This window comes from Pseudomonas putida (assembly GCF_009883635.2).
GTDB lineage: Bacteria > Pseudomonadota > Gammaproteobacteria > Pseudomonadales > Pseudomonadaceae > Aquipseudomonas > Aquipseudomonas putida_W.
In genome coordinates this window covers 3,228,700-3,284,489 of sequence record NZ_CP026115.2, presented here as the reverse complement: position 1 = coordinate 3,284,489, position 55,790 = coordinate 3,228,700, and the positions used below count along the sequence as shown (strand labels likewise).

Sequence of the window (55,790 nt, the reverse complement as noted above, 5' to 3'; positions counted from 1 at the left end):
ACCCCGGCGCGTATCGCCCTGGGCCGCTGCGGCACCAGCCTGCCCACCGGCGCGCAACTGGACTTCCAGTTCGCCCACGCCCAGGCCCGCGACGCCGTGCACCTGGCGTTCGACCACGCCGCCCTCAGCGAACAGCTCAAGGACCGAGGCCGCGACAGCCTGGTGCTGCACAGTGCCGCCAGCGACCGCCACCAGTACCTGCAACGCCCCGACCTGGGCCGGCGGCTGAACGAAGACTCGGCCGAACGCTTGCGCCAGCATGCCCAAGCCAACCCCGATGGCGTCGACCTGGCCATCGTGGTCGCTGACGGCCTCTCGGCCCTGGCCGTGCACCGCCATACCTTGCCGTTTCTGGCCCGCTTCGAGGAGCAGGCCGCAACCGATGGCTGGACCAGCGCCCCGGTGGTGCTGGTGGAGCAAGGCCGAGTGGCGGTGGCGGATGAGGTCGGCCAACTGCTCGGTGCGCGCATGACCGTGATGCTGATCGGCGAACGCCCGGGGCTAAGCTCGCCAGACAGCCTGGGCCTGTATTTCACCTACGCGCCCAAGGTCGGCCTGACCGATGCCTACCGCAACTGCATCTCAAACATCCGCCTGGAAGGCCTGAGTTACGGCATGGCGGCCCATCGCCTGCTATACCTGATGCGCGAAGCCTGCAGGCGACAGCTTTCCGGTGTGAATCTGAAGGACGAAGCCGAGGTCCATAGCATCGACAGTGAAAATGCCCCCGCCCAGCGAGGCAATTTCCTGCTCGGTGAACGTTAAAGAACATGTCACGGAAGGCGGATTGCGCTGATGGCCAGCATTGGGGCAGCATGCCCATGAAAGCTGCAGGCATTCCGCTGTTTCCCCAAATGGACTCTGAGGGCCGCACATGCGCATCATCAAGGCAACCCTGGAACACCTCGACCTGCTCACCCCGCTGTTTGTCAGATACCGCGAGTTCTATGGGCAGCTCCCTTATCCGGACAGTTCGCGCAAGTTTCTGCAAAAGCGCCTTATGCGCGGTGAATCGATCATCTACCTGGCTTTACCGGTTGACGATGACAGCAAATTGCTTGGTTTCTGTCAGCTTTATCCGAGCTATTCGTCGCTGTCGCTGAAGCGGGTGTGGATTCTCAATGACATCTTCGTGGCCGAAGACTCACGGCGCATGCTGGTAGCTGACCACCTGATGCGCGAGGCCAAGAAGATGGCCAAGGAAACCAATGCGGTGCGCATGCGGGTATCGACCAGCGCCAACAACGAGGTGGCGCGCAAGACCTATGAGTCGATGGGCTTTCGCAAGGACACCGAGTTCGAGAACTACATTCTGCCGATCAGCCAGGATTGACCTGTACCGGCCCTTTCGCGGGGCAAGTCCGCTCCTACCGGCTGAGGTGGTCTTGTAGGATCGGGCTTGCCCCGCGAAAGGGCCGGAACAGCTTGACGCAGTAACCCCTCGCTACAAACTCCCCGGGCAGGTTTCTGACTTCGCCGTATAATGCTTCCTCCTGTCATGTGTGAAAATTTACCCACCCACAGGTAGTCATGCCGACGCCCAGGGCATTGCCCGTCATCGCGTGCCCGTAGTAGCGGGTCAAGAACACAGGTGCTGTACATGGAATTCAACCCGCTGGACTTAATCCTGCATCTCGATGCTTACCTCGATCTGCTGGTCACCAACTACGGTCCGTGGATCTACGCGATCCTGTTTGCAGTCATCTTCTGCGAAACCGGCTTGGTGGTGATGCCATTCCTGCCGGGCGACTCACTGCTGTTCATCGCCGGCGCAGTGGCCGCCGGTGGCGGCATGGACCCGGTCCTGTTGGCAGGCCTGCTGATGGCCGCCGCCATCCTCGGCGACAGCACCAACTACATCATCGGCCGCACCACGGGCGAAAAACTGTTCAGCAATCCCAACTCGAAGATCTTCCGCCGCGACTACCTGCAGCGCACCCACGAGTTCTATGAACGCCATGGCGGCAAGACCGTGACCATGGCGCGCTTCCTGCCGATCCTGCGCACCTTCGCCCCCTTCGTGGCCGGTATTGCCCACATGCACTACCCGCGCTTCCTCGGTTTCAGCGTGGCAGGTTCGCTGCTTTGGGTCGGCGGCCTGGTGACCCTGGGCTACTTCTTCGGCAACGTGCCGTTCATCAAGCAGCACCTGTCGCTGATGGTGGTCGGCATCATCGTGCTGTCGCTGGTACCGATGATCCTCGGCCTGCTGCGCAGCCGCCTGGGCCGCACCGCCAAGGCCCACTGACAACCGACATGTGGTCCTTCAGCGCCTGGCGGCGCAAGCGCACCCTTGCGCGCTACCCCATCGACGCACGGCAATGGCAGGTGATCCGTGATCGCCTGCCGATGCTCGATGGCATCAGCGATGCGGAAGACCAATGGCTGCGCGAAGCCTGCATCCTGTTCCTGCTCGACAAGCACCTGACCACCCTCCCCGGGGTCGAACTGGACGACGAGCAGCGCCTGTTTCTTGCCGCCCAGGCGCAGCTGCCACTGCTGCACCTGGGCGAATTGAACTGGTACCAGGGCTTCCACGAAATCATCCTCTACCCCGACGACTTCAAGAGCCCGCAGCGCCACCGCGATGCCAGCGGCGTGGAGCACGTTTGGGATGCCGAGCACAGCGGCGAAGCCTGGCAACAGGGGCCGATCATCCTGGCCTGGGCCGGGGTGCTGGCCAGTGGTGGCTGGGAGGCCTACAACCTGGTGATCCACGAACTGGCGCACAAGCTCGACATGCTCAATGGCGATGCCAACGGCCTGCCGCCACTGCACCCGGGCATGCGCGTGGAAGACTGGGCCGCAGCCATGCAGCAAGCCTATGACGACCTCAATCGCCAGCTCGACGCCAACCCCGACGCCGAAACCTCCATCGACCCTTACGCCGCGGAAAACCCAGCGGAATTCTTCGCCGTCACCAGTGAGTACTTCTTCAGCGCTCCCGACTTGCTGCAGCAGGCTTATCCACAGGTGTACCAGCAGCTGTCGCTGTTCTACCGGCAGAACCCTCTCGAACGCCTGCTCAAGCTGCAGGCCGGGCACCCGGATTACCGCGAAAGCCACGCCTGATGCGGCCGCACATCCGTCCACACGTGGCATGGCCTGGCGGAATATGCCTATAATCGCCGCCACTTTTTTGATCAAACACGGGGGCACTGCCCAATGAGCTACAGCAAGATTCCGGCTGGCAAAGACCTGCCGAACGACATCTACGTCGCCATCGAGATCCCGGCCAACCACGCGCCGATCAAGTACGAAATCGACAAGGACAGCGACACCCTGTTCGTTGACCGCTTCATGGCCACCCCGATGTTCTACCCGGCCAACTACGGCTTCATCCCGAACACCCTGGCAGACGACGGTGATCCGCTGGACGTGCTGGTCGTGACCCCATACCCAGTTGCTCCAGGCTCGGTCATCCGTGCCCGTCCGGTCGGCGTGCTGAACATGACCGACGACGGCGGCGGCGACGCCAAGGTCATCGCCGTTCCTCACGACAAGCTGAGCCAGCTGTACGTCGACGTGAAGGAATACACCGACCTGCCAGCCCTGCTGATCCAGCAGATCGAGCACTTCTTCGCGAACTACAAGGATCTCGAGAAGGGCAAGTGGGTCAAGATCGAAGGCTGGGAAGGCGCCGACGCCGCCCGTGCCGCGATCACCAAATCGGTCGCTGCCTACAAGGGCTGATACCGCTTTGCATGAAAAAAACCCGCCTCGGCGGGTTTTTTTATGGGTGACGCCAAAGGTAAGTAAAAAATCCTACGCAGTCCTACACATTGGCCCTACATCCGGGGCTTTTTCGCACCGTTCACATCAACATCACGTTCATTTCGCTACTGGCAACCGGCCGCTACACTCGGCGTCATGAACAGATCCGGTGACCGACTCAAGGCACTCCTCCGGGAATGTGGCCTGACCCCCGCAGACTTCGCTGCCCAGCGCCGCGTCACGTCGCAGCACATCAACAACTGGTTCACCCGCGGCATCCCGATTGCCCGCCTCGATGAAATGGCCGAGTTGTTCTGTGTGCAACGTCGCTGGTTGCAAACGGGCGAAGGCCCCAAGCACCCGCATTCGCTTCTGCGCATGTACGCGCCACAGGCAATGCCGATAGACGCATTCGGTGCGTCATCGGACCAGCCTGTCCCGCTGGTTCAAGTGCCCTTCCACGAGCTGCGCAATGGCCAGCTCATCGCGCTCGACGGTCATCACCTGGCAATGCCGGCACCTGCGCTGGAGGCTTTGGCCGTGCCCGTGGAGCAAGCCATCTGCATGACCATGCCGGCCGCCAACATGGCGCCGTGGATTCCACGCGATGCCATTCTGGCGATCGACCTCAGCTACACCCGGGTAGTTGATGGCGAGATCTATGCCCTGCTGCACAACGGCAGGCTCAGGGTGAACAGCCTGAGCCTCGGCCACCAAGGCACCCTGTGCCTGCACAGCCACAACCGGCGTGAGGTGGTGGAGCGCTACACACCGTTACAGCGCAAGGCGCAGAAGCTGGAGGTACTGGGCTGGGTGTTCCATTGGTCGCATTACCGCCAGCGACGCCCCGGCTGACACACGCTGTGCCATTTTTTGCTGGGCATACCGCGCCAGCCCTTGTATGCTACGCGGCACATTCAGCCCCGGCCGGTGCAAGCCGCGTTCCAGAGGGCTCGGCGACGCTCCACACGACCGTTTGCCATCTCTTTCAGGCCCTTGCTGGCCATACAGTTAAGGCGGTTGCGACTTACCATAAATTAGTCGGAACCGTCCCCGAGAAGCCGGCCACAAGCCGGCTTTTTAATGCCTCAAGATAATCCTGCCTCATTCAGGTAGCTTGCCGGAGATCTCATCTCGTCAGAGGTTCTCAAGTGTGCGGATTTAGTATCCGGGTCAAATATCTTTTTGTACCTTCTTGCGTAAGAGCCAGCCGAAAGGCGCCCCTGCCTTTCTGCCCTCCAAACCCGGCAAGGTCTACCACGTACTCATTGGTTCCACTCAACTTATAACCGATCTTCCGATTTCGCAGACTTGCTATGGTTCGATCCAGTATTTTCGAATCCCGGCTCGACATGCTTTGCCTGGCAAAGTGCTGAGGATTTTCCACGGTAAATATCAATTCCGCTTCAGCGCTACCCGCTTTATCAAGAACTTGATTACCAGGCAATGCAGCAGCCATCTTTCCTGCTTTTTTTCTCTGAGTGGTCACGTTTGACCCTTGCTCAAAAATAGTCTCCGACACCTGTGGCCTCTCAACCTGTTCAGTGTGCGAACCCAACCTCATGAGCACCTTATGACCGGCACCCATAGCCCGCAAACGTCGACTCACCTCGAGGCCTTCTCCAATGACCGTTTTAACTTTTTCAACTTCACTGGGGATATAAGAATAAGCATGCAGCGTTCCATCAATATTAGCAACACCAAAAGCAATCCTTCTACCCCTCACCCTCCCTAAATACTCGGCCCTCATAAAGGCAAAATACTTTTCAGCCACTTCTTGCGGGAGCCTTTCTTCACGAGCGAAGGTATTAGCTGTTTCTTCCAATTTCTGAAGAGTTGCGCGTTCATCCGCTTCGAGAGCTGCTCTTCCCTCACTCGCCATTATAGCCAAAATACGTCGATGAAGCAGGGGAACAAGCGCAATTGCACTGATCACCAATACGGCTGCACCAATATATAAACCAAGTTCTTCTTCGATCGACATCCTACCATCCGGGTCGCGAAACACGATTGGATTGTTCCGCGTCATCCGATACAAATTCAATCCATCCACGTCCCCCGCCGGGTCCGGATTGATCCAGCGCTGCAACCACGGTGCGTAATATCTAAAACCGTAGTAATACAATCCTGTTGCATCGCGCTCCTTACCTGAATACCGCACAGTCTTGTACTTCGCTTCGACAGCACTGCGCGCTGCCCACCAGGCTGTACCTCCGTAGGCGTAGAAACTCTCCTGGCTGATCAGCTCGGCGTTTTGGGCCAGTTCCAGCATGCTGCTGCCCAAATGATCGCTTACGCTGTAACGCAGTTGGTCGTTGTCGACCCCACCTGGCTTGCCGGCCTCCCAATGCAGTAGCCGCACACCACTGCGCCCGGCTTGAGTGGTGACTACCTGCAACTGCTCACCTGACGCCAGCGTGCGGATCTCCAGTCCCGGCAAATAGCGTACTTCACTTACTTGCGCTCCCCTCATGGTCTTCGTTCGACGGACCTTGCGCACACGCTGGCCACCGCCGTCGTACACATAGGCTTCCACATCGTCGTCCCGACCATCAGGCGCTTCACGAACGACTTGGGTCACCAGGCTCAGTTGATTTCGCGCATCCCATTGCATGGCCTGCCCAGGCGCCAGGGTCTGCTGGTTGCCATTGGCATCAAAACCTTTGCCAAAATCGATCGGTGAACCCTCGCTCTCCTTGAATAAACTGCGGTTGCTCCTGGGGTCTACAGCCATGACGCGGTGGCTCACCACAGCGCCATTCACCTTATGCATCAGATCGGTCAGATTGCCGCCTCGGTCATAGCTGAAGTCCTGGGTGTAGTTGCGCCAACGGCTGTCATCCAGCTTGCCGAAAATCTCGACCCCAGGCAGTGCAGGGCCGATGGTCTGGCTTGCGTTTTCGCGCCCGCTGGCACTGGTCAGTTGATAAAGAGTGTCGTAGGTATAGCTGCTGACAGCCGCCACCCGTCCCGCCCCCCACTTTATTGGCTGAGCCAAGTCTTCGACGCAATCGATATTGCCCACGGGGTCGTACGTGTACTGCAAGTGCAACAACCGCTTGCCATCGGCGTTGCTGGCCTGGAAGCTGACAAGCCGGCCATTCACTGCTGAAAAGCGGGTCGTGGTGGTGACCTTGTTGCCCGCCAACTCCATCGTCACCTGCCCCAAAGCGTTGTACTCGACTGCTTCGAGTAGCCCCTGATCATTCAGGAGCGATTTACTGGAGCGACCTGCAATGTCCATCTCGAAACGCTGCACGTTACCCATAGCATCCAGGGTTTCGATCATTGCGCCCAAGGCATCGTGCTTCCAACCGCTGTTGTAAAGCACATCAATATTCTGGGTATTCTGATCTTTCTTTTTTTCCAGTAGTTCATCGCGAGCATCCACCGACTCAGGCCAGTCGGGTGGCACCAGTGCCTGCAGAAACTGACGTGTCTCTTGACTTGGCTGACCCTGCAGGTTGAACCGCTCATGCCACTGACTCCCGGCGGGGTCATCATGGCGAATCATCTGACCACAACGGTTACGCTTGGCCTCCTCGGCATCGCCGCCTGCATAAGTGAAGCGATCAGTGCAGCGCCGATCCATCTCGCCAGCCACTTGCTCAAACTGCGCCAGCAGACGCTTAGACTGGTCGTACTCAATCTGTTGATGAGTACCGCGACCATCCCAGTGATCAAGTACTTGACCGCCCATGTTACTGAAAACAATACGAACGCCAGCGTCGATACTTTCGCTCTTCAGCACCCGCCCCGACAGCCCGTGATGTATGACTTGATTCGGTGCCTGTTGTGGATCGTTCTTTCGACCCTCGAAAAAACGAGGATCGCACTGCTGACTCAGATGCCCACGGGCGTCGAATAGTTGCTGGTTAATGCGTATGTCGAGATCGGCGCTGTTTCCAGAGCCGCCACGATGACAGGCAATGTTGCGAACAACTAAGCCACGAGAATCAGTCACGTTCAGCACAGGGGTATGCCGATGCAGAGAGGCTGGCATAAGGCTATTAACCAAATAGGATGAGAGTGACTGGTAAGTTTAGACCAATTAATCAAACCCTCATTTCAACCTACAGCGCAGCCTCAATGTGTCGTGCCCAGTTCGGCATCATCCAGGAGCGCCTTGGCCATCGCGTTGAGGTAATGAGAAGCCCAGATCATCATCGGTTTCTCTTCCATCAGGCCGAGGATGGTCAACTCGCGCACATAGCCCACGAGTTCCGAGGCTTGTTCGCGGGCATCCTGGCAAGGAATGCCGGGTTCGATGCGGAAAAATGGGTGGGTCTGGTTTTCACCTTGGAAGAAGGTGGTCTTGCCGACGGTGCATTGAGTGTCGTCTGTCGTCATTGGTCAATCTCCCTGAAAACTTGCTTTGCCTGGCTGGCCTCTTCGCGGGACAAGCCCGCTGCTACAAGGGTTCGCGATTACCTGTAGGAGCGGGCTTGTTCCGCGAAAGGGCCAGACCAGCCATCACATCACCTGAGCCTTAGTGCAAGGTCCGAGGCCCAGAGGGATCTGCACCTGGATCAACGCCGATTCGAGCAAAGCCCGCAGCGCCTCCAGCTCGTGCATCGAGGCCATCATCAAGATCGACGCCGGTGACTTGGGTTGCAGCAGCAACGCCTGATGCACCACCGTCGTCGCGCAGAGCGCGTAGTCAGTGGCCTGGATCAGGGTGTCTTCGAGGGAATGAATATCGTGGGGTGGATCGGGGACTATTTTAAGCATGGTGTAACCTCGTCTGTATCCGAAGAGACCACCACGTCATCACTTGCATTTGATGGGTGGCGGCTACGTGCAGGTCTGTAAGATCCGCGCGGGCCAGTAAAGGTGACGTGGAGCGGCCGGCGCGGGAACTGACGGCGGATCTAGCCAGAGTGCAGGGGCTGCAGGTACGCTTCGAACGCTTTGAGGGATTGGGCCATGGACCTATGCTGCCCGCTTCGCTGGGTAAGGTGATTGGGGATATGTCACAGTAACCCTGTTCCTACCCCTTCGCGGCGGTTCGGCGCTCCGATAACTGTACATAAGAGAGTGGCAGTGTGATCAGGATGATTATGGGTTTGATACTTTGGGCCGCCACGATAGCCATGGTACTGACTGTAACGTTTACTCCGTTGGTGTTAGTCAGCCTGTTCATCCTGACGATGCTTGGAGGAGACGATAGCCTGGTAAATCCACTGGTTGGTTATGGAGTCTTACCTGCATCGATCATCATCACCCTGTACCTGATGTACCGCTATGGCCGGCGGATTGCCGATTTCCTGCAGTCCATCTCGTCGCCGTGACGCATAGTCCTGAAGCCCACAACGCATAAAACTGCCTAGGCCAGTAAAGGTCAACCTTTCACGCAGACCACTTGCCGCAGCGTGTGCACCACCTCCACCAGCTCGCTCTGCGCCCGCATCACCGCATCGATATCCTTGTACGCCATCGGAATCTCGTCGATCACGTCCTTGTCCTTGCGGCACTCCACATGCGCCGTCGCCCGCCGCTGGTCCTCCACGGTGAATCGGCTCTTGGCCTTGGTCCGGCTCATCACCCTGCCCGCCCCATGGCTGCAGGAGCAGAACGACTCCTCGTTGCCCAACCCCCGCACGATGAAGCTCCTGGCGCCCATGGAGCCAGGGATGATGCCCAGCTGCCCCTTCTGCGCCGACACCGCGCCCTTGCGCGTCACCAGCACCTCGCGGCCGAAATGCTGCTCACGCTGCACGTAGTTGTGGTGGCAGTTGACCGCCTCCAGGCTTGCCTCGAAAGGTTTGCCCAGGGCCTTGCGGGTGGCCGCGACCACCGCCTGCATCATCAATTCACGGTTGCGCCGGGCAAAATCCTGCGCCCACTCCACCGCCTCGACATAGTCGGCAAAATGACGGCTGCCCTCCTCGAAGTAGGCCAGGTCCTTGTCCGGCAGGTTGGCCAGGTGCTGGCGCATATCGGCCTGGGCCAGTTCGATGAACAGGTTGCCGATGGCATTGCCGACACCGCGCGAGCCGCTGTGCAGCATGAACCAGACCCGGTCGGCCTCGTCCAGGCACACCTCGATGAAGTGGTTGCCGCCGCCCAGGGTGCCCAGGTGGTGGCGGTTGTTGGTCTTTTCCAGGCGCGGGTACTTGTCGGTGATGGCCTTGAAACGCCCGGCGAGCTGGCCCCAGGCTTTGTCTGCGGTGCCCGGCACCTTGTCCCAGGCACCCTGGTCGCGTTTGCCGAAGGTCTTGCCGTGGGGCACCGCCTGCTCGATGGCGCTGCGCAGGCCGTGCAGGTTGTCCGGCAGGTCCCGCGCCCGCAGCGAAGTACGCGCGGCGATCATGCCGCAGCCGATGTCGACGCCCACTGCGGCGGGGATGATCGCGCCGACCGTGGGGATCACGCTGCCAATGGTCGAACCCTTGCCCAGGTGCACATCCGGCATCACCGCCAGGTGCTTGAAGATGAACGGCATCTTCGCCGTGTTGAGCAGTTGCCGGCGGGCGTCGTCTTCGACCGGCACGCCGTCGGTCCACAGTTTGACCGGCTTGCCGCCGGCGACCTGGAGAATGTCCATGGGGCTGTTCCTGTTGAGCCATGCCTGCATGATACCGCCGAAGGTCGTAGAACAGCGGCTTGCCAGCAAGGTGGCACAGTGCTGTATGCTTGGCCGGTCTTCAGGGCGGGGTGAAAGTCCCCACCGGCGGTAAATCGAAAGATGAGCCCGCGAGCGCCCCGGCCATGCCGGGGGTCAGCAGATCTGGTGCGACTCCAGAGCCGACGGTCATAGTCCGGATGAAAGAAGGCGTCAGGCAGGGGCCATTCGGGCGCCCCTGCGCGCGCATTTTGTTCGCCCCGAGACGTTCATCGATCAATCACGAGGAGCGTTTCATGTCCCCTTTGCTGCAAAAACAATTTCCCAATGTGTCCGCCGCCATCGCCGCCTTCCAGGCCGGGCGCCCCGTGCTGCTGCTCGACGATGACGACCGCGAGGACGAAGCCGACATCGTCGCCGCCGCCGAGAACCTGTCGCTGCAGACCATGGCCATGATGATCCGCGACTGCAGCGGTATCGTCTGCCTGTGCCTGGACGAAGCCACGGTCGATGCCCTGCAACTGGCGCCGATGGTGCCGAACAACCAGGCCCGCCACGGCACCGGCTTCACCGTCACCATCGAAGCGGCTGAGGGCGTGAGCACTGGCGTTTCCGCACAGGACCGCATCACCACCATCGAAGCGGCGCTGCGTTCGACCGCCGAGCAACGTCATATCGTCAGCCCGGGCCATGTATTCCCGCTGCGTGCACGTGATGGGGGTGTGCTGACCCGTCGCGGTCACACCGAAGGCTCGGTGGACCTGGCACGCCTGGCCGGTCTGCGCCCGGCGGCGGTGCTGTGCGAGCTGATGAACCCCGATGGCAGCATGGCACGGGGCGAACAGGTGGCGGTGTATGCACGGCAGTACAACCTGCCGGTGCTGACCATCGAAGAGCTGGCGCGGTGCCGTGAGGCCATGGTGGAACTGGAAGCCGAGCCTGCCTGATAGACCGTACGGGGCCGCTTCGCGGCCCATTCGCGGGGCAAGCCCGCTCCTACACCATACCTGTAGGAGCGGGCTTGTCCCGCGAAGAGGCCGGTAAAGCCAGCGGAAGTTTGCTCCCCTAGCCCCGCTCTGCTAACGTCGCGCGGTTCTGACCCGCCAACGAGACTGTCGCCATGGCCCGCAAAAAAGCCTCCATCGATTTCGAACAATCCCTCGCCGACCTGCAAGCCCTGGTCGAGCGCCTGGAGAACGGCGAACTGTCGCTGGAAGACTCGCTGGCCGCCTTCGAGCAAGGCATCGCCCTGACCCGTGATTGCCAAGGTGCCCTGGCCCAGGCCGAACAGAAAGTACAGATCCTGCTGGAACGTGACGGCGAACTCGCCGCACAGCCGTTCGATGCGGAGCCAGAAGCATGATCACCGCTTACCAGGCCAGCTGCCAGGCCCGTGTCGACGCTGCCCTCGAGCCCCTGTTCATCGCCCCGACCAAAGAGCTGGAACGCCTGTATGCCGCCATGCGCTACAGCGTGATGAACGGCGGCAAGCGCGTGCGCCCGCTACTCGCCTACGCTGCCTGCGAAGCCCTTGGCGCGCCGGCCGAGCAAGCCAACGGTGCCGCCTGTGCAGTGGAGCTCATCCACGCATATTCGCTGGTCCATGACGACCTGCCGGCCATGGACGACGACGATCTGCGCCGTGGCCAGCCAACTACCCACAAGGCCTTCGACGAAGCCTGCGCGATTCTCGCCGGTGACGGCTTGCAGAGCCTGGCGTTCAGCGCCCTGCTCGACCCACGCCTGAGCCCGCAGGCCGACAGCATCCGCTTGGCCATGGTCCAGGCCCTGGCCAAGGCGGCAGGCCCTGCAGGCATGGTCGGTGGCCAGGCCATCGACCTCGGCTCGGTCGGCCTGAAGCTGGACCAGCAGGCCCTGGAATTCATGCACCGGCACAAGACCGGCGCCCTGATCGAAGCCAGTGTGCGCCTGGGCGCCTTGGCCAGCGCCCGCGCCGAGCAGGCGCAGCTGGACGCCTTGCAGACTTATGCACAAGCCATCGGCCTGGCCTTCCAGGTGCAGGACGATATCCTCGACGTGGAAAGCGACACTGCCACCCTGGGCAAGCGCCAGGGTGCCGACATCGCCCGTGACAAACCGACCTACCCGGCCTTGCTGGGGCTGGAAGCCGCCAAGGCCTATGCCATCGAACTGCGCGACCAGGCGCTGTTCGCCCTGCAAGGCTTTGGTGAGAACGCCGAGCCGCTGCGGGCGTTGGCGCGCTATATCGTCGAACGCCGCCATTGATGAATGGGGGCCGTTTTGCGGCCCTTTGCGATACCCGTCTGAATGGGCAGTATTTCCCACAATGGGGTAAACTGCCGCGTCTTCACACACCTATAACGACTCGCCTGATGCCCACGACGTTTCAAGAGATCCCCCGCGAACGCCCGGTCACGCCGTTGCTCGACCGCGCTGACACGCCTGCCGGCCTGCGCCGGCTGGCCGAAGCCGACCTGGAGACCCTGGCCGACGAATTGCGCCAGGAGTTGCTCTACACCGTTGGTCAGACCGGTGGGCATTTCGGCGCCGGCCTGGGCGTCATCGAGCTGACGATCGCCCTGCACTACGTCTTCGACACCCCGGATGACCGGCTGGTGTGGGACGTCGGCCACCAGGCCTACCCGCACAAGATCCTCACCGGGCGCCGCAAGCGCATGCTCAGCCTGCGCCAGAAGGACGGCATCGCCGCCTTCCCGCGCCGCAGCGAGAGCGAGTACGACACCTTCGGCGTCGGCCACTCCAGCACCTCGATCAGCGCCGCGCTGGGCATGGCCATCGCCGCCCGCCTGCAGAACAGCGCACGCAAGTCGATCGCCGTGATCGGCGACGGCGCCCTCACTGCCGGCATGGCCTTCGAAGCGTTGAACCACGCCCAGGAAGTCAACGCCGACATGCTGGTGATCCTCAACGACAACGACATGTCGATTTCGCGCAATGTCGGCGGTTTGTCCAACTACCTGGCCAAGATCCTCTCCAGCCGCACCTACGCGAGCATGCGCGAGGGCAGCAAGAAGGTGCTGTCGCGACTGCCCGGTGCCTGGGAAATCGCCCGTCGCACCGAGGAATACGCCAAGGGCATGCTGGTGCCGGGCACGTTGTTCGAAGAGCTGGGCTGGAACTACATCGGCCCCATCGACGGCCACGACCTGCCGACCATGATCGCCACCCTGCGCAACATGCGTGATCTGAAGGGCCCGCAGTTCCTGCACGTGGTGACCAAGAAGGGCAAGGGCTTCGCCCCGGCCGAGGTCGATCCGATCGGCTACCACGCCATCACCAAGCTCGAACCCGCCGACAAGCCAGCTGCGCCGAAGAAGGTCAGCGGGCCGAAGTACTCTGCGGTGTTCGGCCAGTGGCTGTGCGACATGGCCGCCGCCGACAACCGCCTGGTGGGCATCACCCCGGCGATGAAGGAAGGCTCCGACCTGGTCGATTTCAGCGAGCGCTACCCCGAGCGCTACTTCGACGTCGCAATCGCCGAGCAGCACGCGGTGACCCTGGCCGCAGGCATGGCCTGCGAAGGCAGCAAGCCGGTGGTGGCGATCTACTCCACCTTCCTGCAGCGCGGCTACGACCAGCTGATCCACGACGTGGCGGTACAGAACCTCGATGTGCTGTTCGCCATCGACCGCGCCGGCCTGGTCGGTGAAGACGGCCCGACCCACGCCGGCGCCTATGACCTGTCGTACCTGCGCTGCATCCCCGGCATGCTGGTGATGACCCCGAGCGACGAGAACGAACTGCGCAAGATGCTCAGCACCGGCCACCTGTACAACGGCCCGGCAGCTGTGCGCTACCCGCGTGGTACCGGCCCGAACGCACCGATCAGTGGCGACCTCGAGCCGCTGGAGATCGGCAAGGGCGTGGTGCGCCGCCAGGGTGAGAACGTTGCCCTGCTGGTGTTCGGTGTGCAGTTGGCCGAGGCCCTGCAGGTTGCCGAACAGATCAACGCCACCGTGGTCGACATGCGGTTCGTCAAACCGCTGGACGGGGCCCTGGTACTGGAACTGGCTGCCAGTCACAAGCTGCTGGTGACCATCGAAGAGAACAGCATCATGGGTGGCGCCGGCGCGGCCGTGGGCGAGTTCCTGGCCCATGAGGGCGTGGTCAAGCCGCTGCTGCACCTGGGGCTGCCGGACATCTATGTCGAGCATGCCAAGCCTGCGCAGATGCTGGCCGAGTGCGGGCTGGATGCCGCTGGCATCGAGGCTTCCGTCAAAGCTCGTATGGCCAAGCTCGGCCTGTAAGACCCTTTCGCGGGACAAGCCCGCTCCCACAAGGATCTCCACAGTTATTGAACACTGTGCAATCGCTGTGGGAGCGGGCTTGCCCCGCGAATGCTATGGAACTGCCCATGAAAAAGTCTGCCTGTGCCGCGCTACTCTGCGCCCCCACCTTCCTGCTGGCCGCCGAGCGCGACGACGCCCTCAAGCTCCCCGACATGCTTATCAGCGCCAACCGCCAGGTCGAATCGCGTACCGCCACCAGCGCCGCCAACACCGTCTTCACCCGCGCCGACATCGACCGCCTGCAACCCAGCAGCGTCACCGACCTGCTCACCCGCGTGCCCGGCGTGCAGGTCGCGCCTACCGGAGGCCGTGGCAGCCTGCCGGGCATCTTCATCCGTGGCACCAAGGCCGCCCAGAGCCTGGTGCTGGTCGATGGCGTGCGCATCGCCAATGCCACCTCCGGCGACAGTGGCTTGCAGTTTCTCGATGTCGACCAGATCGAACGCGTCGAAGTGCTGCGCGGCTCGCGCTCGGCGGTGTATGGCAGCGATGCCATTGGCGGGGTAATCCAGATCTTCACCCGCCGCAGCAGCGGCCCCGGCCTGCAACCACGCCTGCGCCTGGCAGCGGGCAGCAACCAGACGTTCCAGCGCAGCCTGGGGCTGGCCGGCGGTGACGATGCCACCCGTTTCAACCTTGGCGCCAGCCTCGATGAAACCGCTGGCATCGACTCGACCGGCCCATCATTTGCCAGCGACGGCGACCACGACGCCTACCGCAACCAGTCGCTCAACCTGAGCCTGAGCCATACCTTCGACGAGCGCTTCGAAGCTGGCCTGAACCTGCTCGACAGCCGTGGCCGCAGCGAATACGACAACCCGTTCGGCCGCTTCGACCCGGTCACCTTCCAGAGTTTCGGGCAAAAGCCCTACACCGATTTCAGCGTCAGCAGCCTGGGCAGCTATCTTGACGCTCAGCTCAACGATGTCTGGCATTCGCGCCTGGAGCTTGCCCACAGCGAAAACCGTGACGACAAGCGTGACAAGCTCAGCGACGAGCGTTTCGTGTTCAACACCTACCGCGACCAGGTCACCTGGCAGAACGACCTGAAGCTGGCCGAGCGGCACAATCTGCTGCTGGGCGGTGACTGGTACGAAGACCGCGTGCACGGCAGCACCGACTTTACCGAAGACAGCCGCTGGAACCGTGCGGCCTTCATCCAGCACCGCTACAGCGGTGAAAACTTCTCCACCGAGCTGGGTGTACGGCACGACGAGAACCAGCAGTTCGGCGGCCAGACCACCTGGAGCGGCAGCCTCACCGTGCCGCTGAATGCCCGCAATGACCTGCTGCTGTCCTACAGCGAAGGCTTCCGCGCCCCAACGTTCAACGACCTGTACTACCCGCAGTTCAGCAACCCGGACCTCAAGCCCGAGCGTTCGAAGAGCTATGAAGTGCAGTGGCGCAGCCAGCTGACCCACGACAGCCGCCTGGAGACCTCGCTGTACCGCACCGACCTGCGCGATGCGATCATCTTCGGCCAGGACTCGATTCCGCAAAACGTCGCTTCGGCGCGTATCAACGGCCTGGAAATGGCACTGGTCCAGCAATGGGGCGAATGGCGCAGCCAGCTTGGCCTGGCGCTGATCGACCCACGCGACCGCGACAGTGGCCATACCCTCGCCCGCCGTGCCCGCCGCACCCTGAGCCTGGACTTGGATCGCCAATTCGAACGTTTCAATGTGGGCGCCAGCTGGCAGGCCGTGAGCGCCAGCTACGATGACGAAGCCAACCGCAATCGACTCGGCGGCTATGGCTTGCTGGGCCTGCGCGCAGGCTGGCTGGCAACCGAGGAACTGAAACTGGAAGTGAAGCTGGATAACCTGCTGGACAAGGACTACAGCCGGGCGCTGTACAGCTTTGACGGGGCCAGCTACGGCTACCGCGAAGAAGGCCGCACTGCGCTGTTCAGCGTCACCTGGACGCCGGCACTCTAGCCGCCAGCAGCGCGCACAAGCGGGCGGTGGCTTCGATCATCTGCCCGCTGGGCCGCTCCAGGCCCTTGTCCGGCACTACCAGCAAGCCCTCGCCGGCCACCGCGCTCAACCGTGGCCAAGCCTTCCAGCTCGCCAGCTGCGCCTCATCACCCGCCAGGATCACCTGTGGGTCACGCATCAGCACCGACTCGACATTTACCTGCGGTGCCGGCTGACTCAACTCGGCAAAGACATTACGCGCCCCGCACACCGCCAGGGCATCGCTGACCACCTGCCGCCCGCCCAGGGTGTACAGCGGCCGGTCCCACACCTGGTAGAACACCCGCAGCGGCTGCTCGCGCCGGTACTGCTGGCGCAGCTGCTGCAGGCGCTCGCGCAACGCCTGCACGTAGGGCCTGCCTTGTTCGCCCCGCCCGACGCGCACGGCAATGGCCTCGATCTGCTCGAGCAGCTGATTCAGGTCGTGGGGTTCGGCGCTGTAGGTGGCAATGCCCAGGCGCTTGAGCTGGTCGCGCTGGGCCGGCGCCACGCTGCCGGGCCAGAGCAGCAGCAGGTCGGGCTTTAGGCTGAGCAGGGTTTCCATGTCCAGCTGGCCCTGGCGCCCCACCGAAGGCAGCCGTTGCAGCGCCCGCGGTCGCTCGCCGCCGTCGAGCACGCCCACCAGCAGGTCATCGGCGTGCAGTTCGAGCATGATTTCGCTCATCGACGGCGCGAGGCTGACCACGCGCAGAGGCTCGCCGGCCCTTGCGCCAAGGGCCAGCAATGCCAGCAGGCAAAGCAGGACGCGCATCAGCCCAGCTGACGCGGAATGTGGTAGAGGTAAAGCAGCACCACGGTGGACAGTGCGAGGAGGAACTGCGGCACCGCCTCCAGCCCGAGCAGCACCGACAGCGCGGCGACCCAGGCCGGGAAGCAGGCGAACAGCATGGCCATGCGCCGCACCCGCGCCAAGGTGATCCAGGCGGCGGGCTCTTCAGCCGTGCCCAGCACCTTAGAGGTGGCGATCAGTGCCCGCTTGTAGGCGCCGAAGCGCGGCAGGCTGAGGAACATGGTCGCGGCACCGGCGATGAACAGTGGCATCGCCAGCACCGGGATCAGCGCATCGCCACCGCCAAAGGCCCAGGCCATGACCGGCAGCGGCACCAGGCCGACCGCCAGGTACTGCCACCAGGCCAGCGCCAGGCGCCGCTTGACCTCACCGCGGGTCACGCCTGGGGCACCTCGCCCTGGTGTTCGTTACCCAGCATGTGACCGAGCTTGCCGGCCTTGGTCGCCAAGTAGTAACGGTTGTGCGGGTTGTGCCCGGTGTGCAGCGGCACGCGCTCGGCGACCTTGATGTTCATGTCGGTCAGCGCCTTGACCTTGCGCGGGTTGTTGGTCATCAGGCGCAGCGCTTTCACACCCAGGTGCTCAAGCATCGGCAGGCACATGGCGTAGTCGCGCTGGTCGGCGGCAAAGCCCAGGCGCTCGTTGGCCTCGACAGTGTCGGCACCACCATCCTGCAGCTCATAGGCGCGGATCTTGTTCAAAAGGCCGATGCCGCGGCCTTCCTGACGCAGGTACAGCAACACGCCACGGCCTTCGCGAGCGATGGCCTGGAGCGCGGCTTCCAGCTGCGAACCACAGTCGCAGCGCTGGCTGAACAGGGCATCGCCGGTCAGGCACTCGGAGTGCAGACGCCCCAGCACCGGCTCGCCGTCGGCGATATCACCCAGGCTGAGCACCACGTGCTCACGGCCAGTGGCTTCGTCGAGGAAGCCATGCATGGTGAAGATCGCAAAGGGAGTCGGGAGTTTCGAGGCGGCAACAAAGACGACGGGCACGTTGTGCTCCTGGATAAAGTAGGAAATTTCTCGTGAGCCGATTGTATCAGCAGGTCGCCGCGTGTGCGCTCGTTGAATACCGTGGCTTAAGATCGAAAAGTTCGATGCTTAGTCATACGGCCCTACTGCGGTTTGCTGTCCGGGGTGAAGGGATAGGGCTGCTTCCAGTGCTCGAAGATCGGCTTCAGCTCGCCGTTGTGCACCAGCTCGGCCATGCGTTTGTCGAACAGGTCGCACAGGGCTTTGGCGTGCTCGTTCCTGGAGAACGCCAGGTACAGCGGCAGCTCGGCCACATGGCTACTGCGAAAACGCTCCGGCTGCGAAGCCTGCCCGAGCACATAGTCGACTTCGGTCTGCGCATCGATGTAGAAATCCACCCGCTCATGCTCGAGCATCGGCAGGATGCCTTCACGACGCTGGATTTCCCGGAAGTTGTGCACGTTGGGCAGGTAACTGCCGTAGTCATAGCCGCGCACCCAGGCCAGGCGGTACTGGCCGACGGTGGCCAAGGTCGGCACCGGCTTGCTGGCCAGGCCCAGGGCATAGATGTGGTCCATGTCGAAATGCCAGCGCGGATACAGGTTGTCGTCGTTTTCTTCCTTGTACGACCCGACCCAGGCATCGGCCTCGCCACGCTTGACCAGGCCAACCGCGCGGCTGTAAGGCGCACTCTGGGTCACAACCTTGACACCGGCAGGCTCGAACACTTTGCGCAGTACATCCCAGGCCACGCCGCTGCCATCGGCATTGGTGTAGTCGATCCACTCTTCGCTGACCAAGTGAATCTGCTTTGGTAGCGCATCGGCCGCCATCGCCCAAGGGGCAAGGCTCAGCATCATTGCCAGCAGCACAGTCCTTATGGCCATCGAAACGCTCCCCGCTCTTCAGCCTACCGCCCACACCAGTATCTGCATGCCCAGCCAGGCGAAAACACCGGCCAGGATATCGTCGAGCATGATGCCGACACCCCCGTGCACATGGCGGTCGATCCAGCGGATCGGCCATGGCTTGAGAATGTCGAAGAAGCGGAACATCAGGAACCCGGCGAGGATCCACTGCCACCCTTCCGGCACCAGCCAGAGGGTGATCCACATGCCGACCATCTCGTCCCAGACAATGCCTTCATGGTCGTGCACACGCAAGTCATTCGCAACTTTGCCGCACAGCCAGAAGCCGAACAGCATCATCACGCCCAGCAGCAGCCAGTAGCCCCAGTCGGGCAGCATCTGCCACAGCGGGATGAACGGGATCGCTACCATCGACCCCCAGGTGCCAGGGGCCTTGGGCAGGGTGCCGGAGCCGAAGCCAAAGGCGATGAAGTGCCACGGGTTGCGCCAGACCGATGGCGGAACGAACTCCGCAGGCACCTGGTTGGGGTGGTCGGTCACGGTGTCTCCCTAAAGTGTTGATAGCCCCGTTGAACCGGGGTGATGTCCTGGCCCTGCGAATCGCGAAGGGTCACGCCCTGGCCTTCGAGCACCCGGCCGATAACGTGCACCTCGGCAAAACCGAGGTCGGTCAGCGCGGCGAGCGCTGCAGGCGGCAGGGTGAAGGCCAGTACGTAGTCGTCGCCACCGGTCAGCGCTGCCAGCCGTGCCTCATCATGGCCAAGGAAGGCTTCCAATGCAGGAGACACTGGCACCTGCGCCAGGTTCACCTCGAGTGCAACCCCGGACGCCTTGGCAATATGCCCACAGTCGGCGAGCAGGCCATCGGAAATGTCCAACGCCGCCGTGGCCCGGCCGCGCAGCAGCTGGCCCAGGTTGAGCTGAGGCATCGGCGACCAGTAGTGGTTGAGCAGCGGTTCGGCGAGTTCCGCCGGCGCCTCGCGCTCCCCCAGCACCAGTGGCAACGCCCCTGCCGCCTTGCCCAGCGAACCGCCAACGCACAGCAGGTCGCCCGGCCGTGCACCGCTGCGGCGCAACGCCTGGCCGGCCGGCACACGGCCGAACACGGTAACGGTGATGCTCAGCGGGCCACGGGTGGTATCCCCACCGATCAGGCTCATGCGGCAGCGGTGGGCCATTCGGCTGAGGCCGTCGGCATAGGCCGCCAGCCAGTCGGGGCCGACATCAGGCAGGGTCAGGGCAAGGGTGAAGCCGATCGCCGTTGCGCCCATGGCCGCCAGGTCACTGGCCGCCACGGCCAACGAGCGCTGGCCAAGCAGCAGCGGATCGCAGACAGCGGGGAAATGCACCCCGGCGACCAGGGTGTCGGTCGACACCGCCAGTTGTTCACCGGGTGGAAGGTCCAGCAGGGCACAGTCGTCGCCGATACCCAGGGCCACGCCCTCGCCACCCTGCGCACAAGGCGCGGCGGCGAAGTAATGGTTGATCAGCTCGAACTCACCCATGGGCAGGCAGCGCCAGGATCAGCGCTTGTTCGCCTTGACTTCTGCTTCACGCAGGGCCGGGGCAAGCTTGTCCAGCACACCGTTGACGAACTTGTGGCCGTCGGTGGCACCGAAGACCTTGGCCAGTTCCACGCCTTCGTTGATCACCACGCGGTACGGTACGTCGACGCGTTTGATCAGTTCCCAGGTGGACAGGCGCAGTACGGCCAGCTCGACCGGATCGAGCTCTTCCAGGGCGATGGTCATGCAAGGCACCAGCGCCTTGTCGATTTCGCCCTTGATCGCCGGGACCCCGTGGAGGATCTCGCGGAAATAGGCACCGTCGACATCGGTGAAATCGTTATCGACCCGGAACTGCGCTTCGATCTCGTTCAGCGAATGCTGGGCCATGTGCCACTGGTACAGGGCCTGGGTCGCGAGCTTGCGGGCTTCGCGGCGCTTGGCGCTCTTCGATGGCTTGCCGGCATCCGCAGGTTTTGGATCGCGCGGGTTGAAACGATCGCTTTCGTCGCTAATCACTTGGCCTCCAACTGCGCCAGCAGGCTGACCATTTCCAGAGCGGACAGGGCAGCTTCACCGCCTTTGTTGCCAGCCTTGGTGCCGGAGCGCTCGATGGCTTGCTCGATGGAGTCGACGGTCAGAACGCCGAAGGCCACCGGTACGCCGAACTCCATGGACACCTGGGCCAGGCCCTTGGTGCATTCGCCCGCCACGTATTCGAAGTGCGGGGTACCGCCACGGATCACTGCGCCCAGGGCGATGATCGCGTCGTAGACGCCTTGCTGGGCGACTTTCTGTGCCACCAGCGGGATTTCGAACGCGCCCGGGGCACGGATGATGGTGATGTCGCTTTCGCTGACACCGTGGCGTACCAGGGTATCAACGGCGCCGCTTACCAGGCTTTCGACGACGAAGCTGTTGAAGCGGCCAACCACCAAAGCATAGCGACCTTTGGGGGCGATGAAGGTACCTTCGATGGTCTTCAGGGTCATTCCGATATTCTCATCTTCAAGAGCGAGGCCGCATACAAGCGGCCTCGACAGGGGTCTGGACTCGAGCTCAGGGCGTCAATGCCGCCTCAAGTCACTCGGAGGGCACGTATTCTACAACTTCCAGATCGAATCCGGATATCGCATTGAACTTCATCGGCGAACTCATCAGGCGCATCTTGCGTACGCCGAGGTCACGCAGGATCTGCGAACCGGCACCGACGGTGCTGTAGGTGGTCGGCGCCTTGGTCGGTGCATCGCCCGCGCTTTCGCGGATGTGCGCCAGCAGTACGTCGCCGTCCAGCGGGTGGCCCAGCAGCAGTACCACGCCGCTTCCAGCCTCGGCCACGGCGGCCATGGCCGCGCGCAGGCTCCAGCGGCCCGGCTGCTTGACCAGCAGCAGGTCGCGCAGCGGGTCCATGTTGTGCACGCGCACCAGGGTCGGCTCTTCGGCGCAGATGTTGCCCAGGGTCAGGGCCATGTGCACGTCGCCTTCCACCGCATCACGGTAGGTAACCAGGTTGAACTCGCCCAGCTCGCTCTCGATCGGCTGCTCGGAAACACGCTGCACGGTGCGCTCGTGGATCATGCGGTAGTGGATCAGGTCGGCGATGGTGCCGATCTTCAGGCCGTGCTCGGCGGCGAACACTTCCAGTTCGGCGCGGCGCGACATGGTGCCGTCGTCGTTCATCACTTCACAGATCACGCCGCTCGGCTCAAAACCCGCCATGCGCGCCAGGTCGCAGGCCGCTTCGGTGTGGCCGGCGCGGGCCAGGGTGCCGCCCGGCTGGGCCATCAGCGGGAAGATGTGGCCTGGGCTGACGATGTCTTCGGCCTTGGCGTCCTTGGCAGCGGCAGCCTGCACGGTGCGCGCACGGTCAGCGGCGGAGATGCCGGTGGTGACGCCCTCGGCGGCTTCGATCGACACGGTGAACTTGGTGCCGAAGCCCGAACCGTTGCGCGGCGCCATCAGCGGCAGCTTCAGGGTTTCGCAGCGCTCGCGGGTCATCGGCATGCAGATCAGGCCGCGGGCGTGCTTGGCCATGAAGTTGATGTGCTCAGGCAGGCAGCACTCGGCCGCCATGATGATGTCGCCTTCGTTCTCGCGGTCTTCGTCATCCATGAGGATGACCATTTTGCCCTGGCGGATGTCTTCGACCAGTTCTTCGATGCTGTTGAGCGCCACTCGGCACCCCCTTCTCAATCAGGATTTCAAGAAGCCGTTGGCGGCCAGGAAGCTTTCGGTGATGCCACTGCCCTTGCTCGGTTCGGCAGCCTTGTCGCCCAGCAGCAGACGCTCCAGGTAACGGGCCAGCAAGTCGACCTCAAGGTTGACCCGACGCCCTGCGCGGTAGTCGGCCATGATGGTTTCGGACAGGGTGTGCGGGACAATGGTCAGCTCGAATTCGGCGCCATTGACCTCGTTGACCGTCAGGCTGGTGCCGTCGACGGTGATCGAACCCTTGTGGGCGATGTACTTGGCCAGCTCCTTGGGCGCACGCACGCGGAACTGGATGGCGCGGGCGTTATCGCTGCGCGAGATGATTTCGCCGACGCCGTCGACGTGGCCGCTGACCAGGTGGCCGCCCAGGCGAGTGGTCGGGGTCAGGGCTTTTTCCAGGTTGACCTTGCTGCCGCTCTTGAGGTCGATGAACGCGGTGCGCTTGAGGGTCTCGACGCTGACGTCGGCCCAGAACCCGTTGCCCGGCAGCTCGACGGCGGTCAGGCACACGCCGTTGACGGCGATGCTGTCGCCGAGCTTGACGTCAGCCAGGTCGAGCTTGCCGGTTTCGACGTAGACGCGCACGTCACCGCCCTTGGGGGTCAGGCTGCGGATGATGCCGATGGATTCGATGATGCCGGTGAACATGGGGACTTCCTCAAAAACGGGTTGCGCGTGGCAAGCCCGGCATTATACGCCGGGCGCCGGCAGAGGGATGGCCGTGACCCGCCAGTCATCGCCCACTGCGCGCATTTCGGTGATTTTCAGCCGCGGTGCCTGGCTCATCTTGTCCAGCGGCCAGTCCAGCAACGGCCGGGCCTGGGAGCCGAGGAAGGTGCCGGCGACGAACAGCTGGTACTCGTCGATCAGGCCCCGCTGGGCAAAGGCGCCGACCAGGCCGGCACCGGCCTCCAGCAGGACTTCGTTGACGCCGCGCGCGGCCAGTGCCTGCAACAGTGTTGGCAGGTCGACCTGGCCATTGTCGCCCGGGAGGCTGAGCAGTTCATGGCCGGCAGCGGCATAGCGCGGGTCATCTGCGACGGCGGTGACCACCAGTGCCGGGCCGGCCTGGAAGAACGGCGCGTCCAGCGGCAAACGCAGGCGGCCGTCGACCAGCACGCGCAACGGCGTGCGGCTCAGCGCCAGGGCGGTGGTTTCGGCATCCAGGCCCAGCTCGGCGCCACGCACGGTCATCCGCGCGTTGTCGGCCAGCACGCTGGCCGCACTGGTCAGCACCACGCTGGAGCGGGCGCGCAGGCGCTGCACTGCCGAACGGGCTGCGGGCCCGGTGATCCACTGGCTTTCGCCACTGGCCATGGCGGTGCGGCCGTCCAGGCTCATGGCCAGCTTGGCGCGAACGAACGGCAGGCCGTGCTCCATGCGCTTGAGGAAGCCAGGGTTGAGGGCGCGGGCCTCGGCTTCAAGCACGCCGCTGGCCACGATGATGCCGGCATCGGCCAGGCGCCGCAGGCCTTGGCCTGCGACTTGCGGATTGGGGTCCTGCATGGCGGCGACCACACGGGCGACCCCAGCCTTGACCAACGCCTCGGCGCACGGCGGCGTACGGCCATGGTGGCTGCACGGCTCCAGGGTCACGTAGGCGCAGGCGCCGCGGGCCAGTTCGCCGGCCTGACGCAGGGCATGCACTTCGGCATGCGGCTCGCCAGCACGCACGTGCCAGCCTTCACCGACCACCTCGCCATCGCGGACGATCACGCAACCCACACGCGGGTTGGGGTGGGTGGTGTACACGCCCTTGCGCGCCAGCTCCAGCGCGCGGGCCATGTAATGGGCGTCGAGAATCGCGGTCTGGCTGGGCATGCTCACTCTTTGGCCGGCTCGCGGGCCAGGCGGTCGATTTCTTCGCGGAATTCGTCGAGGTCCTGGAAGCGCCGGTACACCGAGGCGAAGCGGATGTAGGCCACTTCATCGAGCTTGCGCAGCTCGGCCATGACCATTTCACCCACCACCAGTGACTTGACCTCACGCTCGCCAGTGGCGCGCAGGCGGCTCTTTATATGCGCCAGCGCCGCTTCCAGGCGCTCGACGCTGACCGGGCGCTTCTCCAGCGCACGCTGCATGCCGGCGCGCAGCTTCTCTTCATCGAAGGGCTGGCGCGTGCCGTCCTGCTTGATCAGCCGGGGCAGCACCAGCTCGGCGGTTTCGAAGGTGGTGAAGCGCTCGCCGCAGGCAACGCATTCACGGCGGCGGCGCACCTGTTCGCCCTCGGCGACCAGACGCGAGTCGATGACCTTGGTGTCGTTGGCACCGCAAAAGGGACAGTGCATGGTGGCAGGCAACAAAAAAAGGGAGGGCCATGGTAGCGCATTGCACTGGCAAGACAAGCCAAAGGGGTTAACATCCATACAATTCTGCCCGTGAAGGACCCACCCATGCATCTTCGTGCGCTCGTCGTGCTGTGCTGCGCTTCCCTGCTCGCCGCCTGCGGCAGTGACCGCCCCAAGACCGAAGCAGTCCCCGCACCAGCAGCGGCCAAGGTGGCGAAAAACGCCGAACCGCTTGGCCCGCTACCGGCCTATCAGCGTGAATTGAGCGGCACCTTGCTGGAAATCCCCGCCGGCGCCGACGTGGAGTTGGCACTGCTGGTCATCGACGACCGCGACCGCCCGCAACAGCTGCTGGCCAGCAGCACACTGACCGGCACCGGCCAGGCCCTGCCTTATCACCTGCGTTTCAACCCCGAAGCCTTCCCCGTCGGGGCCCGCGTGGAGCTACGCGGGCGCGCCAGCAGTTCCGGCCAGCTGATCATGCACCTGCCCCCCGTACGCATCATCCAGGCCCAGACCCAGGCCACCGGCCCGCTGCGCTTCGAGAAGGCGCCGTAAGTGGCCCCGCTAGCCCTGCAACAGGCCCTCAGCGGCCTGATCGGCGAAGCGCGCCTGGTAGTCAGCGAATTGCCCGAGTGCGAGCTGAAGCTGTGGCTGATCGATGATCAGAACATGGACCGCGCCTTCAGCAGTGAGGAAACCCGGCGCATCCTCGAAGAGCCGCCGTACTGGAGCTTCTGCTGGGCAAGCGGCCTGGCCATGGCCCGCTACCTGGCAGCGCACCCCGAGTGGGTCGCCGGCAAGCGCGTGCTGGACTTTGGCGCCGGCTCCGGCATCGCCGGAATCGCGGCGGCCCGTGCCGGGGCGCTGGAAGTGGTCGCCTGTGACCTCGACCCGCTGGCTCTGGAAGCCTGCCGTGCCAATGCCGTACTCAACGATGTCGAACTGGGATACAGCAGCGACTTCTTCGCCGAAACCGACCGCTTCGACCTGATCCTGGTCGCCGACGTGCTCTATGACCGCGCCAACCTGCCGCTGCTCGATGCCTTCCTGGGCCGCGGGCGCCAGGCACTGGTGGCCGACTCGCGTGTCCGCGATTTCAGCCACCCGCTGTACCGGCAGCTTGGCGTGCTCGAAGCCTTGACCCTGCCGGACCTGGCCGAACCACACGAATTCCGCCGGGTCAGCCTGTACCACGCTAGCCGCGAGCCCTTATAGTGGTGCCATTCACGGATTACCGAGAGTCGCGATGAGCCAGGACACCCCATACATCTTCGATGCCACCGATGCCACCTTCCAGCAACTGGTGATCGAGAACTCCTTCCACAAGCCGGTGCTGGTGGACTTCTGGGCCGAGTGGTGCGCGCCGTGCAAGGCGCTGATGCCGCTGCTGGCGAAGATCGCCGAGGGCTATCAGGGCGAGCTGCTGCTGGCCAAGATCAACTGCGACGTCGAGCAGCAGGTGGTGGCCCAGTTCGGCATTCGCAGCCTGCCGACCGTGGTGCTGTTCAAGGATGGCCAGCCGGTTGACGGCTTTGCCGGTGCGCAGCCGGAGTCGGCGATCCGCGCCATGCTCGAGCCGCATGTGCAGATGCCCGCCGCGCCAGCCGCTTCGCCGCTGGAGCAGGCCAAGGCGCTGTTCGCCGAAAGCCGGTTCGCCGAGGCCGAAGCCCTGCTGCAGGCGCTGCTGGGTGAAGACAACAGCAATGCCGAAGCGCTGATCTACTATGCCCGTTGCCTGGCCGAACGTGGCGAGCTGGGTGAAGCCCAGGTGGTGCTGGACGCGGTCAAGACCGACGAGCACAAAGCTGCACTGGCCGGAGCCAAGGCGCAGCTGACCTTCCTGCGCCAGGCTGCCAGCCTGCCGGAAGTCGCCGACCTGAAGAGCCGCCTGGCGCAGAATCCGCAGGATGATGAGGCGGCTTACCAGCTGAGCATCCAGCAGTTGGCGCGTCAGCAGTATGAAGCGGCACTGGAAGGGCTGCTGAAGCTGTTCCAGCGTAATCGTGGTTATGAGAACGGTTTGCCGCAGAAGGCGATGCTGCAGGTGTTTGAGCTGCTGGGCAGTGATCATCCGCTAGTGAGTGTTTACCGTCGTCGCCTGTCTTCAGCCATGTTCTGACAGGCCGCGTGCCAGGGGCGGATACGACACCGCTCCTGGCGAGTATGGCCACGTCAGAGTGCGACCAACTCATCGACCGTCATCATGGGAATCGGCACGATAATCACTGCGTAATACCAGCGTTTAGGGTCTTGCTCAATGGCCGATATGACCGAAAAGCGACTGATGCCCCCCGGGGTGAATACTCCATCCAGACTGATGCGACCGTCGCCCGCCAACACCTTCCACGTCGTCAAGTCAGGCTCCACGGCGAGCTCCTCTCCTGTGTTGGACCTGTAGCAAAAATCGAGCTTCAGCTTGCCACCGACATTTTTCTTATTGAAGTAATGTGTAGGCGTTGAATTGAGGACAATAAAAGTAGATACCAGCGGATAGAGCAGATATCCGGTGGCAATGGCGTCTATCCAGAACGGGCTCTCCAGACTAGTGCGCAGCGCTGGGGCTTGCAGTGTCTTGCCCATCTCGTCGTAGACAACGCCAGCATTGGAAGGCGATGTATAAATGCCACGGTGGCCTTCGAGTTTCAGGCTTCCTTTACCGCTGACCTCGAATTTCCAAATAGGCGCATTCGGAATTTCTGGTTTCAGCACGACCTCGTGTTGAATTGCCGGATCGGCATTCACTATCCTCACCAGCGGCTCGACATGAAAAGCCATATGAGTCTGGGCCGCGTCACTTGACTCGCTCAGCCTGCCACTGGTTCTGTAACTCGCTTGACGGTACGTCGAGGGGGCTCCTGGCACAAGATGCAATTCATCGCACGATATGGAGCGGACAGGACGATCAATTTATTTAAAAGTGACGTTTCAAAAACCAGGTGGGCACGCCATTCATATAACGAATAACTCATCACTGCTTCCGCGCCGTAGCTTTAATGTCGACTCATTAATATGAAACGGCGAGACATGCGATTTCGCAACTGGCATTTTTATCAGGTGGATGTATAGCGCCACCGCATGTCTTCGGCCATGCACTGACCTGAAACACACTCCCACAGGTGCGGCGTCGATCAAAAATGCTGCACGATGCCTGTGGGAGTGGCTTTACCCGCGAGAGGCCGACTCAGGCAATCTCACCCCACCCAGTGATACACCGGCGCATCCACGCCACTCTCTACCTTCACCTCACTGCTGTGCCGCAAGCGCACCAGCAGCCGCTTGCCCGCCGCCGTACTCCCGGCCAGCCCTTCCAGCCGGTCGAGCAACTCCGGCCCGCTCATTTGCCCGGCCAGGCGCAGCACCTCACGCGCCGCGTGCCAATGTCCATCGTCCTGGCGCGGCGCTGCTGCCACGGCGAGCGTCTCAGCAACGGGCACCTCGATCTGCCGCCCCAACTGCGCCCACTCCTGCGGCTCCAGCTCGATGGTCAGGTCCACCGGCCAGTCACCAATCTGTCCACGAATTCTCACGATGCGTTCCTTGAGCTCAGGTCTGTGCAGCCATGCTACCGCAACATGAAACCTGCGCCACACAGGCTGGCGGCGCGAAGAGAAGTTGTTATAACATAACCGAATCTTCCCTCCCGCTCCCGGAGTCGTCAATGCGTCGTCTGCTGCTCGCCCTGCCCTTCGCCCTGCTGCCCCTGGCCGTGGCCCATGCCCACGACGACCATGACCATGATCACGCCCACGGCACCCTCGGCGCCCACGAGCATGGCGTGGCCAAGCTCAATGCAGTGCTCGATGGCAACACCCTGGAGCTGGAGCTGGACAGCCCGGCGATGAACCTGGTCGGCTTCGAGCACATGGCCAGCAGCGATGCCGACAAGGCCAAGGTCGCCGCTGTGCGCCAGCAACTTGAACAACCGCTGAAGCTGTTCGCCCTGGCCTCGGCCGCTGGCTGCAAGGAAGACCAGCAGGAGCTGGAAAGCCCGCTGTTCGGCGACGCAGCCAAGGCTGACGACGACGGTGACGAGCACGAGCAAGGCCACGTGCACAGCGACATCAATGCCCACTACCAGCTGACCTGCGCCACTCCGGAAAAACTCGCCCAGATCGACCTCACCCCGCTGTACAAGGCCTTCCCGGCCACCCAGAAGATCAACGTGCAACTGATCGGCCCGAATGGCCAGAAAGGCGTAGAGACCTCGCCTGCCAAGGCCGTGGTCGCGTTCTGAAATGAGCCAGGCGTTGATTGAACTGCAGGACCTGGTGTTCGCCTGGCCCGGCCAGGCGCCGCTGCTGGATATCCCGGCGTTCCGCCTGGAAGCCGGTGAAGCCCTGTTCCTCAAGGGCCCCAGCGGCAGTGGCAAGACCACCCTGCTGGGCCTGCTCGGCGGGGTCAACCGGCCGGGTCAGGGGCGTATCCAGCTGCTCGGGCAGGACCTCGCCGTGCTCGGCCAAGGTGCGCGTGACCGCTTCCGGGTCGACCACACCGGCTATATCTTCCAGCAGTTCAACCTGCTGCCGTTCCTCTCGGTGCGCGAGAACGTCGAGCTGCCGTGCCGTTTTTCGCGCAGCCGCGCCGAGCGTGCCAGCCAGCGCCACGGCAGTGTCGACCAGGCCGCCAGTGAGCTGCTGGCGCACCTGGGCCTGGGCGACCCGGCGTTGCTCGCACGGCGCGCCGACAGCCTGTCGATCGGCCAGCAGCAGCGCGTTGCTGCTGCACGCGCGCTGATCGGCCAGCCCGAACTGGTGATTGCCGATGAACCTACCTCGGCGCTGGACGCCGACACCCGCGAAGCGTTCATCCGCCTGCTGTTCGACGAATGTCGCGCAGCCGGCTCCAGCCTGTTGTTCGTCAGCCATGACCAGAGCCTGGCACCGCTGTTCGACCGTCACCTTTCCCTGGCCGAACTCAACCGCGCCGCCAAGCCCCGGGAGGCCTGATGTACCTGCTCCGCCTTGCCCTGGCCAGCCTGGCCAACCGCCGTTTCACCGCATTCCTCACTGCCTTCGCAATTGCCCTGTCGGTGTGCCTGCTGCTGGCCGTCGAACGCGTGCGCACCGAAGCGCGCGCCAGCTTTGCCAGCACCATCAGCGGCACCGACCTGATCGTCGGCGCCCGCTCGGGTTCGGTGAACCTGCTGCTGTATTCGGTGTTCCGCATCGGCAACGCCACCAACAACATCCGCTGGGACAGTTACCAGCACTATGCCCAGGACCCACGGGTGAAGTGGGCGATCCCGATCTCGCTGGGTGACTCGCACCGTGGCTACCGGGTGATGGGGACCACCACCGATTACTTCAGTCATTACCAGTACGGGCGCAAGCAGCACCTGGAACTGAGCCAGGGCCGTGAATTCGCCAGCGACCCGTTCGAAGTTGTGCTCGGCGCCGAAGTGGCCGACGCGCTGCACTACAAGCTGGGCGACAAGCTGGTACTGGCACACGGTGTCGCCGCGATCAGCCTGGTCAAGCACGACGACAAGCCGTTCACCGTGGTCGGCGTGCTCAAGCGCACCGGCACGCCGGTCGACCGCACCCTGCACATCAGCCTCGGCGGCATGGAGGCCATCCACATCGACTGGCAAAACGGCGTGCCGGCCCGTGGTGCCGGGCGCATCAGTGCCGAACAGGCGCGGACCATGGACCTGCAGCCGACGGCCATCACGGCGTTCATGCTTGGCCTGAACAGCAAGATCGCCACCTTCAGCCTGCAGCGCGAGATCAACGAATACCGCAACGAACCGTTGCTGGCGATCCTGCCTGGGGTTGCCTTGCAGGAATTGTGGAGCCTGATGGGCACCGCCGAGCAGGCGTTGTTCGTGGTGTCGCTGTTCGTGGTGCTGACCGGTTTGATCGGCATGCTCACGGCCATTCTCACCAGCCTCAACGAACGCCGCCGGGAGATGGCGATCCTGCGCTCGGTAGGTGCACGCCCGTGGCATATCGCCGGGCTGCTGGTGCTCGAAGCTCTGGCGCTGGCAGTGACGGGCATCGCGGCGGGGCTTGGCTTGCTCTACGCGGGCATCGCCCTGGCTCAAGGCTACGTGCAGGCCAACTACGGCCTGTACCTGCCCTTGGCCTTGCCCACTGCACATGAATGGACGCTACTGGCTATCATCCTTGGCGCAGCGCTGCTGATGGGCAGCGTACCGGCCTGGCGCGCCTATCGGCAGTCGCTGGCCGATGGCCTGTCCATTCACCTCTGAGAGGCACCATGCTCCACGTACTACTGCTATCGATCCTGTTCCTCGCCGCCCCTGTGTGGGCGGGCGAGGTGCGCGAACTGGACTGGCCCGCATTGATCCCTGAAGGCGCGCCGGTCATCCCGCCACAACTGATGCCGCTGCACGACATGTCGCAGCTGAGCAGTGCACTGTCAGCCGAGTCGGCCCCGCCGGCACGCCAGCAGGCGCCCGACGCCCCGGTGGTGAAAAGCCTCGATGGCCAACAGGTCAAGATCCCGGGCTACATCGTGCCGCTGGAGGTGAGCGAAGAAGGCCGCACCACGGAGTTCCTGCTGGTGCCTTACTACGGCGCCTGCATCCATGTGCCGCCCCCACCGTCGAACCAGATCGTGCACATTTTCAGCGAAATGGGTGTGCGTGTGGAGGACCTCTACCAGCCCTACTGGATCGAGGGAAAGATGCAGGTTAGAGCCTCCAGCAGCGAATTGGCCGATGCCGGATACCAGATGGAAGCGGAGAAAATCTACGCTTATGTGCTCAAGTGAGAACTGTTTCGAATTCGTGACGACGCTTCTTTGAGCTGGGTCAAACATTCCGTTTAGACAGCTCCGTACCATTGGACTACTCGATTACTCACGTCCTTTGGGAGCTTCCATGAACAAGTCCTTGCTCGGCGCCTCGCTTGTGGCCCTTGCGCTCGCTGCCCCTGTTGCCCACGCCCACAAGGCGGGTGATGTCATCGTCCGCGCCGGTGCCATCACCACTGCACCGAATGAAAACAGCGGCGATCTCAAATTCGACGGCAACAAGGTGTCGGGCACCAAGGCGACCCTGGACAGCGACACCCAGCTGGGCCTGACCTTCGCCTACATGCTCACCGATCACATCGGCCTGGAGCTGCTGGCCGCAACCCCGTTCAAACACAGCGTAGGCGTCAAAGGCCTGGGCGGCGGGCTGGACGGCAAACTGGCCGACATCAAACAGCTGCCACCGACCCTGTCCGTGCAGTACTACCCGATGGAGCCTAACTCCAAGTTCCAGCCCTATGCCGGCGTCGGCATCAACTACACCCTGTTCTTCGACGAAGACCTGACCAGCGAGCGCAAGCAACAGGGCTTCAGCAACCTCAAACTGCAGGATTCGGTGGGTATCGCCGGCCAGTTGGGCATGGACTACATGATCACCGACAACCTGCTGGTCAACGCCTCGGTCTGGTACGTCGACATCGACACCAAGGCCAGCGTCAATGGCCCGACCGCACTGGGCTACAGCAAGACCAAGGTTGACGTCGATGTCGACCCTTGGGTGTACATGGTCGGCCTTGGCTACAAGTTCTGACCTGAACACGGCAGGGCGGCTTCGGCCGCCCTTTCTCGTTGGCCCCAAGACCAGCCCCCCAGTGCCAGCCCACTGATCACCATCCCCAGGCCGCATACCGCAGTCCAGCCCCAGCGCGCATACACCCAGCTCGCCAGCACTGCGCCCAAGCCACTACCGATCGAGTAACAACACATGTAGGCGCCGATCAACCGGCTGGCCATCGCTCCACGCCCGGCCAGCAGCAGGCTCTGGTTGGTGACATGCACCGCCTGCACGGCGAAATCCAGCATCAGCACACCCAGCACGAACACCGTCAGCGATTGCCCAACGAAGGCTGTCGGCAGCCATGACAGCGTCAACAAGGCCAGCGCCAGCCCGGTGGTGCGCTCGCCCAGCCCTCGATCTGCCAGACGCCCGGCCCGCGACGCCGCGAGGGTGCCAGCGATACCCGCCAGACCGAACAGGCCGATCTCGGTATGGCTGAGCGCAAGCGCAGAGGCACTCAGGGGTAGCACCATGGCACTCCACAGCACGCTGAACGCAGCGAAGATCAGCAGGCCGAGCAACCCACGCCGGCGCAGCAGGCTGTCGTGGCGATACAAGGCGTACAAAGAGCCGATCAGTTGCAGGTAGCCAGGCCGTTGCGCGGGTAACCGGCTCGCTGGCAGCCAGCGCCAGAGCAGCACAGCCATCAGCACGAGCAGTGCCGACGCCACGAAGTACACACTGCGCCATCCGGCCAGGTCGGCCAGCACCCCCGAGACCAGGCGCGCCAGCAAGATGCCCAGCACGACCCCGCTGGTGACCGTACCCACCGCCTGACCCTGGCTGGCTGGGGTGGCGAGAGTGGCGGCATGGGCGACCATCACCTGCACCATGACCGCCATCAGCCCGACCAGGGCCAGGGCTGCCAGCAGAATCAGCCAGTCATGTGCCAGGCCTACACCGATCAGGGCCAAAGCGGCAACCAGCAGCTGCACCAGCAGCAGGCGCTTGCGCTCGAGCAGATCGCCCAGGGGTACGATCAGGATCAGCCCAACGGCGTAACCCACTTGGGTCGCGCCGACCACCCAACCAATCTGCTGCTGCGCCACCCCCAGGTCGCTGGCGATCGACTCGAGCAGAGGCTGGGCGAAATAGACCGTGGCCACTGCCATGGCGCAGGTGGCGGCAAGCAACAGGGTTATCCAGCGATTCATCGGGCTGACTCCTTCGCACCTGGTTTCAAATTGAAACCACATGATGGATATTTAGCAAATGTGGTTTTAATCTGCAACCAGATGATCAACGCAGGTGCCACCATGCTCGATGAAGTGAACGCTCAATGCCCTGTGGCCCGGGCGCTGGAAGTGCTGGGTGACCGTTGGGCGCTGATGATCCTGCGCGATGCCTTCGATGGCCTGCGCCGTTTCAGCGAATTCCAGAAGAACCTGGGGCTGGCGAAGAACATCCTGGCCACACGGCTGAAGCTGCTGGTGGATACTGGGTTGCTGGCGTTGCAGCCGGCGTCCGATGGCAGCGCCTACAAGGAATATGTGCTGACCGAGAAAGGGCGCTCGGTGTTTCCGATCGTGGTGGGGTTGCGCCAGTGGGGAGAGCGGTTTCTGTTCGAGGCGGGGGAAACGCGGTCGGAGCTGGTGGACAATGCCAAAGGGCGGCCGGTCGGGACTCTGCAGGTACGGGCCGAAGATGGCAGACTGCTCGCGGCGGAGGATTGCCTACGCAAGGTTGTACGGCATACGTGAATCCCGTGGGAGCCGCGCTTGCCGGCGATGGGCCGCGAAGCGGCCCCGGCAATTTATGCAACAACCTTGAAATCGTGGGGCCGCTTCGCGGCCCATCGCCGGCAAGCGCGGCTCCCACAAGTACAGCGCACGCCCCGGCTAATTCAAGCCTTGCCGAGCAGCTTGGCCAAGCCCTCGACCATCGGGGTCGCCTGCGGGAAATCGAAACGCGCCAGCAAGCGCTGGTTGTCTGCCCGCGAATGGCGAATATCACCCGAGCGCGCCTGGCCATAGCTGATCGCCGGCAAGCTGCCCACCACCTGCTCCAGGGCCTTGAGCATCTGGTTCAGCGAAGTCGCCTGGTTCAGGCCGACGTTCACCGCGCCCTCTTCCACCTGCGACAGCTCCAGCGCCTGCACCATCACCTGCACCAGGTCGCCGACGTAGAGGAAGTCACGGGTCTGCTCGCCATCACCGAACACGGTGATCGGCAACCCTTGAGCCGCGCGCTCGCTGAAGATACTGATCACGCCGGAGTACGGCGAGGATGGGTCCTGGCGCGGGCCGAAGATGTTGAAGAAGCGGAACAACACCGGCTCCAGGCCATGCTGGCGACGATAGAAATCCAGATATTGCTCGCTGGCCAGCTTGTCCACCGCATAGGGCGTCAGCGGCGCTTTCGGCGTGTCCTCGGCAATCGACTCGCCTTCGCCATTGTTGCCATACACCGCCGCGCTCGATGCAAAGAGCACGCGGCGCACGCCATGCACGCGCATGGCCTCGGCCACGTTGAGGGTGCCGATGAAGTTGCTCTGGTGGGTCTTTACCGGGTCTTCGACCGACGCCTGCACCGACGCCACCGCAGCCAGATGGACCACGGCACGGCAACCGGCGACGGCACGCTGAACCAGCTTGGCGTCGGCCACATCGCCTTCGATCAGTTCAAGGCGCGGGTTGCCCAGCTGCAGGTTGTCGCGCTTGCCGGTGGAAAGGTCGTCGAGAATACGTACGGCATAGCCCTTGGCCAGCAACGCATCGCACAGGTGGGAGCCAATGAAGCCGGCGCCGCCGGTGATCAGGATGGGGGCATCAGCCATGGCGGTAGAATCGATCCAGTAGTGGCGGCAAGCCAGCGCGCCAGGCACGCGGCTTGATGCCGAAAGTGTGAAGTATTTTCTTGCAGGCCAACACCGCGTGCTGCGGCTCTTCGCTGGCATCCGGCCGTGCGGCATGGGCCTGCGCGGTCGGCGCCTGTACGGCCAGCTGACGGTACTGCCCAGCCTCACTGAGAATTGCCTGGCCCAGCGCCAGCGGCGTGGTCGCCTCGTTGCCGGCGTAATGGTAGGTGCCCCAAAGCGGCGCACTGCAATCGAGCTGCTTGAGCACCGAGAGGATCACCCGCGCGGCGTCGTCGACCGGCGTCGGGTTGCCGCGGCGGTCATCGGCCAGCAGCAGCTCCTGCGGTTGCTCGGCACGGGTCAGGAAGCGGCCCAGGGCACCGTCGATGCTTTCGTCCAGCAACCAGCCGAAGCGCAGCAGCACATGCTGCGGGCACGCCGCGCGCACGCTCTGCTCGATACGCCAAAGGGCCTGGCCACGCTGGCCCAGCGGTACCGGCTCGTCCTTCTCGCTGTAGGCCGTGGCCCGCGAACCGTCGAACACCCGGTAGCTGGAAGGTTGCACCAGGGTGATCTGGTGGTGCTGGCACAACTCCGCCAGCCGCTCCACTGCCCGCTCCTGCAGGGCCAGGCGCTGGTCGCTGACCGACTCGGCCTGGAACCAGTCGAAGTAGTAGGCCAGGTTGACCACGGCATCGGGGCGATGATCGTCAAGCAGCTGAGTGAGGCTGGCCGGGGCCCAGCCGTTCTCCGGCGGGCGCGGTGCCAGGAATGCGATGTCCTCCTCGGCCCCGAGACGAATCAGCGCTTGCCCGAGGGCATTGCCACCACCCAACAGCATCAGGCGCATACGCATAGAGTCAGCAGATCCGAACAGGTTGATAGAAGGAAAGGAGCCATTTTGCGGTTTCCGGGCGGGGAAGTCCAACACGGGGTCTGGATGGCACCAACGACCAGGCTCTTCATCGATCAACACGATTACATGATGAATTCTCCTACAGCTATCAACGAGCGAGCTGACTTTAGTTCGACAACATAACGGCATTGAATTGTTGACCTGTCTACTTGCCGGTTGCCGAAGCATTTTCCGAGCGGCGGCAGGGGTACTTCACCCTTTTCTACAAGGAACGTTCCATGCCGCATTCAGAAGTCGCGTATCTGGACTTCAACCGGGAGCAAGCACACGCCATAGACCTTGCAAGCGATTTTCTTACTGGCTTAGGGGGACCTCAGGCTGGAAAAGTGGCAGATCAGGCAAGCTTGTTCGCGAAGCAGTTCAAATCAACACTGAGTACTGATCAAAAATCGACACTGCAGCGTTTTAGCGACGGCTTGCTATCCGCATTGATGTTCAGGGAAATGCCTTGCCCCACCGATTCGGCCCCAGAGCAGTTGCCGGACATTTCAGTAATGGCGCGCAGCAAACGCTGCCAATACCTGGCTTCACGCAATCAAGTGCTGTTGGCGCTGGCGCAATACCGAAATTTCGCATTCGACATCGACAATGAAGGCAAACAAGTGCGCCTGGTCGGCAACTTCAAAGGGGGCGGATGCACACCCAGGCCCGACGAGAGGCCCGATGCTGAAGTCGAAATCAGCTCACATGCGGGATTACAGCTGGGACCGCACACCGAAGCGCCCTACAACTGTTCAACAATCGCCAGTGATGGCCACTCACCCGCGCCTTGTGCACTGATTCTCACCGCACGCTGGAACCCTGCACATGAACCGACGCATGTAATTCCACTTCGCGGCATCATCGAACGCATGGCCAGCCTTGATGTACTTGCCCTCACTTCGCCCTCTTTCGACTTCACCCGCAGTGACTGCTTCGCTCGCGGGCAAGGCAATGCAGGCAAAGCCGTGTCGATACTGCAGTACAACGCCAATGGCGGCTTCTCGCTTCGGTACAACAGCTACCGCTTTTCACTCAATGACAATGCTGACAGCGCAGTTGCTCGTGCTTTTGATGCCTTTCAGAAAGCCGTGCACAGCGCGCAACCCGAGATGTTCGACCAGCAGGCTGACTCCGCGCTGTTGATCAACAACGGACGCGCCTTGCATGGCCGCAACATCATTCAGGACAACCGACGCTTACTGGTGCGCCAGTTCGGATACTCCCGTTTCGCAGATCCCATTGTGATCGCTGAAGACCCGCTACTGGTTCGTGGCTGAGGACAGGAAATTACCCGATGATCGAACTCGATTTTTCACTCATTCTCATACTCGCCCTAGTCGCGTTCACCGCCGGCTTCTTCGATGCAATTGCCGGCGGCGGCGGCCTGATTACACTGCCCGTATTGTTCATCGCTGGTATCGAACCTCTGGCGGCGATTGCCACGAACAAGTTTCAGGCCGCTTCGGCTACGGTTTCGGCTACATGCGCCTTTGCCCGTAAAGGCATGATCGACTGGAAACGTGGCAGCCCAATGGCAGTGATGTCTTTCATCGGCGGCGCGCTCGGCGCCTTGTCAGTCAGCCTGATACCCAAGACGCTACTACAGACATGCGTTCCCATACTGCTGATTCTGGTAGCCGCGTATTTCGCGTTCAGCCCGAAACCCAATGAGCAGTCGCGCAAGGCGAAGCTTTCAACCAGCGTATTCTGCATTGCCGTGGCGCCAGTCATCGGCTTCTATGACGGGATCTTCGGCCCAGGCGTCGGCTCGTTCTTCATGCTCGCTTGCGTCATCCTGTTGGGCCAGCATCTGCTTCAGGCCGTTTGCAACAGCAAACTGCTGAACGCCGCGTGCAACCTGGGCGCACTGTCAGTGTTCGCACTGAGCGGAGCGATCATCTGGCCTCTGGCGCTGGCCATGGCAAGCGCGGCGTTTGTCGGTGCTCAACTGGGCGCTCGCTGCGCCGTGTACTTCGGCCCCCGGCTGATCAAACCATTGTTGGTCTGCGTTTGCTGCATCATGGCAACCAAGTTGTTGCTCGACTCAGGCAACCCGATCGGCGAGTGGCTACATCGACTGACGCTCTGAGGGCGCCATCATTCAATCTCGAACAGGCTGTTACGCAACGGCCCCACGCTCAACCGCTCACGTACATCGTCATCGATCCGTGGATCATCCGGCCGGTACAGCCTCACCTGCCGATAGGCATTAATGCGATTGATCTCCTCCCCCAGGTATTCCCACACCACCCGGGTGCAGGCCGGGTTGCGCCGGTCGCCGCTGGACACCCCGGACTTCAGGCCGTTGAGGCGGGTGATGCGGCTCTTGAAGCTGGGGATGAGGATGGTCTGGCTCATCTCGTTGAAGGTCAGCGACTCGTAGTCGATGAGGAACACTCGGTCCTGCAGCTGGAATGCCGCGCCCAGGTAGCGGCAGCGCACCTCGGCATGCTGGTCGGTGGCGCTGGAGCGCTCCTGGCGTTCCTGGCGCTCGAACAGGAAACGGCCGCGTTCTTCCCACAGGTGCACCAGCGACACCAGGATGGTGCCGGGTACCGACATGCAGTTGGAATACTCGAAGTAATAGCCGCAATAGCGCGACAGGTTGCCGGAGTGCTCGTGCAGCGGGCGGAACAGTTCGCTGATCGGGTCGCCGGGCTGGTCGGCGACGGCCGACACGCGCGCGCCAATCAGGCGGGCGAACTGTTCGGCCGGCAGATTCAGCTCGTAATCCTCTACACCGAAAAAATCACCGATGCGCTTGAGGTTGAAAGGTGTCGGGCGGCTCTGGCCGCTCAGGTACTTGTTGAACTGCGCGCGGTTGATCGACAGCTGGCGGCAAACTTCCGAGATAGAGCGGTAGTGGCTGCAGGCCAGTTTGAGGTTGGTAGCGAAATGATCGCTCATGACAGGAGGCTCAGGTGACGCGAATGATGCCAGTGTAGCATCAAGTCGCACCAAATCGGAGCAAGCAGCGAAATTGTAACCACTCTTGTCATGGCCAACCATGCGCCCCAACGCCTAGCGGTGCGCCTGCCGTCCGCTGTCTTTTCACACGAAGAATAAGAATCGAGGTCATTTTCCAATGCTCGAAGCACTCAACGATTTCCTTTCGGGGAAACTCCTCATCGTGCTGATCGTCGGTCTCGGCGGTTACTTCACCATCCGTTCGCGGTTCGTCCAGTTCCGCCACTTCGGCCACATGTTCGCCGTATTCAAAGAGTCGCTGCGTGGCCAGGCAGGCCAGCTGAGCTCCTTCCAGGCCCTGATGCTGAGCCTCGCCGGCCGCGTGGGTGCCGGTAACATCGCCGGTGTTGGTATTGCCGTGACCCTGGGTGGCCCAGGCGCGGTGTTCTGGATGTGGGTCACTGCCCTGGTCGGCATGGCCAGCAGCTTCTTCGAATGCACCCTGGCCCAGGTCTACAAGCGCGCCGATGGCGACGGCCTGTACCGTGGCGGCCCGGCCTACTACATCCAGCACGGCCTGAAGCGCAAAAGCATGGCCATCGTGTTCTCGATCCTGCTGCTGGTCACCTACGGCTTCGCCTTCATCGGCCTGCAGTCGTACACCGTGACCCACTCGCTGCAGAACGCCTTCGCCTTCGACCCGCGCCACACCGGCATCGTCCTGGCCGTACTGCTGGCCATCACCTTCCTCGGTGGCATCAAGCGCATCGCGGCGGTGTCGGACCTGCTGGTACCGATCAAGACCCTGGCCTACATCGGCGTGACCCTGTATGTGATCGGCACCCAGATCGAGCACGTGCCGGCCATGCTGGAAACCATCTTCAAGAGCGCTTTTGGCCTCGACCCGGCGTTCGGTGGCCTGCTCGGCAGTGCCATCGTCATGGGCGTGAAGCGTGGCGTGTTCGCCAACGAAGCCGGCCTGGGCAGTGCGCCGAACGTGGCTGCCGTGGCTGCGGTAAAGCACCCGGGCGCCCAAGGCGTGGTCCAGGCGTTCAGCGTGTTCCTCGACACCTTCGTGATCTGCACCTGCACCGCGCTGCTGATCCTGCTGTCGGGCTTCTACACCCCGGGCTTCGAAGGTGACGGCATCGTCCTGACCCAGAACTCGCTGGCCGCCGTGGTCGGTGACTGGGGCCGCCTGTTCGTCAGCGTGGCACTGTCGCTGTTCGTGTTCACCTGCATCCTCTACAACTACTACTTGGGCGAGAACAGCCTGCAGTTCCTCAGCCGCAACCGCGTGGTGCTGCTGGCGTTCCGCGCCCTGGTACTGGCGCTGGTGGTGTGGGGTTCGATGCAGGACCTGTCGACCGTGTTCGCCTTCGCCGACATCACCATGACCTGCCTGGCGTTCGTCAACCTGGTGGCCCTGGCCCTGCTGTTCAAGGTCGGCCTGCGGGTGATGCGCGACTACGATGACCAGCGCAAGGCCGGCATCAAGCAGCCGGTGTTCGACTCGTCGAAGTTCGCCGACCTGGACCTGGACCGCAACGCCTGGCCTGCCAATCCGCAGGCGGAAACAGCCACTGACAAAGCAGTCGGCCAAGCTCAGCCGCAGCGCTGATATCCTGCCCTGCCCAGCCGCCCCGTCCGTGGGCGGCTGTTCTACCTCCGCTCACCGCTACGGATGCTTTCCATGCGTGCAGTCAAGAATCTCCTCGTCCTCTACACCGGTGGCACCATCGGCATGCTCGAAACCGCCGAAGGCCTGGCGCCGGCCGGTGGTTTCGACGCACGGATGCGCGAACACCTCGCGCAGCTGACCGACGCACCCCAGGTGCAATGGACGCTGCAGGAAATGAACCCGCTGCTTGATAGCGCCAACATGCAGCAGCACAACTGGCTGGCGATGCGCGACGCCATCGTCGCGGCGGTGGACGCCGGCCATGACGGCGTGCTGGTGCTGCATGGCACCGACAGCCTGGCCTACAGCGCCGCAGCGCTGTCGTTCCTGCTGCTGGGGCTGCCGGCGCCGGTGCTGCTGACCGGCTCGATGCTGCCGGCCGGCGCGCCGGGCAGCGATGCCTGGGACAACCTGTGCGGGGCCCTGCGCCTGGTCGAACAGGGCCTGGAAGATGGCGTGCAGTTGTACTTCCACGGCCAGTTGCTGCATGGCTGCCGGGCTTCGAAGCTGCGCAGCGAGGCTTTCGATGCCTTTGCCGCGCTGCCGCGCCATCGTGACGGTGAGCGTGCCGCCGAGCTGCCTGCTGCCCTGGGTTATCGCGAGCAGCGCCAGCCGGTCAACCTGGCGGTGATGCCGGTGTTCCCGGGGCTGCAGGCCGGGCACCTGAAGGCACTGCTCGACAGCGGCGTGCACGGGTTGCTGCTGGAATGCTATGGCAGCGGTACCGGGCCGTCGGATGACCAGGCGCTGCTCGACGTGCTGCGTGAAGCGCGCCAGCGTGGTGTGCTGCTGGCTGCCATCAGCCAGTGTCCGGAAGGGTCGGTGGTGTTCGATACCTATGCCGCGGGTAACCGCTTGCGTGGCGCCGGACTGGTCAGTGGTGGTGGCATGACCCGTGAGGCAGCGCTGGGCAAGATGTTTGCGCTGCTGGGTGCAGGGCTGGACGTGGATGCGGCGGAGCAATGGTTCGCGCTGGATCTGTGCGGGGAGCGCGCCTGATTATCGCCTGCCAGGGCCTCTTCGCGGGGCAAGCCCGCTCCCACAAAGGCCCTGACTGGCAGTAAGAATGGCGGAAGGCAGCGGGAGTCGAACCTGCCCGGGAACGGCTGCCGTCCCCAACCGGGTTTGAAGCCCGGCCGCGCCACCGGGCGCGATTGCCTTCCTTGAACTCAGTGCCTGGCCTGCTGTTGGGCCAGGGCGCTGTCGGCGCGGATGTAGCGCTGGTCGGCCACCCGCCGGGTCAGGCCGATGCGGTCGAAGTACTCGAGAATCTGCACACTGCGCTTGCGACCGATGCCCAACATATCGCGAAACGCAGCAACCTGCACTATCGGCGTCTCATTGGCCTGCCCCAGCAGCAGCTCTGCCATGCGCCCTAGCGTCACCTCAGGGTAGAACAGGTCGCGCACCACCTGATGCACCAGGCCCAGCCGGGCCAGCTTGCGCAGCAGCAGGCGCACATCCGCCTCTGTGCTGTTTTCTTCAGCAGCCAACGTCCGGACCCAGGGCGGGTCATATTGCCCTGCCAGCAATTTCGGCTGCAGTCGTTCCCACAACGCACTGTCGGCGGCGCTCAACTGCACTTTGTGATCAGGCAAATGCAGCCATGGCCCGCTGCTGGCTATCACCTGCTCATTAAGCAGCTCATCGATCAGGCTGACAAACGCCGGGCGCTCCAGCGGCAAGGCGGCGAAGCGCCGCAGGCGGTCACGGTCCGGGCCGAGCTGGTCGGGCTCCTGTTCGTGAAAACGCACCAGCTGCTCCAGCACCTGATGCCTCAGTGCATGCCATTGACCTTTGGCAAACAGCAGCGGGCCCTGGCGCGTGGCTACCACCAGCACATCATTGGGCAACAACCAGGTATCGCGCTGGCGATTGAACTGGCGCTCCAGGCGCTGCGGGTCGAGGCCACCGAGCGCACTGTCGAGCAAGGCCGGCAGTGCCTCCTCCAGGCCTTCGGCATCACGCAGCACCTGCAGCTGGCGCAGGCGTTCTTCACTGCGGCGCTGCCGACTAGGCGCGAACGGGTCGAGCACCTTGCCGCCGCCGAGGGTGCGCTGGGCACGCTGGTCCCGTAGCACCAGGCGGTCACCGTGTACCGCCTGCAACGGCGCGTTGAGCAGCAACTGGGCAAACATGCGTTGGCCAGCGGCCAGGGTTTCGCCTTCGAGCAAGGCCACCCGGGCCGTCACATCCTGGGTGCCGAGGTGTACATGAACGGCACTGAAATGCTCGAAGATGCGGGTTTCACCGGGTAGTAGGCACAGTTCGATATCCACCCGCACGCTGGGTGCATGCAGCCATTCGGGCACCAGCCAGTCACCTCGGTGCACCTGCTCCAGCGCCAGGCGTTCGGCGGTGATGTTCAACGCCACCCGCTGGCCGGCCTCGGCCACCAATGCCACTTGGTTCTGCGCGTGCAGGCCCCGCACCCGCACCGGCTTGCCGGCTTTACCCAGCAGCAAGGTGTCGCCAGTACTGACGCGCCCTGCCAGCGCCGTGCCGGTCACGACTACCCCGGCGCCGGTCACGGCGAAGGCGCGATCGACCGCCAGGCGAAAACCGCCGCGCACGCTGCGCTGGCGCACCCGTACTTCGGCCTCCAGCAAGGCCCGGCGCAATACCTCGATACCCTGCCCGGTGATGCTCGACACGGGGAATTGCCGGGCCTTGGCATAAGGCCCCTCTGCCAGCAACTCCCTGACTTGCGCCTGCACCTCGGCCAGGCGTGGGGGCTCGACCCGGTCGCATTTGCTGATCACCACCAGCGCCTGGGGTATACCCAGCAACTCGATGATCGCCAGGTGCTCGCGGGTCTGTGGCATCACCCCGTCGTCGGCAGCCACCACCAGCAGCACCAGGTCGATGCCATGGGCGCCGGCCAGCATGTTATGGATAAACCGCTCATGCCCCGGCACATCGATGAAGCCGGTCAACCCCACCCCTTCGGCCAGCGCCGCGTAGCGGTAGCCGAGGTCGATGGTCATGCCACGGGCACGCTCTTCCTGGCGCTGGTCACCGGCCTGGCCGGTGAGGGCCTGAAGCAGCGCGGTCTTGCCGTGGTCGATGTGGCCGGCGGTGCCGACGATCATTGCACTGGCCCCAACTGCAAGGCCGGCAGTTGCGCCAGCCACTGGGCCTCATCGTCGAGCTGGCGCAGGTCGAGCCACAAGGCGTCGTCATCGATACGCCCGAGTACCGGCACCGGCAGGTCGCGCAGGGCCCGCTCCAGTACATGCAGGCTGCGCCCGCGCAGCTTCTTCGACACGTGCGGGCGCAGGCACAACGCCGCACTGGGCAGGCGCGCCACCGGCTGGCTGCCACTGCCGATCATGCCCAGCGCGGGCTCTACGCTGACCTGCCATTGTTCACCCAGGTGTGACTTGAGCTCGGGAGCCAGACGTTCGGCCTGGGCCTGGATCTCAGCCTGGCTGCGGGTCAACAGGCGCAGGCTCGGCAGGCGCTCGGCCAGGCGGTCGGGGTTGCGGTACAGCGCCAGCACTGCCTCGAGCGCGGCAAGGGTGATCTTGTCGACGCGCAGTGCACGCTTGAGCGGGTTTTTCTTGATCCTGGCGATCAGCGCTTTGCGACCGACAATGATCCCGGCCTGGGGGCCGCCCAGCAACTTGTCGCCGCTGAAAGTGACAATGTCGGCCCCATCGGCCAGGGCCTGGCGCACCGTTGGTTCGGCGGGCAGCCCCCAGCGCGTGAGGTCGAGCAGGCTGCCGCTGCCGAGGTCTTCAAGCAGTGGCAGTTCATGCTCGTGGGCGATACGCGCCAGCTCGGCAGTCGGCACCTGATGGGTAAAGCCCTGGATACTGTAGTTGCTGCAGTGCACGCGCATCAGCAGGCCGCTGCGCGGGCCGATGGCAGCTTCATAGTCGCGGGCGTGGGTGCGGTTGGTGGTGCCGACCTCGTGCAGCTTCACCCCGGCCCTGGCCATGATGTCGGGGATGCGGAAGGCACCGCCGATCTCGATCAGTTCGCCACGGCTGATGATGCCCTCCTTGCGCGCGCCCAGGCTGTTGAGCGCCAGCAGCACGGCGGCGGCATTATTGTTGACCACGGTGACGGCCTCGGCGCCGGTCAGCTCGCGGATCAGGCCTTCGATAAGGTCATCACGGTCGCCGCGCTTGCCGGTGGCCAGGTCGAATTCCAGGTTGAGCGGGTAGCGGGCGGCAGTCTGCATGGCCTCGACCGCTTCCTCGGGCAACAGTGCGCGGCCGAGGTTGGTGTGCAGCACGGTGCCGGTGAGGTTGAACACGCGTCGTACCTGGCTGCGCTGCTGGATCGACAGGCGTTCGCCGGTACGGCCAAGGAGGATTTCAGGGGCCAGTTCGGCACTGCTGAGCTCACCGTTGCGGGCGGGGTCGCGCAGGTCGTCGAGCAGCTGGCGCAGGGTGGCCAGCACGGCGTCGCGGCCGTGGCGGTCGATCAGCGGAAGGCAGGCCGGGTGGCGCAGGAGGGTGTCGATGGAGGGCAGGCGTGGGGTGTCGCTGGCTAGGCTGGAGGACATGCGGTACTACCTTGGACTGATCCGTTGTCTTTGATTGCCCTTTCGCGGGACAAGCCCGCGCCTACAGGCACCATGTACCCTGTAGGCGCGGGCTTGTCCCGCGAAGCAGGCGACTCGGTATTACAGTGTAGACACTCACCCACTACCCTGGCGCGAGCATCAGGTTGGGTGCCAGGCGATGGAAGCCCTCATCGTCCAGGCGGATATCCAGCGCCAGGCTGGCGAGGTCGTCGGCCAGTGGCTCTGCCGCCGCATCGTTCTCCAGATAGTTCTGCTTCAGGTAGCTCTCACATGCTGGACAGCATTCGGCCCGCAGCGGCGCCTTGCCCGGCGCATGGCGGTCGTCTTCAAGGCTGGTGTAGCGCAAATCCTTGCTCGACTCGCAATACACGCACTTGACCCGCACCACATGCCACTCACAGGCACACAGCGAACAGGCCAGGTAACGCAGGCCGTTGTGCTTGCCTCGGTTGCGCACCACCCCGGCCATCGCCGGCGAACCACAGGCCGGACACTGCGCCAGGCTACCCGCGGGCTTCAGTTCAGGGGCAGGCAGCGCCAGCAACCAGCTCGACCAGGCGGCCTGCAAGGCGCCTCCAATGAACGGTACCAGCGCCGCCGGCACCGCATCGTATTGCCCGGCGAGCAAGGCGATACCCCAGCCCTTGCGCTGGTTGTCGTCACTGTCACGCAGGGTTTGCAGCGCCTCACCCAGCGCACCACTCGCCTCGCTATCGAAGTGCGTGAGGAAGGCCCGCAACCAGACCAGCCACGGCCCTTCACGCACCAGGCTGTCGGCTGCCAACGGAGGCAGACCATGACTTATGCACAGGCGCTGACGCTCCTCGGCCACCGGCAACCCGCCGGGAGGGTTATCCACAAGCTGCTGCTGGACGCGGCACAGCTGGGCAATCAGCCGCAGGTAATCACCCAGGGCGTTGCCCTCGGCCAGGTGTTCCAGGCGTGCTGCGCGCAGCGCAAACAGATTGGCAGGCGGCAGATGCAGAAACGGCGGCATCACTGCCGACGCTTCGATCTGCCCGGGTTCGAGTATCGTGCTCAAGCGCTCATCCTTCTTTTCGTCCGTGATTGCTCGGCGTCTTGTCGCCGGTCACTTCGCGGTACCACAACTCATGGTGCTTGCGTGCCCAGGCGCGGCTGACCCAGCCATGCAGCATGGCGCCGATCGAGCCCTTGATCCAGATACCGGCGTAGATGTGCACGATGATGCTGAGGATCAGCACGAACGCCGCCAGGGCATGGGCCAGCGCCGACAGGCGGATGACCTCGATACCGAACAGGTGGCTGAAATACGCGCGCCAGATCACCACGCCACTGAGCAGCAGCACCAGCATGCACGCCAGCAGGGTCCAGAACAGCAGCTTCTGACCGGCGTTGTACTTGCCGATCGGCGGCACGCCCTCCTCCTTGTTCAGCATCACCCGGTCCACGCGGCGCAGCCACAGGCGGTCGTTGGCGGTGATGAAGTTGGCACGCCAGAAGCGGAACACCAAGCCGAGGAAGAACACGAACATCGCCACGCCCAGGAACGGATGCAGGATGCGCGTCCATGGCCCGCCGCCGAACAGATGGCTGAGCCAGAACAGTGCCGGGTGGAACAGCGCAAGCCCCGAGAGCCCCGCCGTCATGAACAGGATCGCGACGATCCAGTGGTTGGTCCGCTCGTTGGCGTTGTAGCGCAGGATGGGTTTGTTGTCGTTCATGGCCGCCGCTCCCCTTGCCCACCGGGCCTGGTCGGATCATAGACATGCACCGACGGGTCCACCTGATGCGCGCTGTGGTCCGGCGGTGTGGGGTGCTCATCTTCTTCCACCCGCTGTGGGCCAACCCGGACGTAGTGGAAGAACCCTGCCAGCACCGCCGCGCCCATGGCCAGCAGCGCCAGCGGCTTGGTGAAGCCCTTCCACAAGCCCACCAGCGGGCTGATCACCGGCTGGTCCGGCAGGCCGGCATACAGCTTTGGCGTGTCGGCATGGTGCAGCACATACATAACGTGGGTGCCGCCAACGCCGTCCGGGTCGTATAGCCCGGCCTGGTCGAAGCCGCGCGACTTGAGGTCGACGATGCGCTCGGCGGCATGCACCTTCATTTCTTCCTTGGTGCCGAACACGATCGCCCCGGTCGGGCAGGTCTTCACGCAGGCCGGCTCCAGGCCCACGCTCACGCGGTCGGAACACAGGGTACACTTGTACGCCTTGTGGTCCTTCTGCGAGATGCGCGGGATGTTGAACGGGCAGCCGGTGATGCAGTAGCCACAGCCGATGCAGTGGTCCTGGTTGAAGTCGACGATGCCGTTGGCGTGCTTGATGATCGCCCCTGGGCTCGGGCAGGCCTTCAGGCAGCCTGGGTCGGCGCAGTGCATGCAGCCGTCCTTGCGGATCAGCCACTCCAGGTTGCCGTCGTCGCGCTCGTGCTCGGTGAAGCGCATCAGGGTCCAGGTCTCGGCAGTGAGGTCCTGAGGGTTGTCGTAGGTGCCGTGGTTGTGGCCGACCTCGTCACGCAGTTCGTTCCACTCCGAGCACGCCACCTGGCAGGCCTTGCAGCCGATGCACTTGGTGGTGTCGATCAGCTTGGCGACCTCGTCCAGCTGGCGTACCGAAGGCGGAACGGTGGTGGTGGCCGAGCGGGCGATGATGTCTTGGCTGGCCATCAGAGTTTCTCCACTTTGACGAGGAACGACTTGGACTCCGGCGTCTGGGTGTTGCCGTCACCGAGGAATGGCACCAGGGTGTTGGTCAGGTAGCCATGCCGCGTGGTCCCGGTGAAACCCCAGTGCAGCGGGATGCCGATCTGGTGAACGGTCTGGTTGTTGACCTGCAGCGGGCGAATCCGCTTGGTCACCACCGCCACCGCATCGATGTGCCCCCGCTTGCTCGACACCCGCACCCGGTCACCGGCCTTGATGCCTTTCTCGTTGGCCAGCACCTCGCCGATCTCGACGAATTGCTCGGGCTGGGCGATGGCATTGAGGCGGCAATGCTTGCTCCAGAAGTGGAAGTGCTCGGTCAGCCGGTAGGTGGTCGCCGCGTAGGGGAACTCGTCGTGCTTGCCGAGGGTGTCCCACACCGAATCGAAGATCCGCCCGGCCGGGTTGCTGGTGGCCTTCTTGTTCTGCGGATGCAGAGGGTTGATGCCAATCGGCGTCTCGAACGGCTCGTAGTGCTCGGGGAATGGGCCTTCGGCCATCTTGTCGATGGCGAAGAAACGCGCCACGCCTTCGGGGTTCATGATGAACGGGTTCATCCCGGCCTCTGGCGGCGAGTCGACCTTGAAGTCGGGCACGTCGGTGCCGGTCCAGGCCTTGCCGTTCCACCACACCAGGCGCTTCTTCTCCGGGTCCCACGGTTTGCCTTGCGGGTCGCTGGAGGCGCGGTTGTAGAGGATGCGGCGGTTGGCCGGCCAGGCCCAGGCCCAGTTCTGCACCTGGTGCATGCCGTACGGGTCGCTGTTGTCGCGGCGGGCCATCTGGTTGCCCTGTTCGGTCCAGCAACCGGCGAAGATCCAGCAGCCAGACGCGGTGCTGCCGTCGTCCTTCATCTGGCCGAAGCCTGCCAGCTGCTGGCCGGCCTTGAGCGTGGCACCGGTGGCGTCGGCGAGGTCGGTGACCGCCCAGCCGTTCATCTCCTTGGCCAGCTCCTCGGGCGATGGCTCTTCAGGGATCTTGTACGGCCAGTGGATGTTCATCATCGCATCCGGGTAGGCACCGCCCTCGGTCTGGTAGCGATGACGCAAGCGCAGGAACAGCTCGCTCATGATCCGCACGTCGGTGCGGGTCTCGCCCGGGCCATCGGCGCCCTTCCAGTGCCATTGCAGCCAGCGACTGCTGTTGACCAGCGAGCCATCCTCCTCAGCGAAGCAGGTGGTGGGCAGGCGGATCACCTCGGTCTGGATATTGGCCGTGTCGACATCGTTGAACGGCCCGGCGTTGCGCCAGAATTCCGAGGTTTCGGTGGCCAGCGGGTCCATGATCACCAGCCACTTGAGCTTGCCGAGGGCCGCCGTGACGCGGTTTTTGTCCGGCAGCGCGGCGATCGGGTTGAAGCCCTGGCACATATAGCCGTTGACCTTGCCCTGGCCCATCATCTCGAACATGCGCAGCACGTCGTAGGCCGGTACGTCGAGTTTGGGCAGCCAGTCATAGCCCCAGTTGTTTTCTGCGGTGGCGTTGGCGCCGTACCAGGCCTTCATCAGGCTGACGTGGAACTTGCCATAGTTCTGCCAGTACGACAGCTGCCCTGGGCGCAGCGGCTTCGACGCACGCTTGTCGATGTAGGTGGCGTAGTCCTGCTCGGCGTCACCGGCCAGGGTCAGGTAACCCGGCAACGAGTTGGACAGCAGGCCGAGGTCGGTCAGGCCCTGGATGTTGGAGTGCCCGCGCAGGGCGTTGACCCCGCCACCCGGCATGCCGACGTTGCCCAGCAACAGCTGGACCATGGCCGCACTGCGGATGATCTGCGCGCCGATGGAATGCTGCGTCCAGCCGAGTGCGTAGAGGATCGTCATGGTCTTGCCCGGTACCGAGCAGGTGGCGATCTCTTCCCAGACCTTCATCATGGCGTCCTGCGGCATGCCGCAGGTCATGCTGGCCAGTTCCGGGGTGTAGCGGCTGTAGTGCTGCTTCATCAGCTGGTACACGCAGCGCGGGTGCTGCAGAGTCGGGTCCACCTTGGCGAAGCCGTCCTCGCCCAGCTCATAGCCCCAGCCGGATTTATCCGCATACACGCGCTTGGCCTCGTCGTAGCCGCTGAACAGCCCGTCCTCGAAGCCATAGTTCTCTTTGACGATGAACGACACGTCGGTGTAGTTGCGCACGTACTCGTGCTGGATCTTGTCGTTGCTCAGCAGGTAATTGATTAACCCGCCCATGAAGGCGATGTCGGTCCCGGTACGGATCGGCGCATAGTAGTCCGCCACCGAAGCGGTACGGGTAAACCGCGGGTCGACCACGATCAGCCGCGCCTGGTTGTGCGCCTTGGCTTCGGTCACCCATTTGAAGCCGCACGGATGCGCTTCTGCTGCGTTGCCACCCATCACCAGGACCAGATTCGCGTTGGCGATATCGGACCAGTGGTTGGTCATGGCGCCACGGCCGTACGTCGGGGCAAGACTTGCCACCGTCGGGCCATGTCAGACACGTGCCTGGTTATCGAACCCCAGCATGCCGGTTGCGCGGACGACCTTGTGGGTCAGGTAGCCCGCCTCGCTGGAGGCGGCGGAGGCAGCGAGGAAACCGGTGGTGAGCCAGCGGTTTACCGTTTGCCCCTGGGCGTTCTTCTCGATGAAGTTGGCGTCGCGGTCCTGCTTCATCAGGTCGGCGACACGGTCGAGCGCCTCGTCCCAGCTGACCCGCACCCACTCGTTGCTGCCCGGCTTGCGCATCTCGGGGTACTTGAGGCGGCTCGGGCTGTGGATGAAATCGAGCAGCCCGGCGCCTTTCGGGCACAGGGTGCCGCGGTTGACCGGGTGATCGGCGTCGCCTTCGATGTGGATGATGCTCTGTTTGACGTTCTTGCCCGCATCACCCTGGCTGTACAGGATCAGGCCGCAGCCGACCGAGCAGTAGGGGCAGGTGTTGCGGGTCTCTTTGGTGTGCGCCAGCTTGAAGTGACGCACCTGCTCGGCGAAGGCCGGCGTCGGGGCCATGCCCAACGCCGCCAGGCTCGAGCCTCCAAGGCCCACTGCGGCGACCTTGAAGAACTGCCGACGGTTGAGATCCATCGTGCACTCCTGATCAGGTTTGGACGCACGGAACATGGCCGGCGCCTCTTGGTAGTCACGGTGGCGGCTAATTGATGGCCGCCAATAGATAAGACTAGTCAAGAAACGAGAAGGTGCGATGACATGGGTCAGGGGTGTGGGGATTGACTGTGTCTGGGGGCTGCGTTGGGGCTGCCGGGTGCATGCCTTGAGCTCTATAGCGCCTGTGGGATCGAGCGCCGCCCGCGCGGCGCATCGCGAGCTGCGCTCGCTCCTACGTCTGTTTCTGGCCAGTAACGCCTGTGGCAGACGCGCGCGACCGCCTTGTTCGTACGACGCGATGTAACGCCATGCGCCAAGGCGCTCGCGCGCAAATTCCCCAGGAAAAAATGGCCCGAAACAAACGTAGGAGCGAGCGCAGCTCGCGATGCGCCGCGCGGGCGGCGCTCGATCTCATAGGCGCTGCAAGTGCACTCCGGGATGTTTGAGGCGGCTGGGGCTGAGGACAAAGTTGGATAGACCCAGTCGGGTCATTGCATAACCCATTCAACACTGCGGCAGGTTACGCGCCACATTGAGCGCCGCGCTGCTCTGGGCCACCGGCATGATCTCGACGGTATTGATGTTCACATGCCCCGGCTGCTCGGCAATCCACGCCACCGTGGCGGCGATGTCCTCCGGCAGGATGGCCTCCACGTCGCGGTAGAGGGCTTGCACGGCATCCAGGTCGCCGTTCAGGCGCACCACCGAAAAGTCGGTGCCCGAGCACAAACCCGGCTCGATATTGCTCACCCGCACGCGGGTGCCTGCCAGGTCGGCGCGCAGGTTCAGGCTGAACTGGCGTACAAACGCCTTGCTGGCGCCATACACATTGCCGCCCGGGTACGGATAGGTGCCGGCGATGGACCCCATGTTGATGATCATCCCGCTGTCGGCCTCCACCATCTGCGGCAGGACCTTGTGGGTCACCATCGCCAGGCCGGTGACGTTGGTGTCGATCATCTGCTGCCAGTTCTCGCTACTGCTGGCCTGGGCGCGGTCGACACCCAGCGCCAGCCCGGCATTGTTCACCAGCAGGTCAATTTGCAGCGAGGCGTCGCGGACTTGTTCGAACGCCGACTCGATCGACAACGGATCGGTGACGTCCAGCGCCAGCGCAATGAAATTGTCGCCCAGCTCGGTCTCCAGCACTTGCAGCTTGTCCATGCGCCGGGCGGCGCCGATCACACGGTAGCCCTTGCCGATCAGGGTGCGGCAGATGGCCCGGCCAAAGCCCGAAGAAGCGCCGGTCACGAATGCAGTTTTCATCAGTTATCTCCTTTGAAGGGGGTCAGGCCAGGTACTTCACACCCAGGCTGGTAAACAGGCAGAGCATCGAGAACACCAACGCCTTGCGCACCACTTCATTGCCTTTGCGCAGGGCCAGGGCGCTGCCCAGGTGGTTGCCGAGGATGTTGCAGGCCACCAGCGGTAGCGCCAGCAGGTAAACGACCTTGCCCGCCATGACGAACGCCACCAGGGCGCCGATGTTGGAGGCGAAGTTGAAGGTCTTGGAGTTGGCGGAACTGGAGACCAGGTCCATGCGCAGCAGGTAGTGGAACGCGATGATGAACATGCTGCCGGTGCCGGGGCCGAAAAAGCCGTCGTAGAAGCCGATGGCCAGGCAGGTCAACGGCACCACAGTGAACAGCATGCGCGGCGACAGTTCGCGCTCTTCCACCGGGCGGTCCTTGGGAGTGAGGAAGATAAGGATGCCGAACGGGATCAGCGCCAGGATGATCTTGCCCACGGTTTCCTGGGGAATCGACACGATCAGGTGCGCGCCCAGATAAGCTCCGAGCAATGAGAACGGCACCCCGACCAGCGCCACCTGCCAGACCATCTTGCTGTTGGCCAGGAAGTTGCGGATGGCCGCGAGCGTGCCAAGGGTGCTGACCAGTTTCTCCTGCCCCAGGGCAACCTGCGGTGGCATGCCCACCAGCAGAAAACCGGGTACCAGAAACAGCCCGCCACCCCCGGCGATGCTGTCGACAAAGCCTGCAACGAATGCGATAGCGCCCAGCATCAGGATCGCCAACAACCAGTGTTCCGCCCAGAAGGCGCCTAACAGTTCCATATCGGTACGTCCGTCGAGTCAGTAAAAGAGAATCAGGAGAGCACTTCGTAAAGGTGATCGGCCCGGGCGAAATGCACGCGGTTCAGGTCGTTGACCGCGAACAGGCGCAGCAGCCAGCGGTCGGCACCATCGTTCTGTGGCTCGAAGCCATCGCGGGCATGCAGCACACGCTGGTTCTTGAAGACCATGAAGTCGCCCGGCAGCAGCAGGTGGGGTTCGTCGAAGCGGCGGGTTTCCAACACGCTGCGCAGGCTGGCCAGTGCCTGCTCGGCCCGCAGGTTGAGGCCGTGGGTGTTCTCGCTGTCGAAACGGCACAACCATTCACCGGCCTGGCCGCGCACCAGCACCGGGAGTTCGGCCGTGCAACGGCGGTTGCCGCTAAAGGAGTCCGGGCGGCGGATCTCGAACTGTGGCAGGCACAGTTCGCGCACGGTGGCAGCGGGCAGTGCCGCCACCACGGCATCGAGGCTGACCAGTGTGGTACTGATGCGCGGGTCGCAGCGCATGCCGAAGAACGACAGGTATTCCGGGCAGCAGGACGTGTCGCCGAGCGGCTCGGATGACAGCGGCAGGTCCGGGTTGTCCACGTGATAGGAGAAGCGCAGCTTCGAGCCATGGGAGCTCTTGTGGCTGGAGGAATGGCGCGAAGGAATGACATGGCGGAACAGCCGGCCATCGTTCTCACCCTCGTAGACCACCGGGTTGATCCCCATCAGGCTCTGCATGGTCAGGCTGACCAGGCAGGCAACCGGCGTGCTGCGCGGGCTGAGTACGCCCGAATAAGGCGTGGGTGGGATGTCACGGTCACGCGGGCAATTGCGCACGATCATGCTGGTCAGGTACGGGTCCGTGACAAAGCCACGGATCTGTTGGCACAGCGCCTTGCCCAGCACGTCCTGGGCCTGGTCCTTGAGCTGTGGATAAAGCTCCTTGCTCGTCTCGAAGTCGAGCGGTGTGTTGTTCAGCAAGGTTTGCCAGGCGCTGGAGATGACCCAGGGCAGACGGATCTCCAGTGAGGCTTGAAGCTCGGCGCCTTGATGCAGGTGTGCACTTTCCATTTGCAGTGATATTCCATGTTGCTGGCTTGAGGCCAGTCGGTGTCGGCGGCAGATGTTTATGTTTTTGAAGCCGGTCACAGCGGGACGATGCCAGCCGCTGAAGCCAGCGAGAGCACAGCGAATTGCATCGACGCAATAATTGTAATTATAAAAATAACTTCGATTCAATCCATTTTCCAAAAGGCGAAGACAGACGATTGAGTCGATTCAATCAACTTATTGATTTCAAAAGGTTTCTGGAAAATGTAGCGAAACGGCGCAGGATTCAGACCCGATTTATCTCAATCAAGGCCACGCTTGAAGGTCCGTGATTGACTGATCGATACGATTCAATCAAGGTAATTTACACGTAGGAAAACACAATTACTTCCATCAGACCTTTCGTGCTAGGCTTCCGCGTTCTCGCAGATTCTGGTGCCATTTCTATGTGGGTTCCTCACTACAGCGACCTGGCGCAGCCGGTCTACCTGATGATCGCCGACGCCCTGGAGCAGGACATCGGCAGCGGCCGGCTGGTGGCTGGCGAACGCTTGCCAACCCTCAAGGACCTGGCCGAGTCACTGGACGTGACACCCGGCACCATTGGCCGTGCCTATGACGAAGCCGCCAAGCGTGGCCTGGTGGTGGGTGAGGTCGGGCGCGGGACTTTCGTGCTGCCGCAACGCCAGCCGCAGCCCCCTGCCCCGCTTGCGCCTGCACGGCCCCGCCCCAGCAGCGCCGAGCGCGAGAGCGGGCAGATCGACCTGTCGATCATCAAGCCCAATGACGCCCACATGACCGATTGGCTGCGCGGCGCCATCAACGAACTGGCCCAGTCGCCCGACCTTGCCCACGTGCTGGACTATGTCACCGAGGGCGGCCATGCGACCCACAAGCAGGCTGGCGCGGCCTGGATCCAGCGCTGGCTGCCCGATGCACGCTGGCAACAGGTGGTACTGACGTCCGGCGCTCAGCATGGCTTGCTGGTGGCCATCAGCAGCCTTTCGAAGAGCGACGACGTGGTGCTGTGCGAATCGTTCTGCTACCCAGGCATCATCTCCCTGGCCCACAGCATGGGACGTCGCCTGCGTGGCGTAGCCATGGACGAATTCGGGCTGATTCCCGAGGCGCTGCGTGCGGCATGCCTGGAACATCGCCCTTCGCTGCTGGTGTGCGTCACCACGCACCAGAACCCGACCAACTCGATCATGCCCCATGCGCGGCGCGAGGCCATCGCCGAAATCGCTCGCGAGTTCGACCTGTTCATCGTCGATGACGACATCTATGGCTTTCTCGAACCCACCCCGGACTACAAGCCGCTTGCCGCGTATGCCCCTGAACGCTCGGTGTACCTCACCAGCCTGTCCAAGAGCGTGCTG

The 55,790-nt window shown here is 63.3% G+C and carries 56 protein-coding genes, 1 tRNA gene, 2 pseudogenes and 1 riboswitch (2 of these 60 only partly in view); of the genes and pseudogenes, 27 read left to right on the top strand and 32 right to left on the bottom strand.

Annotated features, from left to right (window positions below):
* The 6 genes from eutC to C2H86_RS14905 form a co-directional block, all read left to right on the top strand.
* A protein-coding gene (gene eutC, locus C2H86_RS14930) for an ethanolamine ammonia-lyase subunit EutC (RefSeq protein ID WP_159408729.1) crosses the window boundary here: on the top strand, nt 1-765 show its 3' portion. Its footprint begins 66 nt before the window's first position; 765 of the gene's 831 nt are visible here — the last part of the coding sequence; the start codon falls outside the window, past its left edge; it ends in the stop codon at nt 763-765.
* Nucleotides 766-874: 109 nt separating this feature from the next.
* Nucleotides 875-1,333, top strand: a complete 459-nt coding sequence (locus tag C2H86_RS14925) for a GNAT family N-acetyltransferase (protein ID WP_159408728.1) — start codon at nt 875-877, stop codon at nt 1,331-1,333.
* 267 nt (nt 1,334-1,600) lie between these two features.
* Nucleotides 1,601-2,248 (top strand): DedA family protein, encoded by a 648-nt coding sequence (locus tag C2H86_RS14920; protein WP_159408727.1) that lies wholly within the window; start codon nt 1,601-1,603, stop codon nt 2,246-2,248.
* Between the two features lie 8 nt (nt 2,249-2,256).
* Complete coding sequence (locus tag C2H86_RS14915) at nt 2,257-3,072, top strand: zinc-dependent peptidase (protein WP_159408726.1); 816 nt, start codon at nt 2,257-2,259, stop codon at nt 3,070-3,072.
* A 93-nt stretch (nt 3,073-3,165) separates the two neighbouring features.
* Nucleotides 3,166-3,693, top strand: coding sequence for an inorganic diphosphatase (gene ppa / locus C2H86_RS14910; RefSeq protein ID WP_003255365.1), 528 nt, complete (start codon nt 3,166-3,168; stop codon nt 3,691-3,693).
* A gap of 177 nt (nt 3,694-3,870) precedes the next feature.
* On the top strand, nt 3,871-4,569 hold the full coding sequence (locus tag C2H86_RS14905) for a LexA family transcriptional regulator (protein WP_159408725.1): 699 nt from the start codon (nt 3,871-3,873) through the stop codon (nt 4,567-4,569).
* A gap of 292 nt (nt 4,570-4,861) precedes the next feature.
* Here the strand turns inward: C2H86_RS14905 and C2H86_RS14900 are convergent, their stop codons facing one another.
* From C2H86_RS14900 to C2H86_RS14890, 3 genes and pseudogenes are all read right to left on the bottom strand, one after another.
* Entirely contained in the window at nt 4,862-7,678 is a 2,817-nt protein-coding gene (locus tag C2H86_RS14900; protein ID WP_159408724.1) for an RHS repeat domain-containing protein, read from the bottom strand.
* A gap of 122 nt (nt 7,679-7,800) precedes the next feature.
* On the bottom strand, nt 7,801-8,064 hold the full coding sequence (locus tag C2H86_RS14895; RefSeq protein WP_159408723.1) for a DUF3077 domain-containing protein: 264 nt from the start codon (nt 8,062-8,064) through the stop codon (nt 7,801-7,803).
* Between the two features lie 139 nt (nt 8,065-8,203).
* Nucleotides 8,204-8,445, bottom strand: a pseudogene (locus C2H86_RS14890) (hypothetical protein).
* A gap of 110 nt (nt 8,446-8,555) precedes the next feature.
* Here C2H86_RS14890 and C2H86_RS28365 point away from each other — a divergent pair.
* Both C2H86_RS28365 and C2H86_RS14885 read left to right on the top strand, forming a co-directional pair.
* Nucleotides 8,556-8,696, top strand: a pseudogene (locus C2H86_RS28365) (alpha/beta hydrolase); the annotation flags it as partial.
* Between the two features lie 78 nt (nt 8,697-8,774).
* On the top strand, nt 8,775-9,005 hold the full coding sequence (locus C2H86_RS14885) for a hypothetical protein (RefSeq protein WP_163985972.1): 231 nt from the start codon (nt 8,775-8,777) through the stop codon (nt 9,003-9,005).
* 50 nt (nt 9,006-9,055) lie between these two features.
* On the opposite strand, the gene C2H86_RS14880 is transcribed toward C2H86_RS14885, so the two are convergent.
* Nucleotides 9,056-10,261 carry an RtcB family protein gene (locus tag C2H86_RS14880; RefSeq protein ID WP_159408720.1) on the bottom strand — a complete coding sequence of 402 codons (1,206 nt, stop codon included), beginning with the start codon at nt 10,259-10,261 and terminating at the stop codon, nt 9,056-9,058.
* A gap of 92 nt (nt 10,262-10,353) precedes the next feature.
* Nucleotides 10,354-10,495, top strand: a riboswitch (FMN riboswitch).
* Between the two features lie 80 nt (nt 10,496-10,575).
* On the opposite strand from C2H86_RS14880, the gene ribB reads away from it, so the two are divergent.
* From ribB to C2H86_RS14855, 5 genes are all read left to right on the top strand, one after another.
* Complete coding sequence (gene ribB / locus C2H86_RS14875) at nt 10,576-11,226, top strand: 3,4-dihydroxy-2-butanone-4-phosphate synthase (RefSeq protein ID WP_159408719.1); 651 nt, start codon at nt 10,576-10,578, stop codon at nt 11,224-11,226.
* Between the two features lie 173 nt (nt 11,227-11,399).
* Complete coding sequence (locus C2H86_RS14870; protein ID WP_008092375.1) at nt 11,400-11,642, top strand: exodeoxyribonuclease VII small subunit; 243 nt, start codon at nt 11,400-11,402, stop codon at nt 11,640-11,642.
* Nucleotides 11,639-12,526 carry a (2E,6E)-farnesyl diphosphate synthase gene (ispA, locus tag C2H86_RS14865; RefSeq protein ID WP_159408718.1) on the top strand — a complete coding sequence of 296 codons (888 nt, stop codon included), beginning with the start codon at nt 11,639-11,641 and terminating at the stop codon, nt 12,524-12,526. Before C2H86_RS14870 ends, ispA begins: the two co-directional genes overlap by 4 nt.
* Before the next feature lie 107 nt (nt 12,527-12,633).
* Nucleotides 12,634-14,529, top strand: coding sequence for a 1-deoxy-D-xylulose-5-phosphate synthase (gene dxs / locus C2H86_RS14860; protein ID WP_159408717.1), 1,896 nt, complete (start codon nt 12,634-12,636; stop codon nt 14,527-14,529).
* Between the two features lie 107 nt (nt 14,530-14,636).
* On the top strand, nt 14,637-16,508 hold the full coding sequence (locus C2H86_RS14855; RefSeq protein ID WP_159408716.1) for a TonB-dependent receptor domain-containing protein: 1,872 nt from the start codon (nt 14,637-14,639) through the stop codon (nt 16,506-16,508).
* Here the strand turns inward: C2H86_RS14855 and C2H86_RS14850 are convergent.
* The 12 genes from C2H86_RS14850 to nrdR form a co-directional block, all read right to left on the bottom strand.
* Nucleotides 16,486-17,298: a cobalamin-binding protein gene (locus C2H86_RS14850; RefSeq protein WP_159408715.1), complete on the bottom strand. Its 813-nt coding sequence runs from the start codon at nt 17,296-17,298 to the stop codon at nt 16,486-16,488. The genes C2H86_RS14855 and C2H86_RS14850 overlap by 23 nt on opposite strands.
* Complete coding sequence (locus tag C2H86_RS14845; RefSeq protein ID WP_159408714.1) at nt 17,298-17,717, bottom strand: MFS transporter; 420 nt, start codon at nt 17,715-17,717, stop codon at nt 17,298-17,300. Before C2H86_RS14845 ends, C2H86_RS14850 begins: the two co-directional genes overlap by 1 nt.
* On the bottom strand, nt 17,714-18,331 hold the full coding sequence (gene ribA, locus C2H86_RS14840) for a GTP cyclohydrolase II (RefSeq protein WP_103448799.1): 618 nt from the start codon (nt 18,329-18,331) through the stop codon (nt 17,714-17,716). Before ribA ends, C2H86_RS14845 begins: the two co-directional genes overlap by 4 nt.
* A 122-nt stretch (nt 18,332-18,453) precedes the next feature.
* Nucleotides 18,454-19,197 (bottom strand): substrate-binding periplasmic protein, encoded by a 744-nt coding sequence (locus tag C2H86_RS14835; RefSeq protein ID WP_159408713.1) that lies wholly within the window; start codon nt 19,195-19,197, stop codon nt 18,454-18,456.
* 18 nt (nt 19,198-19,215) lie between these two features.
* Nucleotides 19,216-19,719 (bottom strand): phosphatidylglycerophosphatase A family protein, encoded by a 504-nt coding sequence (locus C2H86_RS14830; RefSeq protein ID WP_027917812.1) that lies wholly within the window; start codon nt 19,717-19,719, stop codon nt 19,216-19,218.
* The gene (gene thiL / locus C2H86_RS14825) at nt 19,716-20,684 is read right to left on the bottom strand and encodes a thiamine-phosphate kinase (RefSeq protein ID WP_159408712.1); all 969 of its coding nucleotides are present in this window, start codon (nt 20,682-20,684) and stop codon (nt 19,716-19,718) included. Before thiL ends, C2H86_RS14830 begins: the two co-directional genes overlap by 4 nt.
* Nucleotides 20,685-20,702: 18 nt before the next feature.
* A complete protein-coding gene (gene nusB / locus C2H86_RS14820) occupies nt 20,703-21,203 on the bottom strand; it encodes a transcription antitermination factor NusB (RefSeq protein ID WP_003255393.1) in 501 nt (166 codons plus the stop codon).
* Complete coding sequence (ribH, locus tag C2H86_RS14815; protein ID WP_159408711.1) at nt 21,200-21,676, bottom strand: 6,7-dimethyl-8-ribityllumazine synthase; 477 nt, start codon at nt 21,674-21,676, stop codon at nt 21,200-21,202. The genes nusB and ribH overlap by 4 nt, the downstream gene beginning before the upstream one ends.
* A 91-nt stretch (nt 21,677-21,767) precedes the next feature.
* On the bottom strand, nt 21,768-22,859 hold the full coding sequence (gene ribBA / locus C2H86_RS14810; protein WP_027917815.1) for a bifunctional 3,4-dihydroxy-2-butanone-4-phosphate synthase/GTP cyclohydrolase II: 1,092 nt from the start codon (nt 22,857-22,859) through the stop codon (nt 21,768-21,770).
* Between the two features lie 18 nt (nt 22,860-22,877).
* Nucleotides 22,878-23,543: a riboflavin synthase gene (locus C2H86_RS14805; RefSeq protein ID WP_159408710.1), complete on the bottom strand. Its 666-nt coding sequence runs from the start codon at nt 23,541-23,543 to the stop codon at nt 22,878-22,880.
* Nucleotides 23,544-23,585: 42 nt separating this feature from the next.
* Nucleotides 23,586-24,716, bottom strand: coding sequence for a bifunctional diaminohydroxyphosphoribosylaminopyrimidine deaminase/5-amino-6-(5-phosphoribosylamino)uracil reductase RibD (gene ribD, locus C2H86_RS14800; protein WP_159408709.1), 1,131 nt, complete (start codon nt 24,714-24,716; stop codon nt 23,586-23,588).
* Nucleotides 24,717-24,718: 2 nt separating this feature from the next.
* A complete protein-coding gene (nrdR, locus tag C2H86_RS14795; RefSeq protein WP_003255402.1) occupies nt 24,719-25,183 on the bottom strand; it encodes a transcriptional regulator NrdR in 465 nt (154 codons plus the stop codon).
* A gap of 105 nt (nt 25,184-25,288) precedes the next feature.
* On the opposite strand from nrdR, the gene C2H86_RS14790 reads away from it, so the two are divergent.
* From C2H86_RS14790 to trxA, 3 genes are read left to right on the top strand one after another with little or no spacing between them, the layout of a single operon-like run.
* Entirely contained in the window at nt 25,289-25,741 is a 453-nt protein-coding gene (locus tag C2H86_RS14790; RefSeq protein WP_159408708.1) for a YbaY family lipoprotein, read from the top strand.
* Complete coding sequence (locus C2H86_RS14785; RefSeq protein ID WP_159408707.1) at nt 25,742-26,401, top strand: class I SAM-dependent methyltransferase; 660 nt, start codon at nt 25,742-25,744, stop codon at nt 26,399-26,401.
* A 31-nt stretch (nt 26,402-26,432) separates the two neighbouring features.
* Entirely contained in the window at nt 26,433-27,305 is an 873-nt protein-coding gene (gene trxA, locus C2H86_RS14780; protein ID WP_159408706.1) for a thioredoxin, read from the top strand.
* A 53-nt stretch (nt 27,306-27,358) separates the two neighbouring features.
* Here trxA and C2H86_RS14775 read toward each other — a convergent pair whose 3' ends face one another.
* Nucleotides 27,359-27,928 (bottom strand): hypothetical protein, encoded by a 570-nt coding sequence (locus tag C2H86_RS14775; RefSeq protein WP_159408705.1) that lies wholly within the window; start codon nt 27,926-27,928, stop codon nt 27,359-27,361.
* A 449-nt stretch (nt 27,929-28,377) separates the two neighbouring features.
* Nucleotides 28,378-28,713 (bottom strand): hypothetical protein, encoded by a 336-nt coding sequence (locus tag C2H86_RS14770; protein WP_159408704.1) that lies wholly within the window; start codon nt 28,711-28,713, stop codon nt 28,378-28,380.
* Between the two features lie 131 nt (nt 28,714-28,844).
* Here C2H86_RS14770 and C2H86_RS14765 point away from each other — a divergent pair, with 131 nt between their 5' ends.
* The 5 genes from C2H86_RS14765 to C2H86_RS14745 all read left to right on the top strand — a co-directional run bounded on the left by C2H86_RS14765 (nt 28,845) and on the right by C2H86_RS14745 (nt 32,714).
* Entirely contained in the window at nt 28,845-29,420 is a 576-nt protein-coding gene (locus C2H86_RS14765; RefSeq protein WP_159408703.1) for a DUF2796 domain-containing protein, read from the top strand.
* A gap of 1 nt (nt 29,421) precedes the next feature.
* Nucleotides 29,422-30,132 (top strand): ABC transporter ATP-binding protein, encoded by a 711-nt coding sequence (locus C2H86_RS14760; RefSeq protein ID WP_159408702.1) that lies wholly within the window; start codon nt 29,422-29,424, stop codon nt 30,130-30,132.
* Nucleotides 30,132-31,397, top strand: coding sequence for an ABC transporter permease (locus tag C2H86_RS14755; RefSeq protein WP_159408701.1), 1,266 nt, complete (start codon nt 30,132-30,134; stop codon nt 31,395-31,397). Before C2H86_RS14760 ends, C2H86_RS14755 begins: the two co-directional genes overlap by 1 nt.
* An 8-nt stretch (nt 31,398-31,405) precedes the next feature.
* Nucleotides 31,406-31,921 (top strand): DUF3299 domain-containing protein, encoded by a 516-nt coding sequence (locus tag C2H86_RS14750; protein WP_159408700.1) that lies wholly within the window; start codon nt 31,406-31,408, stop codon nt 31,919-31,921.
* 109 nt (nt 31,922-32,030) lie between these two features.
* On the top strand, nt 32,031-32,714 hold the full coding sequence (locus C2H86_RS14745) for an OmpW/AlkL family protein (protein ID WP_110637796.1): 684 nt from the start codon (nt 32,031-32,033) through the stop codon (nt 32,712-32,714).
* On the opposite strand, the gene C2H86_RS14740 is transcribed toward C2H86_RS14745, so the two are convergent.
* A complete protein-coding gene (locus C2H86_RS14740) occupies nt 32,702-33,937 on the bottom strand; it encodes an MFS transporter (RefSeq protein WP_430738555.1) in 1,236 nt (411 codons plus the stop codon). The two genes, C2H86_RS14745 and C2H86_RS14740, sit on opposite strands and share 13 nt — an antisense overlap.
* A 60-nt stretch (nt 33,938-33,997) precedes the next feature.
* Between C2H86_RS14740 and C2H86_RS14735 the strand changes: the two genes are divergently transcribed.
* Complete coding sequence (locus tag C2H86_RS14735) at nt 33,998-34,441, top strand: winged helix-turn-helix transcriptional regulator (protein WP_159408698.1); 444 nt, start codon at nt 33,998-34,000, stop codon at nt 34,439-34,441.
* Nucleotides 34,442-34,584: 143 nt separating this feature from the next.
* Here the strand turns inward: C2H86_RS14735 and C2H86_RS14730 are convergent, their stop codons facing one another.
* The gene (locus tag C2H86_RS14730) at nt 34,585-35,517 is read right to left on the bottom strand and encodes an NAD-dependent epimerase/dehydratase family protein (RefSeq protein WP_159408697.1); all 933 of its coding nucleotides are present in this window, start codon (nt 35,515-35,517) and stop codon (nt 34,585-34,587) included.
* Entirely contained in the window at nt 35,510-36,394 is an 885-nt protein-coding gene (locus tag C2H86_RS14725) for a sugar nucleotide-binding protein (protein WP_103448783.1), read from the bottom strand. The genes C2H86_RS14730 and C2H86_RS14725 overlap by 8 nt, the downstream gene beginning before the upstream one ends.
* Nucleotides 36,395-36,672: 278 nt before the next feature.
* Here C2H86_RS14725 and C2H86_RS14720 point away from each other — a divergent pair, with 278 nt between their 5' ends.
* Together C2H86_RS14720 and C2H86_RS14715 are read left to right on the top strand one after the other, a co-directional pair.
* Nucleotides 36,673-37,713: a hypothetical protein gene (locus C2H86_RS14720; protein ID WP_159408696.1), complete on the top strand. Its 1,041-nt coding sequence runs from the start codon at nt 36,673-36,675 to the stop codon at nt 37,711-37,713.
* A gap of 17 nt (nt 37,714-37,730) precedes the next feature.
* Nucleotides 37,731-38,525, top strand: coding sequence for a TSUP family transporter (locus C2H86_RS14715; RefSeq protein WP_159408695.1), 795 nt, complete (start codon nt 37,731-37,733; stop codon nt 38,523-38,525).
* 8 nt (nt 38,526-38,533) lie between these two features.
* Here the strand turns inward: C2H86_RS14715 and C2H86_RS14710 are convergent, their stop codons facing one another.
* Nucleotides 38,534-39,343, bottom strand: a complete 810-nt coding sequence (locus C2H86_RS14710; RefSeq protein ID WP_159408694.1) for a helix-turn-helix domain-containing protein — start codon at nt 39,341-39,343, stop codon at nt 38,534-38,536.
* Between the two features lie 178 nt (nt 39,344-39,521).
* Here C2H86_RS14710 and C2H86_RS14705 point away from each other — a divergent pair, with 178 nt between their 5' ends.
* Together C2H86_RS14705 and C2H86_RS14700 are read left to right on the top strand one after the other, a co-directional pair.
* Complete coding sequence (locus C2H86_RS14705; RefSeq protein ID WP_159408693.1) at nt 39,522-40,964, top strand: alanine/glycine:cation symporter family protein; 1,443 nt, start codon at nt 39,522-39,524, stop codon at nt 40,962-40,964.
* A gap of 72 nt (nt 40,965-41,036) precedes the next feature.
* A complete protein-coding gene (locus C2H86_RS14700) occupies nt 41,037-42,023 on the top strand; it encodes an asparaginase (protein WP_159408692.1) in 987 nt (328 codons plus the stop codon).
* 68 nt (nt 42,024-42,091) lie between these two features.
* Here the strand turns inward: C2H86_RS14700 and C2H86_RS14695 are convergent.
* From C2H86_RS14695 to C2H86_RS14650, 10 genes are all read right to left on the bottom strand, one after another.
* Nucleotides 42,092-42,187: transfer RNA gene (locus tag C2H86_RS14695), tRNA-Sec, on the bottom strand.
* Between the two features lie 6 nt (nt 42,188-42,193).
* A complete protein-coding gene (selB, locus tag C2H86_RS14690) occupies nt 42,194-44,116 on the bottom strand; it encodes a selenocysteine-specific translation elongation factor (protein ID WP_159412941.1) in 1,923 nt (640 codons plus the stop codon).
* Nucleotides 44,113-45,540, bottom strand: a complete 1,428-nt coding sequence (gene selA / locus C2H86_RS14685; RefSeq protein WP_159408691.1) for an L-seryl-tRNA(Sec) selenium transferase — start codon at nt 45,538-45,540, stop codon at nt 44,113-44,115. The genes selB and selA overlap by 4 nt, the downstream gene beginning before the upstream one ends.
* A 142-nt stretch (nt 45,541-45,682) precedes the next feature.
* Nucleotides 45,683-46,603: a formate dehydrogenase accessory protein FdhE gene (gene fdhE / locus C2H86_RS14680; RefSeq protein ID WP_159408690.1), complete on the bottom strand. Its 921-nt coding sequence runs from the start codon at nt 46,601-46,603 to the stop codon at nt 45,683-45,685.
* A 4-nt stretch (nt 46,604-46,607) separates the two neighbouring features.
* Nucleotides 46,608-47,264 carry a formate dehydrogenase subunit gamma gene (locus tag C2H86_RS14675; RefSeq protein ID WP_159408689.1) on the bottom strand — a complete coding sequence of 219 codons (657 nt, stop codon included), beginning with the start codon at nt 47,262-47,264 and terminating at the stop codon, nt 46,608-46,610.
* Nucleotides 47,261-48,211, bottom strand: a complete 951-nt coding sequence (fdxH, locus tag C2H86_RS14670) for a formate dehydrogenase subunit beta (RefSeq protein WP_159408688.1) — start codon at nt 48,209-48,211, stop codon at nt 47,261-47,263. Before fdxH ends, C2H86_RS14675 begins: the two co-directional genes overlap by 4 nt.
* A complete protein-coding gene (fdnG, locus tag C2H86_RS14665; protein WP_159408687.1) occupies nt 48,211-51,279 on the bottom strand; it encodes a formate dehydrogenase-N subunit alpha in 3,069 nt (1,022 codons plus the stop codon). The genes fdxH and fdnG overlap by 1 nt, the downstream gene beginning before the upstream one ends.
* 525 nt (nt 51,280-51,804) lie before the next feature.
* Nucleotides 51,805-52,566: an SDR family NAD(P)-dependent oxidoreductase gene (locus C2H86_RS14660; protein WP_159408686.1), complete on the bottom strand. Its 762-nt coding sequence runs from the start codon at nt 52,564-52,566 to the stop codon at nt 51,805-51,807.
* 22 nt (nt 52,567-52,588) lie between these two features.
* Nucleotides 52,589-53,374 carry a sulfite exporter TauE/SafE family protein gene (locus C2H86_RS14655; protein WP_099814604.1) on the bottom strand — a complete coding sequence of 262 codons (786 nt, stop codon included), beginning with the start codon at nt 53,372-53,374 and terminating at the stop codon, nt 52,589-52,591.
* Between the two features lie 32 nt (nt 53,375-53,406).
* A complete protein-coding gene (locus C2H86_RS14650; RefSeq protein ID WP_159408685.1) occupies nt 53,407-54,432 on the bottom strand; it encodes a TauD/TfdA family dioxygenase in 1,026 nt (341 codons plus the stop codon).
* A gap of 425 nt (nt 54,433-54,857) precedes the next feature.
* On the opposite strand from C2H86_RS14650, the gene C2H86_RS14645 reads away from it, so the two are divergent.
* Nucleotides 54,858-55,790, top strand: partial view of a PLP-dependent aminotransferase family protein gene (locus C2H86_RS14645; protein WP_159408684.1) — the 5' portion only. 468 nt of this gene lie beyond the right edge of the window; the window shows 933 of its 1,401 coding nt (coding positions 1-933); it begins with the start codon at nt 54,858-54,860; its stop codon lies beyond the right edge, outside the window.

What these genes read in the sequence shown, in the direction of transcription:
- C2H86_RS14925 (WP_159408728.1), top strand. Translation starts at nt 875, where the DNA reads ATGCGCATCATCAAGGCAACCCTGGAACACCTCGACCTGCTCACCCCG.
- C2H86_RS14920 (WP_159408727.1), top strand. Translation starts at nt 1,601, where the DNA reads ATGGAATTCAACCCGCTGGACTTAATCCTGCATCTCGATGCTTACCTC.
- C2H86_RS14915 (WP_159408726.1), top strand. Translation starts at nt 2,257, where the DNA reads ATGTGGTCCTTCAGCGCCTGGCGGCGCAAGCGCACCCTTGCGCGCTAC.
- ppa (WP_003255365.1), top strand. Translation starts at nt 3,166, where the DNA reads ATGAGCTACAGCAAGATTCCGGCTGGCAAAGACCTGCCGAACGACATC.
- C2H86_RS14905 (WP_159408725.1), top strand. Translation starts at nt 3,871, where the DNA reads ATGAACAGATCCGGTGACCGACTCAAGGCACTCCTCCGGGAATGTGGC.
- C2H86_RS14895 (WP_159408723.1), bottom strand. Translation starts at nt 8,064, where the DNA reads ATGACGACAGACGACACTCAATGCACCGTCGGCAAGACCACCTTCTTC.
- C2H86_RS14885 (WP_163985972.1), top strand. Translation starts at nt 8,775, where the DNA reads ATGGGTTTGATACTTTGGGCCGCCACGATAGCCATGGTACTGACTGTA.
- C2H86_RS14880 (WP_159408720.1), bottom strand. Translation starts at nt 10,261, where the DNA reads ATGGACATTCTCCAGGTCGCCGGCGGCAAGCCGGTCAAACTGTGGACC.
- ribB (WP_159408719.1), top strand. Translation starts at nt 10,576, where the DNA reads ATGTCCCCTTTGCTGCAAAAACAATTTCCCAATGTGTCCGCCGCCATC.
- C2H86_RS14870 (WP_008092375.1), top strand. Translation starts at nt 11,400, where the DNA reads ATGGCCCGCAAAAAAGCCTCCATCGATTTCGAACAATCCCTCGCCGAC.
- ispA (WP_159408718.1), top strand. Translation starts at nt 11,639, where the DNA reads ATGATCACCGCTTACCAGGCCAGCTGCCAGGCCCGTGTCGACGCTGCC.
- dxs (WP_159408717.1), top strand. Translation starts at nt 12,634, where the DNA reads ATGCCCACGACGTTTCAAGAGATCCCCCGCGAACGCCCGGTCACGCCG.
- C2H86_RS14855 (WP_159408716.1), top strand. Translation starts at nt 14,637, where the DNA reads ATGAAAAAGTCTGCCTGTGCCGCGCTACTCTGCGCCCCCACCTTCCTG.
- C2H86_RS14850 (WP_159408715.1), bottom strand. Translation starts at nt 17,298, where the DNA reads ATGCGCGTCCTGCTTTGCCTGCTGGCATTGCTGGCCCTTGGCGCAAGG.
- C2H86_RS14835 (WP_159408713.1), bottom strand. Translation starts at nt 19,197, where the DNA reads ATGGCCATAAGGACTGTGCTGCTGGCAATGATGCTGAGCCTTGCCCCT.
- thiL (WP_159408712.1), bottom strand. Translation starts at nt 20,684, where the DNA reads ATGGGTGAGTTCGAGCTGATCAACCATTACTTCGCCGCCGCGCCTTGT.
- ribH (WP_159408711.1), bottom strand. Translation starts at nt 21,676, where the DNA reads ATGACCCTGAAGACCATCGAAGGTACCTTCATCGCCCCCAAAGGTCGC.
- C2H86_RS14805 (WP_159408710.1), bottom strand. Translation starts at nt 23,543, where the DNA reads ATGTTCACCGGCATCATCGAATCCATCGGCATCATCCGCAGCCTGACC.
- ribD (WP_159408709.1), bottom strand. Translation starts at nt 24,716, where the DNA reads ATGCCCAGCCAGACCGCGATTCTCGACGCCCATTACATGGCCCGCGCG.
- nrdR (WP_003255402.1), bottom strand. Translation starts at nt 25,183, where the DNA reads ATGCACTGTCCCTTTTGCGGTGCCAACGACACCAAGGTCATCGACTCG.
- C2H86_RS14790 (WP_159408708.1), top strand. Translation starts at nt 25,289, where the DNA reads ATGCATCTTCGTGCGCTCGTCGTGCTGTGCTGCGCTTCCCTGCTCGCC.
- trxA (WP_159408706.1), top strand. Translation starts at nt 26,433, where the DNA reads ATGAGCCAGGACACCCCATACATCTTCGATGCCACCGATGCCACCTTC.
- C2H86_RS14765 (WP_159408703.1), top strand. Translation starts at nt 28,845, where the DNA reads ATGCGTCGTCTGCTGCTCGCCCTGCCCTTCGCCCTGCTGCCCCTGGCC.
- C2H86_RS14760 (WP_159408702.1), top strand. Translation starts at nt 29,422, where the DNA reads ATGAGCCAGGCGTTGATTGAACTGCAGGACCTGGTGTTCGCCTGGCCC.
- C2H86_RS14755 (WP_159408701.1), top strand. Translation starts at nt 30,132, where the DNA reads ATGTACCTGCTCCGCCTTGCCCTGGCCAGCCTGGCCAACCGCCGTTTC.
- C2H86_RS14750 (WP_159408700.1), top strand. Translation starts at nt 31,406, where the DNA reads ATGCTCCACGTACTACTGCTATCGATCCTGTTCCTCGCCGCCCCTGTG.
- C2H86_RS14745 (WP_110637796.1), top strand. Translation starts at nt 32,031, where the DNA reads ATGAACAAGTCCTTGCTCGGCGCCTCGCTTGTGGCCCTTGCGCTCGCT.
- C2H86_RS14740 (WP_430738555.1), bottom strand. Translation starts at nt 33,937, where the DNA reads ATGTGGTTTCAATTTGAAACCAGGTGCGAAGGAGTCAGCCCGATGAAT.
- C2H86_RS14735 (WP_159408698.1), top strand. Translation starts at nt 33,998, where the DNA reads ATGCTCGATGAAGTGAACGCTCAATGCCCTGTGGCCCGGGCGCTGGAA.
- C2H86_RS14730 (WP_159408697.1), bottom strand. Translation starts at nt 35,517, where the DNA reads ATGGCTGATGCCCCCATCCTGATCACCGGCGGCGCCGGCTTCATTGGC.
- C2H86_RS14725 (WP_103448783.1), bottom strand. Translation starts at nt 36,394, where the DNA reads ATGCGTATGCGCCTGATGCTGTTGGGTGGTGGCAATGCCCTCGGGCAA.
- C2H86_RS14720 (WP_159408696.1), top strand. Translation starts at nt 36,673, where the DNA reads ATGCCGCATTCAGAAGTCGCGTATCTGGACTTCAACCGGGAGCAAGCA.
- C2H86_RS14715 (WP_159408695.1), top strand. Translation starts at nt 37,731, where the DNA reads ATGATCGAACTCGATTTTTCACTCATTCTCATACTCGCCCTAGTCGCG.
- C2H86_RS14710 (WP_159408694.1), bottom strand. Translation starts at nt 39,343, where the DNA reads ATGAGCGATCATTTCGCTACCAACCTCAAACTGGCCTGCAGCCACTAC.
- C2H86_RS14705 (WP_159408693.1), top strand. Translation starts at nt 39,522, where the DNA reads ATGCTCGAAGCACTCAACGATTTCCTTTCGGGGAAACTCCTCATCGTG.
- C2H86_RS14700 (WP_159408692.1), top strand. Translation starts at nt 41,037, where the DNA reads ATGCGTGCAGTCAAGAATCTCCTCGTCCTCTACACCGGTGGCACCATC.
- selB (WP_159412941.1), bottom strand. Translation starts at nt 44,116, where the DNA reads ATGATCGTCGGCACCGCCGGCCACATCGACCACGGCAAGACCGCGCTG.
- selA (WP_159408691.1), bottom strand. Translation starts at nt 45,540, where the DNA reads ATGTCCTCCAGCCTAGCCAGCGACACCCCACGCCTGCCCTCCATCGAC.
- C2H86_RS14675 (WP_159408689.1), bottom strand. Translation starts at nt 47,264, where the DNA reads ATGAACGACAACAAACCCATCCTGCGCTACAACGCCAACGAGCGGACC.
- fdxH (WP_159408688.1), bottom strand. Translation starts at nt 48,211, where the DNA reads ATGGCCAGCCAAGACATCATCGCCCGCTCGGCCACCACCACCGTTCCG.
- C2H86_RS14660 (WP_159408686.1), bottom strand. Translation starts at nt 52,566, where the DNA reads ATGAAAACTGCATTCGTGACCGGCGCTTCTTCGGGCTTTGGCCGGGCC.
- C2H86_RS14655 (WP_099814604.1), bottom strand. Translation starts at nt 53,374, where the DNA reads ATGGAACTGTTAGGCGCCTTCTGGGCGGAACACTGGTTGTTGGCGATC.
- C2H86_RS14650 (WP_159408685.1), bottom strand. Translation starts at nt 54,432, where the DNA reads ATGGAAAGTGCACACCTGCATCAAGGCGCCGAGCTTCAAGCCTCACTG.